The 56,590-nt window shown below is 71.1% G+C and carries 52 protein-coding genes (1 of these 52 cut by a window edge); 26 read left to right on the top strand and 26 right to left on the bottom strand.

Going from position 1 to position 56,590, the window contains the following annotated elements; translation table 11 throughout:
• Together KBX34_RS04450 and KBX34_RS04445 are read right to left on the bottom strand one after the other, a co-directional pair.
• On the bottom strand, positions 1-125 hold the beginning of the coding sequence (locus KBX34_RS04450; protein WP_172862248.1) for a metallopeptidase family protein. The gene continues 223 nt to the left of window position 1, outside the view; the window shows 125 of its 348 coding nt (coding positions 1-125); its start codon is at positions 123-125; its stop codon lies off the left edge, out of view.
• 146 nt (positions 126-271) lie between these two features.
• Positions 272-703, bottom strand: coding sequence for an OsmC family protein (locus KBX34_RS04445; protein ID WP_088950735.1), 432 nt, complete (start codon positions 701-703; stop codon positions 272-274).
• Positions 704-835: 132 nt separating this feature from the next.
• On the opposite strand from KBX34_RS04445, the gene KBX34_RS04440 reads away from it, so the two are divergent.
• The 3 genes from KBX34_RS04440 (at position 836) to KBX34_RS04430 (ending at position 3,398) form a co-directional block, all read left to right on the top strand.
• A complete protein-coding gene (locus KBX34_RS04440) occupies positions 836-1,561 on the top strand; it encodes a hypothetical protein (protein WP_210923444.1) in 726 nt (241 codons plus the stop codon).
• A gap of 203 nt (positions 1,562-1,764) precedes the next feature.
• A complete protein-coding gene (locus KBX34_RS04435; RefSeq protein ID WP_088950737.1) occupies positions 1,765-2,586 on the top strand; it encodes an HAD family hydrolase in 822 nt (273 codons plus the stop codon).
• A complete protein-coding gene (locus KBX34_RS04430) occupies positions 2,586-3,398 on the top strand; it encodes an HAD family hydrolase (RefSeq protein ID WP_210791685.1) in 813 nt (270 codons plus the stop codon). The genes KBX34_RS04435 and KBX34_RS04430 overlap by 1 nt, the downstream gene beginning before the upstream one ends.
• A gap of 15 nt (positions 3,399-3,413) precedes the next feature.
• Here the strand turns inward: KBX34_RS04430 and KBX34_RS04425 are convergent, their stop codons facing one another.
• A complete protein-coding gene (locus KBX34_RS04425) occupies positions 3,414-4,016 on the bottom strand; it encodes a bacterial proteasome activator family protein (protein WP_210923442.1) in 603 nt (200 codons plus the stop codon).
• A gap of 84 nt (positions 4,017-4,100) precedes the next feature.
• Here KBX34_RS04425 and KBX34_RS04420 point away from each other — a divergent pair, with 84 nt between their 5' ends.
• Both KBX34_RS04420 and KBX34_RS04415 read left to right on the top strand, forming a co-directional pair.
• Positions 4,101-4,898, top strand: a complete 798-nt coding sequence (locus KBX34_RS04420; protein ID WP_210923440.1) for a S9 family peptidase — start codon at positions 4,101-4,103, stop codon at positions 4,896-4,898.
• 80 nt (positions 4,899-4,978) lie between these two features.
• Positions 4,979-6,166, top strand: coding sequence for an ABC transporter substrate-binding protein (locus KBX34_RS04415; RefSeq protein WP_210923438.1), 1,188 nt, complete (start codon positions 4,979-4,981; stop codon positions 6,164-6,166).
• A gap of 67 nt (positions 6,167-6,233) precedes the next feature.
• On the opposite strand, the gene ddaH is transcribed toward KBX34_RS04415, so the two are convergent.
• Positions 6,234-7,067, bottom strand: a complete 834-nt coding sequence (gene ddaH, locus KBX34_RS04410) for a dimethylargininase (RefSeq protein ID WP_210923436.1) — start codon at positions 7,065-7,067, stop codon at positions 6,234-6,236.
• A 59-nt stretch (positions 7,068-7,126) separates the two neighbouring features.
• Here ddaH and KBX34_RS04405 point away from each other — a divergent pair, with 59 nt between their 5' ends.
• Both KBX34_RS04405 and KBX34_RS04400 read left to right on the top strand, forming a co-directional pair.
• Positions 7,127-7,588: an Lrp/AsnC family transcriptional regulator gene (locus tag KBX34_RS04405; RefSeq protein ID WP_088950743.1), complete on the top strand. Its 462-nt coding sequence runs from the start codon at positions 7,127-7,129 to the stop codon at positions 7,586-7,588.
• Positions 7,589-7,659: 71 nt separating this feature from the next.
• Complete coding sequence (locus KBX34_RS04400; RefSeq protein ID WP_210923434.1) at positions 7,660-8,616, top strand: zinc-binding dehydrogenase; 957 nt, start codon at positions 7,660-7,662, stop codon at positions 8,614-8,616.
• On the opposite strand, the gene KBX34_RS04395 is transcribed toward KBX34_RS04400, so the two are convergent.
• The 3 genes from KBX34_RS04395 to KBX34_RS04385 form a co-directional block, all read right to left on the bottom strand.
• A complete protein-coding gene (locus tag KBX34_RS04395) occupies positions 8,613-9,719 on the bottom strand; it encodes a hypothetical protein (RefSeq protein ID WP_210791693.1) in 1,107 nt (368 codons plus the stop codon). The two genes, KBX34_RS04400 and KBX34_RS04395, sit on opposite strands and share 4 nt — an antisense overlap.
• Positions 9,720-9,800: 81 nt before the next feature.
• Positions 9,801-10,067 (bottom strand): DUF6457 domain-containing protein, encoded by a 267-nt coding sequence (locus tag KBX34_RS04390; RefSeq protein WP_088952096.1) that lies wholly within the window; start codon positions 10,065-10,067, stop codon positions 9,801-9,803.
• Positions 10,064-10,687, bottom strand: coding sequence for an NTP transferase domain-containing protein (locus KBX34_RS04385; protein WP_210923432.1), 624 nt, complete (start codon positions 10,685-10,687; stop codon positions 10,064-10,066). The genes KBX34_RS04390 and KBX34_RS04385 overlap by 4 nt, the downstream gene beginning before the upstream one ends.
• Positions 10,688-10,840: 153 nt before the next feature.
• Here KBX34_RS04385 and fdhD point away from each other — a divergent pair, with 153 nt between their 5' ends.
• Complete coding sequence (gene fdhD, locus KBX34_RS04380) at positions 10,841-11,695, top strand: formate dehydrogenase accessory sulfurtransferase FdhD (RefSeq protein ID WP_210791699.1); 855 nt, start codon at positions 10,841-10,843, stop codon at positions 11,693-11,695.
• Here the strand turns inward: fdhD and KBX34_RS04375 are convergent.
• The 4 genes from KBX34_RS04375 to KBX34_RS04360 form a co-directional block, all read right to left on the bottom strand.
• Positions 11,685-12,398, bottom strand: coding sequence for a GAP family protein (locus tag KBX34_RS04375; RefSeq protein WP_210923430.1), 714 nt, complete (start codon positions 12,396-12,398; stop codon positions 11,685-11,687). The genes fdhD and KBX34_RS04375 overlap by 11 nt on opposite strands.
• Before the next feature lie 253 nt (positions 12,399-12,651).
• Complete coding sequence (locus tag KBX34_RS04370) at positions 12,652-13,050, bottom strand: hypothetical protein (RefSeq protein ID WP_210923429.1); 399 nt, start codon at positions 13,048-13,050, stop codon at positions 12,652-12,654.
• Positions 13,047-13,298, bottom strand: coding sequence for a hypothetical protein (locus KBX34_RS04365; protein ID WP_099849426.1), 252 nt, complete (start codon positions 13,296-13,298; stop codon positions 13,047-13,049). The genes KBX34_RS04370 and KBX34_RS04365 overlap by 4 nt, the downstream gene beginning before the upstream one ends.
• Before the next feature lie 49 nt (positions 13,299-13,347).
• Positions 13,348-14,394 (bottom strand): DUF4192 domain-containing protein, encoded by a 1,047-nt coding sequence (locus KBX34_RS04360; RefSeq protein WP_210923427.1) that lies wholly within the window; start codon positions 14,392-14,394, stop codon positions 13,348-13,350.
• 174 nt (positions 14,395-14,568) lie between these two features.
• Between KBX34_RS04360 and KBX34_RS04355 the strand changes: the two genes are divergently transcribed.
• From KBX34_RS04355 to KBX34_RS04335, 5 genes are all read left to right on the top strand, one after another.
• Positions 14,569-15,483 (top strand): fructosamine kinase family protein, encoded by a 915-nt coding sequence (locus KBX34_RS04355; RefSeq protein WP_088952097.1) that lies wholly within the window; start codon positions 14,569-14,571, stop codon positions 15,481-15,483.
• Positions 15,480-16,493 (top strand): GTP 3',8-cyclase MoaA, encoded by a 1,014-nt coding sequence (gene moaA / locus KBX34_RS04350; protein ID WP_210923425.1) that lies wholly within the window; start codon positions 15,480-15,482, stop codon positions 16,491-16,493. The genes KBX34_RS04355 and moaA overlap by 4 nt, the downstream gene beginning before the upstream one ends.
• A gap of 3 nt (positions 16,494-16,496) precedes the next feature.
• The gene (locus KBX34_RS04345; protein ID WP_210923423.1) at positions 16,497-16,751 is read left to right on the top strand and encodes a MoaD/ThiS family protein; all 255 of its coding nucleotides are present in this window, start codon (positions 16,497-16,499) and stop codon (positions 16,749-16,751) included.
• A gap of 13 nt (positions 16,752-16,764) precedes the next feature.
• On the top strand, positions 16,765-18,012 hold the full coding sequence (locus KBX34_RS04340; protein ID WP_088950754.1) for a metallophosphoesterase: 1,248 nt from the start codon (positions 16,765-16,767) through the stop codon (positions 18,010-18,012).
• Between the two features lie 61 nt (positions 18,013-18,073).
• Positions 18,074-21,268: a UvrD-helicase domain-containing protein gene (locus tag KBX34_RS04335; protein ID WP_210923421.1), complete on the top strand. Its 3,195-nt coding sequence runs from the start codon at positions 18,074-18,076 to the stop codon at positions 21,266-21,268.
• A gap of 77 nt (positions 21,269-21,345) precedes the next feature.
• Here KBX34_RS04335 and KBX34_RS04330 read toward each other — a convergent pair whose 3' ends face one another.
• Positions 21,346-21,987, bottom strand: coding sequence for a prepilin peptidase (locus tag KBX34_RS04330; RefSeq protein ID WP_141911901.1), 642 nt, complete (start codon positions 21,985-21,987; stop codon positions 21,346-21,348).
• 10 nt (positions 21,988-21,997) lie between these two features.
• Positions 21,998-23,002, bottom strand: coding sequence for an EamA family transporter (locus KBX34_RS04325; RefSeq protein ID WP_210923414.1), 1,005 nt, complete (start codon positions 23,000-23,002; stop codon positions 21,998-22,000).
• A gap of 393 nt (positions 23,003-23,395) precedes the next feature.
• On the opposite strand from KBX34_RS04325, the gene KBX34_RS04320 reads away from it, so the two are divergent.
• From KBX34_RS04320 to KBX34_RS04310, 3 genes are all read left to right on the top strand, one after another.
• Positions 23,396-23,926 carry a hypothetical protein gene (locus KBX34_RS04320; protein ID WP_210923526.1) on the top strand — a complete coding sequence of 177 codons (531 nt, stop codon included), beginning with the start codon at positions 23,396-23,398 and terminating at the stop codon, positions 23,924-23,926.
• Between the two features lie 329 nt (positions 23,927-24,255).
• Positions 24,256-24,705: a hypothetical protein gene (locus KBX34_RS34180; protein WP_210923524.1), complete on the top strand. Its 450-nt coding sequence runs from the start codon at positions 24,256-24,258 to the stop codon at positions 24,703-24,705.
• Positions 24,706-24,842: 137 nt separating this feature from the next.
• The gene (locus KBX34_RS04310; protein WP_099849437.1) at positions 24,843-26,084 is read left to right on the top strand and encodes an ATP-binding protein; all 1,242 of its coding nucleotides are present in this window, start codon (positions 24,843-24,845) and stop codon (positions 26,082-26,084) included.
• 21 nt (positions 26,085-26,105) lie between these two features.
• Here the strand turns inward: KBX34_RS04310 and KBX34_RS04305 are convergent, their stop codons facing one another.
• Positions 26,106-26,654 (bottom strand): GNAT family N-acetyltransferase, encoded by a 549-nt coding sequence (locus KBX34_RS04305; RefSeq protein ID WP_099849439.1) that lies wholly within the window; start codon positions 26,652-26,654, stop codon positions 26,106-26,108.
• 133 nt (positions 26,655-26,787) lie between these two features.
• Between KBX34_RS04305 and KBX34_RS04300 the strand changes: the two genes are divergently transcribed.
• Complete coding sequence (locus tag KBX34_RS04300) at positions 26,788-27,333, top strand: DoxX family protein (RefSeq protein WP_210923413.1); 546 nt, start codon at positions 26,788-26,790, stop codon at positions 27,331-27,333.
• Between the two features lie 214 nt (positions 27,334-27,547).
• On the top strand, positions 27,548-28,993 hold the full coding sequence (locus KBX34_RS04295) for a glycosyltransferase 87 family protein (protein ID WP_210923412.1): 1,446 nt from the start codon (positions 27,548-27,550) through the stop codon (positions 28,991-28,993).
• A 4-nt stretch (positions 28,994-28,997) separates the two neighbouring features.
• On the opposite strand, the gene KBX34_RS04290 is transcribed toward KBX34_RS04295, so the two are convergent.
• The 5 genes from KBX34_RS04290 to KBX34_RS04270 all read right to left on the bottom strand — a co-directional run bounded on the left by KBX34_RS04290 (position 28,998) and on the right by KBX34_RS04270 (position 35,076).
• Positions 28,998-29,426: a molybdenum cofactor biosynthesis protein MoaE gene (locus KBX34_RS04290; RefSeq protein ID WP_130405760.1), complete on the bottom strand. Its 429-nt coding sequence runs from the start codon at positions 29,424-29,426 to the stop codon at positions 28,998-29,000.
• On the bottom strand, positions 29,423-30,679 hold the full coding sequence (locus KBX34_RS04285; RefSeq protein ID WP_088950762.1) for a molybdopterin molybdotransferase MoeA: 1,257 nt from the start codon (positions 30,677-30,679) through the stop codon (positions 29,423-29,425). The genes KBX34_RS04290 and KBX34_RS04285 overlap by 4 nt, the downstream gene beginning before the upstream one ends.
• Before the next feature lie 75 nt (positions 30,680-30,754).
• Positions 30,755-31,225, bottom strand: a complete 471-nt coding sequence (locus KBX34_RS04280; RefSeq protein ID WP_088952101.1) for a molybdenum cofactor biosynthesis protein B — start codon at positions 31,223-31,225, stop codon at positions 30,755-30,757.
• Entirely contained in the window at positions 31,222-31,713 is a 492-nt protein-coding gene (gene moaC / locus KBX34_RS04275; protein ID WP_099856846.1) for a cyclic pyranopterin monophosphate synthase MoaC, read from the bottom strand. Before moaC ends, KBX34_RS04280 begins: the two co-directional genes overlap by 4 nt.
• Positions 31,714-31,974: 261 nt before the next feature.
• The gene (locus KBX34_RS04270; protein WP_210923411.1) at positions 31,975-35,076 is read right to left on the bottom strand and encodes a BTAD domain-containing putative transcriptional regulator; all 3,102 of its coding nucleotides are present in this window, start codon (positions 35,074-35,076) and stop codon (positions 31,975-31,977) included.
• A 697-nt stretch (positions 35,077-35,773) separates the two neighbouring features.
• On the opposite strand from KBX34_RS04270, the gene KBX34_RS04265 reads away from it, so the two are divergent.
• The 5 genes from KBX34_RS04265 to KBX34_RS04245 all read left to right on the top strand — a co-directional run bounded on the left by KBX34_RS04265 (position 35,774) and on the right by KBX34_RS04245 (position 41,545).
• The gene (locus KBX34_RS04265; protein ID WP_210923410.1) at positions 35,774-38,299 is read left to right on the top strand and encodes a bifunctional diguanylate cyclase/phosphodiesterase; all 2,526 of its coding nucleotides are present in this window, start codon (positions 35,774-35,776) and stop codon (positions 38,297-38,299) included.
• Between the two features lie 49 nt (positions 38,300-38,348).
• Complete coding sequence (locus KBX34_RS04260; protein WP_210923408.1) at positions 38,349-39,692, top strand: glycosyltransferase family 87 protein; 1,344 nt, start codon at positions 38,349-38,351, stop codon at positions 39,690-39,692.
• 41 nt (positions 39,693-39,733) lie between these two features.
• The gene (locus KBX34_RS04255) at positions 39,734-40,366 is read left to right on the top strand and encodes a phosphoribosyltransferase (RefSeq protein WP_210923406.1); all 633 of its coding nucleotides are present in this window, start codon (positions 39,734-39,736) and stop codon (positions 40,364-40,366) included.
• A gap of 22 nt (positions 40,367-40,388) precedes the next feature.
• Positions 40,389-40,760 (top strand): zf-TFIIB domain-containing protein, encoded by a 372-nt coding sequence (locus KBX34_RS04250; protein WP_088950768.1) that lies wholly within the window; start codon positions 40,389-40,391, stop codon positions 40,758-40,760.
• Between the two features lie 107 nt (positions 40,761-40,867).
• Positions 40,868-41,545 (top strand): maleylpyruvate isomerase N-terminal domain-containing protein, encoded by a 678-nt coding sequence (locus KBX34_RS04245; protein WP_210923405.1) that lies wholly within the window; start codon positions 40,868-40,870, stop codon positions 41,543-41,545.
• A gap of 23 nt (positions 41,546-41,568) precedes the next feature.
• Here KBX34_RS04245 and KBX34_RS04240 read toward each other — a convergent pair whose 3' ends face one another.
• Positions 41,569-44,265: a replicative DNA helicase gene (locus KBX34_RS04240; RefSeq protein WP_307871329.1), complete on the bottom strand. Its 2,697-nt coding sequence runs from the start codon at positions 44,263-44,265 to the stop codon at positions 41,569-41,571.
• A 382-nt stretch (positions 44,266-44,647) separates the two neighbouring features.
• Between KBX34_RS04240 and KBX34_RS04235 the strand changes: the two genes are divergently transcribed.
• On the top strand, positions 44,648-46,180 hold the full coding sequence (locus KBX34_RS04235) for a hypothetical protein (RefSeq protein WP_210923404.1): 1,533 nt from the start codon (positions 44,648-44,650) through the stop codon (positions 46,178-46,180).
• A 157-nt stretch (positions 46,181-46,337) separates the two neighbouring features.
• On the opposite strand, the gene rplI is transcribed toward KBX34_RS04235, so the two are convergent.
• The 4 genes from rplI to rpsF form a co-directional block, all read right to left on the bottom strand.
• Positions 46,338-46,784 carry a 50S ribosomal protein L9 gene (rplI, locus tag KBX34_RS04230; protein ID WP_088950772.1) on the bottom strand — a complete coding sequence of 149 codons (447 nt, stop codon included), beginning with the start codon at positions 46,782-46,784 and terminating at the stop codon, positions 46,338-46,340.
• Positions 46,785-46,798: 14 nt separating this feature from the next.
• A complete protein-coding gene (gene rpsR / locus KBX34_RS04225) occupies positions 46,799-47,080 on the bottom strand; it encodes a 30S ribosomal protein S18 (RefSeq protein WP_051723758.1) in 282 nt (93 codons plus the stop codon).
• The gene (locus tag KBX34_RS04220; protein WP_172862133.1) at positions 47,080-47,622 is read right to left on the bottom strand and encodes a single-stranded DNA-binding protein; all 543 of its coding nucleotides are present in this window, start codon (positions 47,620-47,622) and stop codon (positions 47,080-47,082) included. The genes rpsR and KBX34_RS04220 overlap by 1 nt, the downstream gene beginning before the upstream one ends.
• Before the next feature lie 80 nt (positions 47,623-47,702).
• Positions 47,703-47,993, bottom strand: a complete 291-nt coding sequence (gene rpsF, locus KBX34_RS04215) for a 30S ribosomal protein S6 (RefSeq protein WP_036391391.1) — start codon at positions 47,991-47,993, stop codon at positions 47,703-47,705.
• A 635-nt stretch (positions 47,994-48,628) separates the two neighbouring features.
• Here rpsF and KBX34_RS04210 point away from each other — a divergent pair.
• Positions 48,629-49,420 carry a deoxyribonuclease IV gene (locus KBX34_RS04210; RefSeq protein ID WP_210923403.1) on the top strand — a complete coding sequence of 264 codons (792 nt, stop codon included), beginning with the start codon at positions 48,629-48,631 and terminating at the stop codon, positions 49,418-49,420.
• On the top strand, positions 49,417-51,831 hold the full coding sequence (locus tag KBX34_RS04205) for a hypothetical protein (RefSeq protein WP_210923401.1): 2,415 nt from the start codon (positions 49,417-49,419) through the stop codon (positions 51,829-51,831). Before KBX34_RS04210 ends, KBX34_RS04205 begins: the two co-directional genes overlap by 4 nt.
• Positions 51,832-51,956: 125 nt before the next feature.
• Here the strand turns inward: KBX34_RS04205 and KBX34_RS04200 are convergent, their stop codons facing one another.
• Together KBX34_RS04200 and KBX34_RS04195 are read right to left on the bottom strand one after the other, a co-directional pair.
• Positions 51,957-53,465: a glycosyltransferase family 87 protein gene (locus tag KBX34_RS04200; protein ID WP_210923399.1), complete on the bottom strand. Its 1,509-nt coding sequence runs from the start codon at positions 53,463-53,465 to the stop codon at positions 51,957-51,959.
• 126 nt (positions 53,466-53,591) lie between these two features.
• On the bottom strand, positions 53,592-56,426 hold the full coding sequence (locus KBX34_RS04195; protein WP_141911929.1) for a transglycosylase domain-containing protein: 2,835 nt from the start codon (positions 56,424-56,426) through the stop codon (positions 53,592-53,594).
• Positions 56,427-56,590 lie beyond the last annotated feature (164 nt).

The raw sequence follows: 56,590 nt of genomic DNA, 5'->3' as shown, positions 1-56,590 counted from the left end.
TCGCCCGGCGGTGGGTCGTCCTCGACGAGGATCACCACGTTGCTCATCAGGCCGAGCAGTTCCTCGGGCACCTCGTCGAGGGCATCGCCGACCAGTTCCTCGAAGCGCTCGCGGGTCATCTCCACCGGCACCTCACCCATTCTGCCCGATGCGGGGTGCGCCCGGCCCGGTCAGTTGGAGCACCGCAGGGATCCGCGGGGCCACGGAGAGAGTGATTCCCGAGGTGGGCGAGGACTCTCTCCGTGGTCGAGCGGTTCGTGGGTCGACCGGCTCAGGAAGCCAGGCGGGCGTTGAGGGTGATCTCGGCGCCGGGCGAGAGCAGGCGGGAGATCGGGCAGTTGGCCTTGGCGGCCTCGGCGAGCTTCTGGAACTCCGCGTCGTCGATGCCCGGGACCTGGCCGACGGTCTCCAGGTCGATCCGGGTCACGGTCATCCCGGCGTCGGTCTTGTCCAGGTGGACCTTGGCGGTGGTCTCGACCGAGGTGGCCGTCGAGCCCGCGTCGGCGAGGGCCTTCGAGAACGCCATCGAGAAGCAGCCGGCGTGCGCGGCGGCGATCAGCTCCTCGGGGTTGGTGCCCTCGCCCTCCTCGAAGCGCGACTTGAACGAGTAGTTGCCCGACAGGCCGCCCTTACCGGTGCGGACGGTGCCGGCGCCCTCGGTGAGATTGCCCTGCCATTGTGCTGAAGCGGTACGGATAGGCATGGGGAGAACGCTAGCGGAAAGGTGACCGCCGAGCGACCGACCGGGGCGGACGCCCGCCCTGCGATCCCCGTCACGCACAGCTGGCTGTGCCATGATGCGACCCAGGTCCGTGACCGGACGGAAGGATGACCGATGTCCGAGGAGCTTCCCATCCCACGGCAGGGCGACCGCTCCGACGGTCTGGCCGTGATCGAGTGGGGTGCCGACGACGACCCGGCCCCGCGCCGCCGATTCGGTTGGTCCCTGGCCGGGCTCACCCAGGACCCTCGGCTGCCCCTGCTGCTCGCCGGTCTGGGCGCGGTGGCCGGGGTCGCCTCGATGGTCGGTGAGTGGCTGGTGATGAGCCTGCCGAACGGCGGGCCCGAGGGGGACGCCACGATCGAGGTGCCCGCCGGGGTGTCCGAGGTCGGCGGCTTCGGTGTCGGCTACCTGGTGGGGCTTCTCGCGCTGGTCTGCACCGTGGTGTTGGCGCTTCGCGGCACCGCGTCCGTGCGGTCGAATGCCCGGTTGACCGGCCTCACGCTGGCCGGTGCCCTGCTGGCGTTGCTGGTCGCCGCCACGGCCACCCTCAACGATTCCGGTCAGCGCACCTTTTTCTACTCGGCACAGGACGGCTTCAAGGCCGAGTACGGTCGCGGCCTGATCATGGCCTTCGCCGCCTGTGTGCTGCTCGCTGCGGCCCTGCGGCTGGCCCCGGCCGGGACGCCGGAGGACGACCAGCCCGGGGACGTGCCGGCGGCCCGTGCCTGGCGCCGTCGCCGGGACCGCGACCCGGTGCAGGAGGACGGCCTGCCCGCACCGGCCGACCTGACGGTCACCCCCGCCGCGCCTTTCGCGCGCCCCGACACCCCGTCCTGAGCTGCGCGGATCCCGGCAACGGCTGTCCTCGCCGCGCCGCGTTCGACGGACACCGGAGAAGTGCCGCCCGTTGGCGTCCGATTCGCCTGGAAGCCATGGATGCGACCCGTTCCGCGAGGTACGGTTGCTGCCCGCCGTTACGCCGGGCCTCGGCTTTTCCGACCGCACGGCAGGCTGCGACGGCGGCGGGCGAAGGAGGAACGATGACCCGCCCGGGACTACCCAAGCTGATCGCGACCGACCTCGACGGGACACTGGTCCGCGGCGACGAGACCGTCTCCGCGTACACCCATGGGGTGCTCGACCGGGTGCGGGCCGCCGGAATTCCGGTGGTCGGCGCGACCGGTCGCGGCCCCCGGCTGACCGAACTGACCCGCAACGACATCCGCGCCGCCGACTTCCTGGTGATGGCCGGCGGCGGACGGGTGGTCGACCAGAGCGACCCCTCCGGCCCGCTGGTGCTCCGCGACGAGCGGCTGCCCGCCGAGGTGTTGGCCCGGCTGCTCGCCGACCTGGAAGCCGCTGTCGGCCCGCTGACGGTGATGGTCGAGGCGTCCGACGAGCATGACGCGCCGCTCTGGGGTGACTACCACGAGAGCTGGCCCTACCAGGACCGGTTCGAGGCGCGGACCCGCGCGGAGTGCCTCTCCTGCGATGTGATCAAGGCATTCGCCCGGACCGCCGACCACCACGTGGACGAACTGCTGGCGGTGGCCCGCCGGATCGTCTCACCGCAGGTCGCCACGCTCACCCAGGCCGGGCTCGGCTTCATCGAGATCTGCCCGCCCGGCGTGGACAAGGCGAGCGGGCTGACCGTGGTGGCGCAGACCCTCGGGGTCGACCCGGCCGACGTGCTGGTCTTCGGTGACATGCCCAACGACCTGCCGATGTTCGAGTGGGCCGGCTGGGCGCGGGTGGCGGTGGCCAACGCGCACCCGGACGTCCGGGCCGCCGCCGACGAGGTGACCCTGCGCAACGACGACGACGGAGTGGCGGTGTACCTCGACCGGCTACTGTCCCGGTGATGCAAGAGACACCCCGCCTGATCGCCACCGACATCGACGGCACGCTGATCCGCGACGACCACACCGTCAGCCCACGCACCACCGACGTGCTCGCGCGGATCTCCGCGCAAGGCACGCCGGTCGTCCTGGTCACCGGCCGTCCGGTCCGCTGGCTCAAGATGGTGTACGACCAACTGGCCGAGCCTCTGCCGGCCGTCTGCGCCAACGGGGCCGTGGTCTACGACCCGTTCTCCGACGAGGTGCTGCGGGCTGACCCGCTGGCGCCGCAGCACCTGGCCGAGGTGGCCCGGAGGCTGCGCGCTGAGGTGCCCGGCATCAGCTTCGCCGTCGAGATCCTCAACAGCCGGGAGATGCGACACGAGGCGCACTACCCGCTGCGCTGGGACGCCGACGCCGCCGGCATCCGACCGGTCGAGACGCCCGAGGAACTGCTCTCGGCCCCGGCGGTGAAGCTGCTGGCCCGAGCCGGCGAGCAGGACCCGGACGCGTTCGCCGAGCTGATCGCGGCAGCGGTGGCGGGGCTGGCGGAGGCCACGCACTCGTCGTCCTCCGGCCTGGTGGAGATCTCCGCCGCCGGGGTGACCAAGGCTGCCGGCCTGGACTGGTACTGCGATCGACTCGGGGTGAGCGCCGCCGACGTGCTGGCCTTCGGCGACATGCCCAACGACGTGCCGATGCTCACCTGGGCGGGGCGGGGCGTGGCGGTCGCCAACGCGCACCGCGCCGTCCTGGCGGTCGCCGACGACGTGACGACGGCGAACACCGAGGACGGCGTGGCGGCGTACCTGGAGAAGGTCTTCGGTCTGGACTGAGCGGGCCGCGACCGGTCAGAGGTACTGACCGGTGTTGTGGCCCTCACCGCTGCCCGGCTGGGCGATGCCCGGCATCCCGGGGACCATCCCACCGGGGCCGCTGGGCAGCGCCTGCCGGCCGCCACGCATCTGCTCCAGCTGGACCCGGGCGGCCATCTGCTGGGCCACCAGGGCCGCCTGGATGCCGTGGAACAGGCCCTCCAGCCAGCCGACGAGCTGGGCGTGCGCGATCCGCAGCTCGCCCTCACTGGGGGCCTTGTCCTCGGCGAAGGGCAGCGAGATGCGCTCAAGCTCGTCGCGCAGCTCGGGGGCGAGGCCCTCCTTCAGCTCGACGATCGACCGCTCGTGGATCTCCCGCATCCGGTTGCGGCTGGCGTCGTCCAGGGGTGCGGCCTTCACCTCCTCCAGCAACTGCTTGATCATGCTGCCGATCCGCATCACCTTGGCCGGCTGTTCGACCAGGCGGGTCGGGTCCTCGCCCTGGCCCTCGTCGGTCTGCATCGTGCCGATCGGCCGGCCGTCCGGGCCGACCACCACAACGGTGCCGGAGTGGCCGGAATCGTCGGGGCCGGGCTCGTCGTCTTGTCCAGCGGAGCGCGCTTCGGTCATGGGGTCCATCTTTACCCAGCGAGCGCGACCCATGCCGCCCGGGACCTACTCCCGGGGCCGAAACACCCGGGCGGGGCGCGCTACCGTCGCGCCATGCCTGTCGACCCGCGCGCCGTGCTGACCCGACCCGCGCCGGAACCCGACCGGACCGTCGCGTACGGCGACCACCCGGATCAGGTGGCCGACCTGCGCTTCCCGGCGGGGACCGGCCCCGCGCGACCGCTGGTCGTCGTGGTGCACGGCGGTTTCTGGCGGGCCGAGTACGACCGGCGGCACACCGGCCCGCTCGCGGCCGCTCTCGCTGCCTGCGGCTACCCGGTGGCGCAGCTGGAATACCGGCGGACCGGGCAGCCGGGAGGCGGTTGGCCGGGCACGTTGACCGACGTCCTGACCGGCGTGGCCGAGCTGCCGGCGCTGGCCGCCGAGGCGCTGCCCGGCCGGGTGACCCGGGCCGCGCCGACCCTGCTCGGGCACTCTGCCGGCGGCCACCTGGCGATGTACGTGGCGGCCAGCGCCCCGGCGACGGTGGCCGGGGTGCTCGCCCTGGCCCCGGTCGCCGACCTGGGCGAGGCGTACCGGCGGGACCTGGACGCGGGCGCGGTGGCGGCGTTGCTCGGCGGCGGCCCGGCGGAGATGCCGGACCGGTACGCGGCGGCGGATCCACGAATGTTGGTACCCATTCGAACACGCACCGTAGTCATTCACGGCTCGGAGGATCAACAGGTTCCGGCGGAGATGAGCCGCGACTTCGTCACAGCAGCCCGTGGCGCAGGATCCGATATCTCCCTTGTTGAACTGCCCGGATGCGAGCATTTCGGGCTGATCGACCCTGAGTCGTCCGCCTGGCCTCAGGTTCTCGACGCTTTGCGGGCCCTGCACGATGATCTATAGCCATTGACGCAGCGTCGCGGACCAGGTAGAACGCCGGAGGGGCGGTGTTCGGCCCTGCAACGCTCCTTGGAAGGAACTCGGTGTCGCAGATGAATCGCAGGCGGGCGCTCCAACTGTTGGCCGCGCTCGGTACCACCGGGTTCGTCGCCGGGTGTGGCTCCGACACCGACGCCCAGCCGGCCGCCGACCGCAGCCCGGTCAAGATCGGGTTGATCACGCCGCAGGGCGGCGGGTTCAAGAGCATCGGCGACGACATCACCAACGGATTCCAGGTCTTCCTCGACCTGCACGACCAGCGGCTGGGCGGCCACCCCGTCAACCTGCTGACCGCCGACGAGGGTGACACCGCCAAGACCGGCAAGGCCGCCGTCGAAGGCCTGCTCAAGCAGGGCGTGCTGGCGCTCACCGGCGTGGTCAACTCGGCGGTGATGGTCGGCATCCGCGACACCGTCGAGGAAGCCCGCGTCCCGCTGATCGGCTCCAACGCCTCACCGAGCAGCCTCCAGAGCGTCTTCTACATCTGGCGGACGTCGTACGTGCTGGACGAGGCCGGCCGGGCGCTGGGCCGCTACCTGCGTGACCAGTTGAGGCCGAACAGCCGCGTCGCGATCATCATGCCGGAGAACGTCGGCAGCCCGGACGTGGTGCGCGGCTTCCGGGAGGAGTTCGGCGCGAACGACGCGCGCATCTCCGACCCGGTGACCTACACGAGCGCCAACCCCAACCCGGGCAAGACGACGTACGCCTCGGACATCACCAAGGCACTGGCCAAGAAGCCCACGGCCGTCTTCTGCTTCTTCGCCGGGGCTGCCGCTGTGGAGTTCATCAAGCAGCTTCGGGAGAAGTTCGCCGGCCCGGTCTACGCACCCGGCTTCCTCACCGAGGGCTCCGTGCTGGAGAACCTGAAGGACAACGCGCTGGGCATCCAGACCGCGCTGAACTACTCGGCCGACCTGAACAACACGTCCAACCGGGTCTTCGCCTCGGCCTACCGCAAGAAGTACCAGGTCACCCCCACCACGTACGCGATGGCGTCGTACGACGCGGCGCAGGTCCTCGACCAGGCCATCCAGCTGACCGGCGGGAAGCCCACGCCGCAGCAGGTCAACCTGGCCCTCGGCAAGATCGGCCAGATCGACAGCCCGCGCGGCATCTGGCAGTTCAACCAGCCGCGCACGCCCCAGCAGAAGTGGTATCTGCGGGAGGTGCAGCGCGACGGTCAGGTCATGTCGAACGTGCTGATCAACGAGCTGGCCACGCTGGGCTGAACGCCCACCCTGAGCACGATTCGGGGCCGGTCTCCCAGCGGGAGGCCGGCCCCGAGGCGTTCGCGGGTCAGTGCCGCAGTTCGGCGATGCAGCACTTCACGCTGCCGCCGCCCTTCTTCAGCTCGGCCAGGTCGACCGCCACCGGGTTGTATCCGGCGGCCTTCAGCTTGCCGGCCAGCCGGGTGGCCTCGCTGTTGAGCACCACGTTGGCGCCGTCGCTGACCAGGTTGAGCCCGAAGGCCATCGCGTCCTCGTCGTCGGCGATCACCGCGTCCGGGAAGAGCTGGGTGAGCACCCGCTGGCTGGCCGCGGAGAACGCGCCCGGGAAGTAGACGACGTTCGAGTCGTCGATGGCCGCGAGCGCCACGTCCAGGTGATAGAAGCGAGGGTCGATCAGGCGCAGCGACACCACCGGCCGACCCAACGCCTCCTGCGCCTCACCGTGCGCCGAAAGCTCGGTGCGGAAGCCGTGCCCGGCCAGGATGAGCCCGCCGTGCGCCTCCGGCACGTACGCGAAGTCGCCCTCGCCCTCGTTGGTCTCGCTCGGTGCGATGAACCGCCAGCCCTGCGACTCGTAGAAGGCGTGGTGAACGGCGGCCTCGGCGGCCCGCTGCTCGTGCTTGAACCGAGCGCCATACACGCTGCCGTCCACGGTGAAGCCGCCGTTGGCGGCGTAGACCATGTCGGGCAGGCCCTGCTCGGGGGTGAGCAGGTGCACCTCGTGACCGAGGCCGACCAGCGTCTCGCGCAGCCGGTCCCACTGTTTGACGGCCAGGTCCCTGTCGACCGGGGTGGTCACGTCCATCCACGGGTTGATCGCGTACTCAACCGCGAAGTGCTCCGGCGAGCACAAGAGATATGTCCGCTTTCGCGGCACTCGGTGCTGGTTCACGGTCACCAAGAGTAGGTACCGTTGAACTTTGGTAACAGCCACAACCGTTGCTTCCCAGAGGCGGAACGTTGCAGATAGACGCGGTAGACCAGCGGATCATTGCGTTACTCGTCGCCGACGCCCGTGCGTCGTACGCCGACATCGGCACGCGGGTGTCACTCTCCGCCCCGGCAGTCAAGCGTCGCGTCGACCGGCTGCGGGCCACCGGCGTGATCAGGGGATTCACCGCCGTCGTGGACCCGGCCGCCGTCGGGTGGACCACGGAGGCGTTCGTCGAGCTGTTCTGCGCCGGCCGGACCACCCCCGCACAGATCGGGGTGGCCGCACGCCGACACCCGGAGGTGGTCGGCGCGTACACGGTCTCCGGGGAGGCGGACGCGCTCGTGCACCTGCGCGCCGCCGACATCGCCCACCTGGAGGCGGCGCTGGAGCGGCTGCGCGCCGAGTCCTTCGTGACCTCCACCCGCAGCACCATCGTGCTCTCCCGGCTGGTCGAATCCCCGGGCGTGGGTCCTTCCACCCGACCTTGACCTCAAGCCCGCTTCAACAGGTGCAATGGTCGTGGCGTGGCACGAGGCCCGCCGAGGCCGAGGGGGACCACATGCGGGCGATCTGGTTGCGGGAGTTCGGCGGGCCCGACGTGCTGGTGCCGGGCACCGCCCCCGACCCGACGCCCGGCCCCGGGCAGGTGCTGATCGACGTCGCGCACGTGAACATCACCTTCGTCGAGACGCAGCAGCGCTCCGGTCGCCCCGGGCCGTTCCAGGTCACACCACCGCTGATCCCCGGCAACGGCGTCGGCGGGACGATCACCGCCGTCGGGCCGGACGTCGACCCGGCACTGATCGGGCGACGGGTGGTCAGCGCCACCGGCGGCTCCGGCGCCTACGCCGAACGCGCGGTGGTGGACGTGTCAGCACCGATCGAGGTGCCCGCCGGGTTGGCGCTGGACGACGCGGTGGCACTACTGGCCGACGGGCGTACCGCCACCATGCTGATCGAGGCGGTGGGCGTACAACCCGGCAACCGGGTGCTGGTGGAGGCCGCCGCTGGCGGCGTGGGCAGCCTCCTCGTGCAGCTCGCGTCCCGGGCCGGCGCCCGGGTGATTGGCGTCGCCGGCGGACCCCGCAAGGTGGAGCTGCTGACCGGCCTGGGCGCCGACCTGGCCGTCGACTACCGCCTGCCCGACTGGGCCGACCGCGTCCGAGCTGCGACGGGTGGGGTCGACGTGGTGCTCGACGGGGTCGGCGGGGCGGTGGCCCGAGCGGCATTCGAGCTGCTGGACCCGGGTGGCCGCATGGTCAGCTTCGGATTGGCCAGCGGGGAGTGGTCGCCGGTCTCCGGGGAGGCCGCCACGGCACGGCAGGTCACACTGATCCGGCCGGACGTGCCGCCCGCGCGGCTGCGGGCGTACACCGAGCAGGCCCTGGCGGACGCGGCGGCCGGCCGCCTGCGACCGCTGATCGGCCAGCGATTCCCGCTGGACCGCGCCGCCGACGCGCACGCCGCCATCGAGGCGCGCGCGACGGTCGGCAAGACCCTGCTGGACGTGCCCTAGAGGTACATGCCGGTGCGGTGCTCCGAGTCGTCGCGTCGGACCGGCTTGTCGCCCTCACCGAAGAACCGCTTGCCGCCGAACTCGCCGTGCAGACGGTCGTCCAGCTCGTCGGCGAGACCGGTCATCACCTGCACCGCCAGCATCAGGTGGGTGGCCTGGAAGTTGCGGCCGAAGACCGGGATCGACGCCCAGACCGTGTCGTCGGCGCAATAGAGGCGGCCGATCGGCATCCGGTTGGTCAACTCGGAGAGCTTGACGTAGAGGCGTTCGGTCGGCTCCACCTCGGTGAGCACCGGGGAGAAGACGTCCACCAGAGGTGGATTGTCCCGCACCCGCACGAAGACCATCGCCGAGCCGGCGCGGATGGTGATGTCGCCGTCCGAGTCGATCTGCAACCGGTCGGTGTCCGACTTCAACATCGTGGAGACCACCGTACGGACCCGGTCCGCCAGGTCGAGCACGTCGTCCCGCTCGACCTGCGCGGCGGCCGCCTCGGCGAGCGCCTCCTCCAGGTCCGCCTCGACATCGGCGTCCGGACCGAACTCGCTGCGCGCGGTGCCCAGCGGTTCCGAGGACAGCGGTTCCCCCTCGGCGTCGTGCACCAGATAGACCAGGAAGGCCGGGTGCGGAGCACCGTAGACGTCGCGCAGCGTGCGGGAGAGCAGCGTGGCGACCCTGGTCGACTCGCCCGTCGTGGCGTTCAGCCCGAAGGAACCACCGGAGCCGGGGACCACCCCCGGCGGGGACCAACCGAGCGCGACCATGTCCGCCACCGCGCCCCGGTCCAGTCGGTAGCCCGCCGGCAGGGCGGCGTTTCCGACCGCACGGGCGGACAGCACGCCGTCGGCGTCCACGTCGACGCTGATCGAATAGACGGCGTCTCCGGTGCCGGAGGCGGTCGGGTCCAGCGTCACGTCGAGATGCGCCCCCACCGGAAGGTCCCGCAGTCGCACGGCGAGCGCGCGAGCGAACTCCTGCCACGCCTCGGTCACCTTCGCCCGCAGGTCGGTGGTGCTGGGCTCGTCGAGCAGGATCGATTCCACCGGCTCAGCCGTAGCGCCAGGCAGCTCACCGTGCGGCGCCGAGGGGTGGTCAGCCGTCATGATCGCCTCCGTCCGTCACGATCACCCTACCCACGCCGCCCGTGGGCCGAATCAGCCCGGACCGGGATCGGACAACGGCGGTCAGGGCGCCGTCGGGTCCGCAGGGTCGGCGCCCAGCTCGACGGGCCAGGTGCCCGCCAGCGCGCTGACCCGGGCTGCGGCGTCGGCCGGGTCCGCCCCTCGACCAACCGCCAACCCGAGGAGGTACGCGGTGACCGGCGCCCCGGGCCGCAGCACCTGGTGGGCGACGTCCCGGGCCAGATCCAGCACCGCCGGCACGGGCACACCGGCCGGGTCCAGATCCAACTCCGTGCACACCGCCGTGACCCAGTCGTCCATCACCGTCATCGCGCCCACTCCTCCGCCCGGCGTACGTCCTCGTCAGTGTCGCAGTCGAACCAGGGCGGCGGGCCGTCGCCGGACCAGGGCACCTCCCGTACGACGAGCCCGGCCAGCAACGCCCGGACCGGCGCCCCGCTCAGGCTGCCACCGCGCTCGACCGCCAGCCGGTCCAGCCCGCCGCGCAGCGCGGCGACGCGCCAGACACCGCAGAGCGACTGCCGCCGCCCGTCCCCGTCGACGAAGCAGGCCCCGTCGGGCCGTCGCTCGCCACCGCCTACCGCGGCCTCCTCGGCGACGTGACCCAGCAACTTTCCGATCGCGGAGCGGGTGAGCAGCGGCAGGTCGGCGGCGAGCAACGCGACAAGTGCCGTGTCGGAATCCAGCAGCGCCAGGCCGGCAGCCGCTGCGGCGACCGGCCCACCGCCGGGTGGCTCCTCCCGGATGACCCGCACGCCTGCGGGGACGGCGTCGGCCGAACCGACCAGCACCCGGAGCGTGGCATCGCTGACGGCGGCCAGCACCCTGTCGCGCATCGGCCGGCCACCTACCGGAAGCGCGGGTTTGTCGACTCCGCCCATCCGTCGGGCGGCCCCACCCGCGAGCACCACGGCGGCGTACGTCCCCATCCGGCCACCGTAGCCGTGTGGACGCCCCGACGGCGCTGGCCGTGTGGACGTCCCGACGGCGGCTGGCCGTGTCGATGCCCAGACGCGCTCGCTGCCGGTGCCTGGTGGCCGGTGGCCGTGCGGGCGTGCCGGCCTGGGGTGGAGGATGGCGGGATGGGACGGGCAACTGATCGACGGGGCGTACTCCGGATCGACCTGGACGCGGCGGCTGACGGACGCGGGTCGGTCCGCCGACCGGACACGCTCGCGGTGGAGGAGCCGCTGGAGATCCGGGTCGGTGCGGCCGGTCCCGGCCGCCGCCGACCGCTCGCCGTCACGATGCGCACCCCGGGCGACGACCTGGACCTGGCCATCGGGTTCCTGCTGACCGAGGGGCTGATCCGGTCGACCGATGACGTGTTGACCGCACAGCTCTGCGCTGGCGCGGAAACGCCGAACACGTACAACGTGGTGGACGTGGTGCTCGCGCCCGGTGTGCCGGAACCGACCACCGATCCGTCCCGGAACTTCTACACGACCAGTTCCTGCGGGGTCTGCGGCAAGGCCAGCATCGACGCGGTCCGCACCCGGTCGCTGTTCCCGGTCTCGGAGGATCCGCTCAGCGTGCCGGCCGCCCTCCTCACCGAACTGCCGGACCGGCTGCGCGCCGCCCAGCGCGGCTTCGATCGGACCGGCGGACTCCACGCGGCGGGGCTGTTCACCCCGGACGGTGACCTGGTGGTGCTCCGGGAGGACGTGGGCCGGCACAACGCCGTGGACAAGGTGATCGGCTGGGCGGTGCGGGAACGGCGGCTGCCCCTGGCCGGGCACCTGTTGCTGGTCTCCGGGCGGGCCAGCTTCGAGCTGACCCAGAAGGCATGGATGGCGGGGTTGCCGCTGCTGGCCGCGGTGTCCGCGCCGAGCACCCTCGCCGCCGAGTTGGCCGAGGAGGCCGGCATGACGCTGGTCGGCTTCCTGCGCGGCAACACCATGAACGTCTATGCCCGTCCCGAACGGGTCACAGTCTGATCACCAGCTCGTCGAGCAGCCCCAGCCGGATCACGGCATCGCGGGCAAGCAGGAAACCGGCGATGCCGAGGACCCAGCCGAGCATGCCGCCGGAGTGGCGTGCGATCCAGCCGTTGAGCCGCACCAGCACCGGCTCGACCAGCCTCGGCCACGCCATTCGCGCCACGAGCAGCAGCACCGCAGGCAGGACCATGACCACGCAGTAGGCAGCGAGCAACCCCACGATCTCCGCCGCACCGATCCCGGAGGTGGTCAGCAGACCGACCGCACCGAGGTACGGCAGCATCGTCGCCACCTCCGCGAGCGCGGCGAGTAGCGCCAGCCCCACCAGCCAGCGCATCGACGAGTCACCGGCGGTGACCCGGTCCCGCCACCGCAGCACCCCGCCGCCGCGTGGCCGTCGTTTCCCGTCGTACCGGAAGCTGAGAGCGAACAGCCCAACGCCGAGAACGAGTTGCGCCCAGAGCACCGGCCGGTTGTCCATCGCCCCGCCGAGGACGTCGGCCAACTGGCTGCCACCCACGGCGAGCAGCAGCCCGACGGCGAAGTAGAAGAGGGCGATGGTGCCCAGGTAGACGAGGATCCGCCGCGCGTTGACCGTGCCGGGCGCGAGCAGCAGCCAGATCGGGATGAAGAGGGTGCCGATGCTGGTGCTGTCGATCAACGCCAGCCCGGCCAGCGACAGCAGCAATTCGGGGGTCACGAGATCATTCTCCGGTGGTTGTGGCGCTGCCGCGTCGGCCGTGGACAGGAGCACCGCCTACATCCTTCGACGGATGCCCTGGACCTTCGCGCACGGATCGGTGATCGACTCGGGTTCGTTGAAATCGGGGTATAGCAGCAGCGGGGACACCCCGAGTTCCGGAAAGCGGAGTCGATCAAGCCCGAGTCGATCAAGCCGGCCTGCCGCCCACTTGGACGCCGCACGCCGACGGTCTCGCCGTCGGGTCGCCTGGTCAGGCCAGGTCGAGGATGCTCCAGTTGGTCGGCAGCACCTTCGCCGCCAGCTTGGGCTGCACTGTCGCGTAGTGCGCCTCGTGGGCGAGTGCCGCACTGGCGGCCTGACCGAGCGAGATGTCTCCATCAACGGCACGGGCCAACGTGCCGGTGTCCCGCACCTCGGCTGCGTCGAGCGGCAGCAGACAGATCACCGGCGCGCTCATCATCAGGGCCAGCAGCGCCGCGCCGACCTCGTCGCCCGCGCCCGCGATGGCGGCCGCCAGACAGGTGGCCGGGACGGCAACCTGCCGGCCCTCGTTGGCGACCTCCAGCATCAGCTCCCCCACCGAGACGTTGCCCTCGATGTAGGCCGTCAACGCCGACGCGTCGAACACGGCCGCGATCTGATCGCTCATCCGGCCCGTCCCAGCATCCGGCGGGCCTCCGCCAGTGCGTCCGCCGGAATCGGTGTGGCCAGTCGCGCCCGCCACCGCGCCCGGCCCGCCTCGGTCGGCTCAATGCCGGCTCGCCGCAGCACCTCGTGAAGATGCCCGGCGGCCATCTGGGCACGCACCGCAGCGGTGATCGCGGCCGAGACGTTGGGCTGCTGGTCGAGCCACTCCGCGACGTCGTCGGGGAGGCTCACGGAGCGCTTCACGGTCATACCCGGCAGCCTACCCACTCTGGTAGCACCCACGGTATTACCATGCTGGTCAGCGGCGGCCACGTCGGCTCCGTCTGCGGGGACGGACCACGCCCGGCATTCCGACCGACGGCCAGCCGTCCAGCTCGGACGGGGGTACGCCGCGGCGGAGCAGGTCGTCCAGCAGCACGGCGAGCGAGTAGTCCGGGTGCAGGCTCAACGTGCGTTCCAGTGCGACCGCCGCCAACGCCCCCTGCCCCGCTCGCCACGCCGCGAACGCCAGCAGCGCGCCCGGGGCGGCAACCAACTCCGGCTCGACCCGACGCAGCACGTCGGTCCAGAGGGCGATGTCCCGGTCCCGACCGTCGGTGCGTTCCCAGGCGTGGTCGCGGACCGGCAGGTGGGTCATCAGCAGGCTCAACCAGGCCACCTCGTCGTCGTCGAGCCGCTCACCACGTCGCTGCCGGCGCTGGGCCTCGCGGACCGCCGTCACCCCGGCGGAACGCACCGCACGACCGCCGAGCAGATCACTCTCGGGCGCCTGCTCGATCAGCTCGGCCAGCCTCAGCCGGGCCCGGGCGGTCGCCGCGCGCGCCGCCTCCCGGGCCGAGCCGTCCACGGGTGACACCTGCGCCACGAGGGCGGCCCGGTCGGGGAGCGCGACCTGGCCGGCGAAGACAGCGGATGCGGTCAACGGGTTGGCGTCGGGGTCGTAGCGCCGGCCCTCGGGCGGGCAGCAGTCGGGCTCGGTGCAGAGATAGGACCACCACCGGCCGTCGGTCACCCGCAGCGCGTCGAGCACGTCCATCCCGCCGGCGCTCAGTGCGGCGCGCACCGCGTCCACGGCCGGCGTCACCCGATCGGGTTGCCCGTAGCCGACCACGGTGGCGGCCTCCGCGCCCTGCCGGCGGATCACACCGGCCAGGTGCCGGGCCCGCTCGAGCTGGTCGGTCGACGGGTCGGGCAGGTCCGCACGAGCGGCGAAGATGATCTGCCGACCGAGCAACGCCACGGCGACCACGCTGTCGGTGGGATGAAAGCCGAGCAGGTACGGCACCGCGGCGATCAGGTCGGCGGGTGAACGGACGGCGAGCTGGGGGCGGTCGGTCGAGGTCATGCCGGAAGCGTGCGGCGGGTCCGCCCGGCTCGACAGACCCTGTGGATGACACGCGGCTTATCCACAGCTACTCAGCGTGTTTTCCCTGTTCAGCCCGCGCCTACGGGTTGCCGGAACGGTGTCGGTGTCCTCGGGCGGCACCGTGCTGTCGTGGGGAGCGGTTACGGTGCGCTGATGGACCTGGCGTACCTGCGCGCGCACCCGGCACACCTGCCGACCTTCCGGACCCATCAGCGGCTCCGGGAGACGCCGGTGGCCGGCGGAAACATCTGTGCTGCCGCCCGGCTCACCCTGGACGACGGCCACTCCGTCTTCGCCAAGTCCTGGCCGGAGGGGGCCGACCGACCGGCGCCGGAGGGCTTCTTCGCCGCCGAGGCGGCCGGCCTGCGCTGGCTGCGGGAGGCCGGCGCTGTCGGCGTACCCGAGGTGGTCGTGGCATTGCCGGACCTGCTGGCGCTCGACTGGGTGGAGCCCGGCGAGCCGACGCCGGAGGCCGCGGACCGCTTCGGCCGTGAGTTGGCCGAGCTGCACCGGGCGGGTGCGGCCACCTTCGGCGCCGCGTGGTCCGGTTTCATCGGGTCACTTCCCCAGGACAACACCCCGACCGACGGGCCCTGGTCGACGTGGTTCGCCGAGCGACGCCTCACCCCCTACCTGCGGCGCTCGGTCGACGCCGCTGCGCTGACCAGCGCCGACGTCACAGTGATCGAGCGGGTGATCGAGCGGGTCGGCGGGCTCGGCGGCGACGAGCCACCCGCCCGCATCCACGGCGACCTGTGGCCGGGCAACGTGCTGTGGGGCGCCGACGACCGGGCCTGGCTCGTCGACCCGGCGGCGCACGGCGGGCACCGGGAAACGGATCTTGCCCAGCTCGCCCTCTTCGGCGGCATCCCCCACCTGGATCGGGTGCTGGCCGCCTATCAGGAGAGCTGGCCTTTGCCGGACGGCTGGCGCGAGCGGGTGCCACTGCATCAACTGCATCTGCTGCTCGTGCACACCGCCCTGTTCGGCGGCAGTTACCGAGATGTGGTGGTCCAGACCGCCCGTGCCGCCCTGGGCGGCGCCGAGCGCGCTACGGTCGACAGGTGAGCGCCGCCCCGGGGACCAACGGGGTCCTCGTCGACCGGTACGGCCGCGTCGCCCGGGACCTGCGCGTGTCCCTCACCGACAAGTGCAACCTGCGCTGCACCTACTGCATGCCGGCCGAAGGTCTGCCCTGGCTGGCCGGCCCCGACTTGCTGACCGACGAGGAGATCGTCCGGCTGGTCCGGGTGGCCGTCGAACGGCTCGGTGTGACCGAGGTGCGGTTCACCGGCGGTGAGCCGCTGATCCGGCCCGGGCTGGTCGGCATCGTGACCGCGGTCGCCGCGTTGCAGCCCCGCCCCCGGATCTCGCTGACCACCAACGGCATCGGGCTGGACCGGCTGGCCCCGGCGCTGAGCGCCGCCGGCCTCGACCGGGTGAACGTCTCGCTGGACACTCTGGACGCGGACCGGTTCACCCGGCTCACTCGCCGTCCCCGCCTCGACGCGGTGCTGGCGGGGCTCGCCGGTGCGGCGACCGCCGGGCTCAGTCCCGTGAAGATCAATTCTGTGCTGATGCGCGGCGTCAACGACGACGAGGCGCCGGCCCTGCTGCGCTTCGCCCTCGACCACGACTATCAGCTACGAATCATCGAGCAGATGCCGTTGGACGCCCAGCACGGCTGGGACCGCAGCACGATGGTCACCGCGGAGGAGATCCTGACCTCCCTGCGGACCGCCTTCGACCTCAGTCCCGACCCGGCGGAGCGGGGCGCGGCACCCGCGGAGACCTGGCTGGTCGACGGGGGCCCCGCCCGGGTCGGTGTGATCGCCAGCGTCACCCGCCCCTTCTGCGGAGACTGCGACCGCACCCGGTTGACCGCGGACGGCCAGGTCCGCGCCTGTCTCTTCGCCACCGAGGAGTCCGACCTGCGTGCCGCCCTGCGCACCGGCGCGGACGACGACGAGTTGGCCCGGCGCTGGCGCACCGCGATGTGGGGCAAGCGCGCCGGGCACGGCATCGACGACCCCACCTTCCTCCAGCCGACCCGGCCGATGTCCGCGATCGGGGGCTGAGCCGTGACCCCGGGCCCGCTGACCGTCCGCTACTTCGCGGGCGCCCGCGCCGCCGCCGGCCAGACCGAGGAAGTCCTGCCCGCCGGCCGATCCCTCGACGACCTCACGGCCGAGCTGGTGCGGCGCCACGGCGACCGGCTCGCCGCCGTGCTGCGGGTGGCGAGTTTCCTGGTAAACGGCGTCACCTGTCATGATCGTCAGGCACCCCTGCCGGCCGGGGCCACGATCGATGTCCTGCCCCCGTTCGCGGGAGGCTGAGGGAGGCGCACGCATGTTGGCGGTTCTGGGGTTCGTGGCCGTCCTGGCCCTGATCACCGGCTTGATCCACCTCTACCTGTGGAAGCGGCTCGTTCGGGACACCACCACACCGGGCCGCTGGCGCCGGATCGGCGCGATCGCCGCCCTGGTGCTGGCGCTGCTCGTGCCGGTCACCCTCGCCGGGACGCAGGCCGGGCTCTACTGGCTCGCCTGGCCGGGCTACGTGTGGCTCGCGCTGATGTTCTACCTGCTCGTCGTGCTGATCGTGCTCGAAGTGCCGATGCTGGTCACCCGGCTGGTGCTGCGTCGCCGGGTGGTCGCCGCGGAGCCGACCGCCGCCGCGCCCGAGCCGGTGCTGGTCGGTGCCGCCGGGCCAACCGACCCGCCGGCCGCCGGCGCCGTCGCGGCACCGGATCACGACCCGGGCCGTCGGCTGCTGCTGGCCCGTGGGGCGGCCATCTTCGCCGGCCTCACCGCCGCCGGCACCGTGGGGTACGGCGTCCGCACCGCCCTCGGCCCACCACGACTCGACCGGGTGCAGATCCCGCTCGCCAAGCTCCCCCGCAGCATGGACGGCCTGCGCATCGCCACCGTCTCCGACATCCACCTCGGTCCGCTGCGCGGCCGCGCGCACACCGAGCGGATCGTCGCCGCGATCAACCGCCTCGACGCGGACCTGGTCGCGGTCGTCGGGGACCTGGTCGACGGCTCGGTCGCCGAACTCGGCTCGGCCGCGGCGCCGCTGCGCGACCTGCGCTCCCGTTACGGCAGCTTCTTCGTCACCGGCAACCACGAGTACTACTCGGGGGTGGAGGAGTGGGTTCAGGAGGTCGACCGTCTGGGCCTGCGGGTCCTGCAGAACCGGCGCCAGGAGATCCAGGCCCGGGGTGGCGTGCTGGACCTGGCCGGCGTGAACGACCTGGACGCCACCGGAGACAGCGGCCTGGCGGCCGGGCCGGACTTCGCCGCCGCGCTCGGTGACCGTGATCCGAGTCGTCCAGTGGTGCTGCTCGCCCACCAGCCGCTGGCCGCGGTGGAGGCGGCCCGGTACGGCGTCGACCTGCAACTGTCCGGGCACACCCACGGTGGGCAGATGGTGCCGTTCAACCTGGCCGTGCGGCTGGAGCAGCCGGTGGTCAGCGGGCTCGGCGAGGTCGACGGCACCAAGGTCTACGTGACCAACGGCGCCGGTTTCTGGGGGCCACCCGTCCGGGTCGGTGCCGAGCCGCAGATCAGTCTGGTCGAGTTGCGCTCGGCATAGCGGAGGTCACGTCCGCGCGTGGCGGCGGGCGGCCGGCGCGGCGGGCGTGACAGGATGCGGCGTGCCTCCGTTCAGCGCCGTACCCCCCGGTGGCCTCCCGCCATTCGTCGCGGACCTGCACATCCACTCGAAATACTCGCGCGCGTGCAGCCGCGACCTCACGCTGCCGAATCTCGCGTGGTGGGCCCGGCGTAAGGGCATCGGTCTGCTCGGCACCGGCGACTTCACCCACCCCGCCTGGTACGACCACCTGCGGGAGACCCTGCGCCCGGCGGAGCCGGGGTTGTACCAGCTGGACGCCGAGGCGGAACGGGACATCGCCCGCCGGCTGCCGCCGCGGCTCGCCGGGACTGCGGAGGCGGACCCGGTCCGGTTCATGCTGAGCGTGGAGATCTCCACCATCTACAAGCGGGACGACCGGACCCGCAAGGTGCACCACCTGATCTACCTGCCGGACCTCGACGCGGTGGAGCGGTTCAACACTGCGCTCGGCCGGATCGGCAACCTCGGCTCGGACGGCCGGCCGATCCTCGGCCTGGACTCCCGCGACCTGCTGGAGATCACCCTGGAGGCCAGCCCGGACGGCTACCTGGTGCCGGCGCACATCTGGACGCCGTGGTTCTCCGCGCTGGGCTCGAAGTCGGGCTTCGACGCGATCGCGGACTGCTACGCCGACCTGGCCGAGCACATCTTCGCAGTGGAGACCGGTCTCTCCTCCGATCCGGCCATGAACTGGCGGGTCGGCAGCCTGGACGGCTACCAACTGGTGTCCAACTCGGACGCGCACTCCCCGCCGGCCCTGGGCCGGGAGGCGACGGTGCTGACCGCCGAGCGGGACTACTTCGCCGTCCGGGAGGCGCTGCGGACCGGCGACGGCCTGGCCGGCACGATCGAGTTCTTCCCGGAGGAGGGCAAGTACCACGCGGACGGGCACCGGCTGTGTGGGGTCAACTGGTCCCCGGAGCGCACTCGCGCGGCTGGCGGGCGCTGCCCCGAGTGCGGCAAGCCGCTCACCGTGGGCGTCCTCAGCCGCATCGAGGAGCTGGCCGACCGACCGCAGGGGCACCGGCCGGCGCACGCCCGGGACGTCACCCACCTGGTGCCGCTGGCCGAGATCCTCGGCGAGATCAACAAGGTGGGTGCCCGGTCGAAGAAGGTCGAGGGGCGGTTCAACGAGCTTCTCGCCGCGCTCGGCCCTGAGCTGGAGATCCTGACCACCACGCCACTGAGCGACATCGCGCAGGCGGGTGGCGAGCTGCTCGCGGAGGGCATCGGGCGGTTGCGGCGCGGCGACGTCCGCCGGGTGCCGGGTTACGACGGCGAGTACGGGGTGATCACCCTCTTCGACCCGGCCGAGCTGGGCACCCACGCGGGCACGGCACAGGAGACCCTGTTCGACGTACCCGTGCCGGCGCAGCGGCGACCCGCGGAGCCGGCGGCCAAGGCCGCGGTCAAGCGCCCGGCGGCGGCCAGGGCGGAGCCGAAGCGCAAGCCGGTCCCCGCGCCGGCGCCGCCGATCGCGTCGCCGCCGTCTCCCCACGAACCGTTCGAGCCGATGCTCTCCGGGATGGAGGAGGTCGGCACCGGCCTGCTGGACCGGCTGGACGCGATGCAGCGGGTGGCCGCCTCCGCACCCGGTGGTCCGCTGCTCATCGTGGCTGGTCCGGGCACCGGCAAGACCCGGACACTCACCCACCGGATCGCGTATCTCTGCGCGGAGCTGAACGTCTTCCCCGAGCACTGCCTGGCGATCACGTTCACCCGACGGGCCGCCGAGGAGCTGCGGCACCGCCTCGACGCCCTGCTCGGCCCGGTCGCCGAGGACGTCACCGTCGGTACGTTCCACGCGCTGGGGTTGACCATCCTGCGGGAGAACGCGGACGCGGCCGGCCTGCCGGTCGACTTCCGCATCGCCGACGACGCCGAGCGCGCGGCCGCCCGCGCGGAGGCGGGCGACGACAACGCCAGCTACGCGGCGCTCCTGCGCAAGCAGGACCTGGTCGACCTGGACGAGCTGGTGAGCCTGCCGGTGGAGTTGCTGCGGGCCGATCGAAAGCTGGTCGCGCGCTACCGGGACCGCTGGCAGTGGATCTTCGTCGACGAGTACCAGGACGTGGACGCGACGCAGTACGAGCTGCTGCGGCTGCTCAGCCCGGCGGACGGCAACCTGTGCGCGATCGGCGACCCGGATCAGGCGATCTACTCGTTCCGGGGCGCCGACGTCGGCTACTTCCTGCGCTTCTCCGCGGACTTCACGGACGCGCGGTTGGTGCGGCTCAACCGCAACTACCGCTCGTCGGCGCCGATCCTGGCCGCCGCCGTGCAGGCCATCGCACCGTCCTCGCTGGTTCGTGGCCGGCGACTGGACCCGGCCCGGCTCGACCCGGAGGCCCCGCTGGTCGGGCGCTACCCGGCGGCGTCGGTGGCCGAGGAGGCCGACTTCGTGGTCCGTACCGTCGACGAACTGGTCGGCGGGCTGTCCCACCGCTCGCTGGACTCGGGCCGGATCGACGGCCGGTCCACCTCGTTGTCCTTCTCCGACATCGCCGTGCTGTACCGCACCGACGCGCAGGCCGCGCCGGTCGTCGACGCCCTGACCCGGGCCAACATCCCGGTGCAGAAGCGGTCACACGACCGGCTGCGGGACCGGCCCGGGGTGGCGGCCATCGCCCGCGAGCTGCGGCACGCCGACGGGCTGGCCGGCTCGCTGGCCGCCCGGGTGCGACTGGCCGGCCAGGTGGTCGCGGAGCGGTTCGCCGTGCCCACCCTGGACGGCGCCGCCAGCGCCGTCCGTCCGGATGACGTCCGCTCGGCCGTGGACCTGCTGACCCCGCTGGCCCGGCGCTGCGGCGACGACCTGGAGACGTTCCTGTCGCAACTGGCCACCGGAGCGGAGGTGGACGCGCTCGATCCGCGCGCGGAGGCGGTCACGCTGCTCACCCTGCACGCCGCGAAGGGCCTGGAGTTCCCGGTGGTCTTCCTGGTCGGCGTCGAGGACGGGTTGCTGCCGCTGCGCTGGCCGGGCTCCACGCCCGACGAGGACGCGGTCGCCGAGGAGCGGCGGCTCTTCTTCGTCGGCCTGACCCGCGCCCAGGACCGGCTGTACGTCACGCACGCGGCCCGCCGGACCCGGCACGGTGTGGAGCGGGACTGCGCCCCGTCACCGTTCCTCGGCGTCATCGACCCCGGCCTGTTCGAGCGGTTCGGTGAGGCAGAGCCGCGCCGTCCGAAGGACCGCCAGCTCCGGTTGATCTGACGATCGCCACGCCGTCCCGGCCACGGTGCCGGCGACCGGTCCGGTGGGCGCCGGGGCATCACCCTGAGGAACGTCGGTCAGCCGACGAGCACGCCGAGCCACGCGCCAGCGAGCAGAGCCGGCCCGAGTGGCAGCAGCGTGTCCCGGCGTACCCGCCGCGCCGCAAGCAGACCGAGCACCAGAGCACCGTGCAGCACATGCGCCAGGATCAGCCCGGTGAGCAGGGCGTCCCGGCCCAGGCAGCCAAGCGGCAGGCCAAGGACGGCAGCGAGTTTCACGTCTCCGAAGCCCAGCCGGGAGCCGGGGAGCAGGGCCAGCAGCACGTGCGCCGCCCCGGCGACGACCGAGCCGGCCAGCGCGCCGAGCAGCCGGTCCGGGTCGTCGGCCAGCACCGCCACGCCGGCCAGGCCGGCGAGGGCCAGCAGCCCGGCGGCGAGGACGAGCGGGTTGGGCAGCCGCAGGCAGGCCAGGTCGACCGCAGCCAGCACCAGCCCCACCGCCGCCAACGCGAGGAACACCGGCAGCGCGGGGTCGTCACCCCGAGCGACGGCGAGGCTGCCGTACACGACGGCCGCCACCGTCGGGCCGAGCAGGACCCAGGCACCGCGCACAGGTCGCGGCCGGGCCGGCGGGGTCGCGAAACGCCGGGCCAGCGGGGGTACGACGAGACCGACCAGCCCGCCGAGCAACGCCACCCCGACCAGTGCAGCGGTCGGCATGAGCCGGACGTTAGCTGTGGTCGCCCGTCGGCGCGGTCCCCGATCGCGCTTCCGCGCTCACCCGACGGGGGCGTTCGGTGCTCACCACCAGGGCCACCCCGGCGACGATGACCGCGCCGCCGAGCAGCACCTGCGGGGTGATCGGCTCGGCGACCAGCAGCGCGCCGAGGGCCACCGCGACCGCAGGGTTGACGTAGGCGTACGTCGACACCAGCGAGATGGGCGCGTTGTGCAGCAGCCAGACGTAGGCGGTGAACGCCACCAGCGAGCCGGCCACCATGAGGTAGCCCAATGCCAGCCAGGATCGGGTGCTGACCGCGGCCGGGTGGAAGTCCCCCAGTTCGCCCCGACCGGCGGCGACGACGGCCAACACCAGCGCGCCGGCAACCATCTCGTACACCGTGGCCACGAAGGGGTCGGCCGGCATCCGGATCCGTCCGGACAGGAACGACCCGACCGACCAGGAGGTGGCCGCTGCCACCACGGTCAACGCCCCCACCAGCGGTACGGCGTCCGAGCTGCCGGCGGGCAGCACCAGCAGGACCAGACCGGCGAAACCCACTGTGACCCCGGCGAACGTCCAGAGCGGCGGCCGGTCCCCGTTGGCGGAGCGCAACAGCACCACGAGCAGCGGGACGGTCGCGACCAGCAGCGCGGCGATGCCGGAGGGCACCGCCACCCCGGGCGGTCCGGATTCGGCGAGCACCACCAGTCCGTTGCCGCCGGCGAGCAGGAGCACCCCGACCAGCGCGGCGGAGCCGAGTTGCCGGCGGTCCACCCGCAGTGCGCCGGGTCCTCGGCGGAGCCGCAGCACCACCGCCAGGATCAGCCCGGCCACGGCGAACCGCAGTGCGGCCGACAGCAGCGGCGGCAGCGTCTCCACTGTGATGCGGATGGCCAGATAGGTGGAACCCCAGAGCAGGTAGACCACGATCAACGCGGTCCAGATCAGGGTCGGCGTGGCGCCGGCGCGGCGGCCGGCGAGGGCCGCGGCGCTCGGTAGAGGTGAGCTCATCAGTGGACCACGCTACGGTGACCTCGGAGTCGGCGTCCCGCATTGGTGGCCGGCCTCTCACCACTCGTGCAGGAGGGCGGCATGACGAACTACGGACCACCGGGTGGCGGCAACCCGGGACCGTGGCGTGGACAACGACCCGACGAGACGCCCGGACGGCCGGTGCAGCAGCCGTACCCGCCAGCAGCGGAGCCCTACCCGCCGGCGGTCCCGTCCTACCCGCACGCACCCCAGGGGCATCCCGGGCCGTACAACGGCCCACCCGCCGCGCCCTACGGTGGCGGAGCGCAGCCGCCCTACGGCCGTGAGCAGGGTGCCCCCTACGGCGGGGCCGAGACGCCCTACGGTCGCGAACCCGGTGCGCCCTACGGCGGCTCGTACGGGTCGACAGGGGTGAACCCGACGTACGGCGGGCAGCCGTACCGGCCGGAGGGCGATCCGTACGGCGGCGATCCGGCTCCGGCACCGCGCCGGCGCGGTCGAGGGCCGCTGATCGCGGTGCTGGCCGTCGTACTGCTGCTGGTGGTGGCCGGCGGTGCGTTCTGGTTCCTGCGCGGGCAGGGCGACGACGCGGCGCCGGTGACCGCGCCGTCCGGTTCGGCCGTCGCCGGTGAGCCCAGCGCGGACACGGACGCTGCCGAGCCGGCGCCGAGTGCCGCAGCGCCGGAGTCGTCGGCCGATCCCCGCTTCGCCAAGGTCGGCCAGTGCGTCCGTAACGAGGGCGCCGCAGGCGGCAAGCCCAAGTTGGTGATCAGCGGTTGCGCCGCCAAGTCGTACGAGGTGCTGAGCCGGATCGACGGCGCCACCAGCGGCGAGCGGGACGCCGAGGCCAAGTGCGGCAAGGTCGAGGGCTACACGAACTGGTACTTCTTCGACAGCGAGCTGGACACTCTCGACTTCGTCCTCTGCCTCAAGCAACGCTGAGACCACCCGGGGATGACATGACGACCTACGGACCAGCGGGCTCCGGTCAGCCGGACGACCCTTACCAACGCCCACCCACCGGGTCCGACGGCTCGCCACCGGTCGATCCGACAGTGCCCCAGTGGGGCCCGCCGCCGCCCGCCGAGGATCCGACCCGGCAGGAGTGGGGCCCGGCACCGAGCGGTGGGGAGCCGCCCACCGCGCCGATGTGGGCACCCCCACCCACCTCCGGCCCGGGCTATCCACCGCCCGGTCCGTTCCCGCCCGCCGGTCCGATGCCGGGTCAGCAGCCCACGCCGTGGGGTCAACCGCCTCCCGGTGGCTACGGGATGCCGCCCGCCGCACCGGTGAAGAAGACCGGCGGCAGGATCGCCCTCATCGTCACGCTGGTGGTGCTGCTCGTGCTCTGCCCGTGCCTCGGCCTGGCCGGTTGGGCGGTCTGGAAGATCGCCGACGCCAGCGACGACGTCGCGCCCAGGCCGTCGTCGAGCGCGCCGGTCTTTCCACCCGCCCTGCCCAGCGACGCACCGCCGTCGGCGGCACCGACCCCGGACCGGGAGTTCGCCAGGGGCGACTGCGTGGTGAACGAGGGCACCGAGGAAAACGCGGAGCTGCGCAAGGTGCCGTGCGGTCCGAACACCTACCAGGTGCTGCTGCGGATTCCGGCGACCATCGACGGGGACCGGTGCGAGACGCTCGCGCCGCAGGCGACCGCGAACTACGTGCACGACAACTCGGTCGACCTGTTCGACTACGTGCTCTGTCTGAAGAAGCGGTAGCTCACGATTGCCGAAACTAGGGCTGTCTAGCGTCCAAGCTAGACAGCCCTAGTTTTGTCTCGACGGTGTCGACACGCCGGTAGCCCCATCTATCCATGTCTAGCCCCGCAGCTAGATGGCCCGATACTCTCCGATGCGTGGATCCGGTCCGCAACCCGTACGCGCCGGGCGCCGGCCAGCGCCCGCCCGAACTCGCCGGGCGGGGGCGGGAGCTGGACGTCTTCGACATCGTGCTGGAACGCATCGCACGGGGGCGCCCCGAACGCAGCCTGATGCTCACCGGGCTGCGTGGCGTCGGCAAGACGGTCCTGCTCAACACGCTCCGGTCGCAGGCGATCAACCGCCTCTGGGGCAGCGGCAAGATCGAGGCACGTCCGGACCAGTCGTTGCGTCGCCCGGTCGCCGCCGCGCTGCACATGGCGGTCCGGGAGCTCGCCCCCCGACACCGCGCGCCCGATCGGATCGACGCGTTCCTCGGCGTCCTCAAGGCGTTCGCCCAACGATCCGCCCCGACCGGCCGGGCCGGTGCCGCCCCGAAGCTGCGCGACCGGTGGCAACCCGGCATCGACGTGCCGGCGGCCAGCGGCCGGGCCGACTCCGGCGACATCGAGATCGACCTGGTCGAGTTGCTCAGCGACGCCGCCGCGGTGGCCAGTGACGTGGGCACCGGCATCGCCATCTTCATCGACGAGATGCAGGATCTCGGCCCGGAGGACGTGTCGGCGCTCTGCGCCGCCTGTCACGAGCTGTCCCAGCTCGGCGCGCCGCTGATCGTCGTCGGCGCCGGCCTGCCGCACCTGCCGGCGGTGCTCAGCGCCGCCAAGTCCTACTCCGAACGGTTGTTCCGCTACCAGCGCATCGACCGGCTCGACCGGATCGCCGCCGACCAGGCGCTCTGTGCGCCCGCCGAACGCGAGGAGGTCGAGTACGAGCAGAAGGCACTCGACCTGCTCTACGAGAAGTCCGGCGGCTATCCCTACTTCGTCCAGGCGTACGGCAAGGCGACCTGGGATCACGCCCCGCGCTCGCCGATCACCGCCGCCGACGTACGGGTCGCCGCGCCCGAGGCGGAGGCTGAGCTGGCGGTCGGGTTCTTCGGCTCCCGGTTCGAACGGGCCACCCCCGCCGAACGCGAGTACATGCGGGCGATGGCCACGATGTCCGCGGTCGAGGGCGAGTCCGGAGCGGTGGTCCGCGACGACATGGATGCGGCAGTGCCCACCGCCGAGATCGCCCGGGCCCTCGGTCGCAAGCCCGCCAGCCTCTCGCCGGCGCGGGACGCGCTGATCAAGAAGGGGCTCATCTACTCCGGTGAGCGGGGCACTGTCGCCTTCACGGTGCCGCACTTCGGCAGGTACCTGCGCACCCAACCGGCCTGACCGCCGACCGGGGCGACGGAGTCAGACCTTCGACCAGGGCGTCGGAAAGAGCACCTCGCCGCGGGGCGGGGGGCCCTCCTCGCTGGTGGACGGCGGCAGCACCAACGCCTGCCAGGGCTCACCGAGACCAGCCCACGGGCCCGTCAGGCCCAGCTCCGTTGCCGGGCTGAAGCCGAACCGGCGGTAGAAGGCCGGGTCACCGAGGACCACGACCAGCCGCTCGCCCAGCTCTGTGGAGGCGTCCAGTGCGGCCTGCACAACCGCCGTGCCGTGCCCGACGCGCTGCCGGTGCGGTGCGACCGCCACCGGGCCGAGGGCCAGCACGGGCACGTCCGAGCCTCGCTCCGGCCGCACACGCACCCGGGTGAGCAGCGCGTACCCGACCACCTCGCCGCCGTACTCGGCGACCATGGCCAGCTGCGGCAGCCAGGCGGGGGTGCCGCGCAACTCGTCGACCAGGATCACCTCCGGCGGTGTTGCCACGTCGGGGCGGGCGAAGGCGGCGGCCAGCACGCGGCGTACCGGGCCGGCGTCGGCCGGGTCCTCGGGGCGTAGCCGCAGCGTGGTCACCCGCGCGACGTTACCCTCCGCAGCCGGTCCATCCGTGACGGTCGCTCGAATCGGCGTGGCGCACGTGTACGAGCACCGATCCGATCCGGCCGTTGGCGGGGTAGCAAACGTCGCGAAGGGGTATGACTGATCCATGACGCCCGTACGCTCCCTCGCCCGAGTCATGCTGAGCGGCATTTTCGTGGTCAGCGGTTACCGCAACCTCCGTTCCCCGGAGCGGCTGGCCAAGAAGGCCGCGCCAGTGACCGACCGGGTTGCCCCGACACTGCAGAAGTTGAACCCCCGCATCCCCACCGACACCGTGCAGCTGATCCGGCTCAACTCGGCGGTGCAGCTCGGCGTCGGGCTGATGCTCGCCACCGGACGGCTCACCCGGCCCGCCGCACTGGTCCTCGCCGGCACGATTGTGCCGACGACCATCGCCGGGCATCCCTTCTGGAACGACGACGACCCGGTCACCCGTGACACGAACAAGGTCCACTTCCTGAAGAACCTCGGTCTCCTCGGGGGTCTGCTGCTGGCCGCGGCCGACACCGAGGGCAAGCCGGGTCTGCGTTGGCGCACCGGCCACCGCATCGGCCATTCTCGACGTTCCATGCAGCGCGCCGTCCGTACGGCCCGGCGCGAGGCCCGGATCGCCGTCCGATCCGCCTCCACCGCACGTCGCCTCCCCGGCTGACCTGCGTCGATCCGTCTCCGTGCCACCCCCACCCCCGCTAAGGCCGCGAATTACCTGAACCACCCGGTAGGCGTTAACGCGGTGGAAATGTCAAAAACATGTGTGGGATCGGACACGGTCGCATAACGCGGGAGGCACTGACGTGAGGCGCCGTTCTAGGCTCCGTGCAGGACCTGGACGGGTAGGACGACCTTGGTATGGGGGTGGCCACGCCATGCCGACGGCTGTCGGTAGACGGGCGGACCGCCTCGCCCCAATCCAACGCGTGACGCGTGGGATCGATCGCAGGAACGTCGTACGGGGTGCCATCGTGGCCGCCGTCGCCTACGCCGCATGGCTTGCCATCGGCACCTTCGGGCGGCCGTACAACTTCTTCGACATGAAGATCTATCACGGTGCCGTGGTGTGGTGGGCGAGCGGTCATGAGCTCTATGAGTTCATCGCGCCCGGAACCACACTCGGTTTCACCTACCCGCCCTTCGCCGGTCTGGTCATGCTGCCGATGGCGCAGTTCCCGATCGGCATTGCCGGCATGGTCAACGCCGCCGCCAGCATCGCCGCGTTGGCGCTGGTGCTGGCCGGGTTGCTCCGCCCCATCGTGGATCGGCTGGCGTGGCCACTGTGGTTCGTCGTGGCCCTGGCGGTGCCGCTCGCGGTCGCCATCGAGCCGGCCCGGGAGACCCTCGGCTACGGCCAGGTCAACATCCTGCTGTTCGCGTTGATCATGGCGGACCTGATCGGCCTGCGCTGGCGCTCCCGCCGGGGCACCCACTACTCCGCGACCGACGGTCCCCTGCTGCGCTTCCTCTACGGCGGCGCCTGGGCTGGCGCGGGCATCGGCCTGGCCACCGCGGTCAAGCTCACCCCGGCACTGTTCATCGCCTACCTGCTGATCACCCGCCAGTGGCGGGTGGCAGCCACCGCCATCGGCACCACGATCGGCGTGACGGTGGCGAGCTTCGCGATCGTCGGCGACGAGTCGCGGGCGTACTTCGGCAGTGTGCTCTGGCAGACCGAACGGGTCGGCGCGGCGGACATGACACCCAACCAGTCCCTCGCCGGTCTGCTCGCCCGGCTGTACGACTCGATCGAAACCCCCGGGCTGCTCTGGTTCGCCTTCTCGGTGCTGATCCTGGCGCTGGGCCTGTCCCGGGCGGCGAGTTCCCGTGCCGACGGTGACGAGCTGACCGCGTTCACGCTGGTCGGCCTGACCGCGAACGTGATCAGCCCGATCTCCTGGACCCACCACCTGGTCTGGGTGATCCCGGCGATCATCGTGCTGGCCGACGCCGCCGTGCGCCGCCGGGAGGCCAGTCGGGGGATGCCACAGCGCACCGGCCAGGGGACGGTGTTCGGCGGGCTGCCCGGGGTCAACGGGCTCCGCCCACCGATCTGGTATCCCACTCTGACCGGGCTCCGTCACGGGGTCGCCGCGATCGGGCTCTATCTACTCTTCCTGATCTCCCCGATCTGGCCGTACGAGCACCAGCTACCGGAGATGTCGCACTACCAGGACGGTCTCTTCGGAGCGCTGATGGAAAACTCGCTCGCGGTCGCGCTGATCGTGCTCGTCGCCGCGCTGCCCTGGCGGCCCGGTGCGGAGCCGGCGTTCTACGGCGAACGGATCACCAGGGCCGTGCTGGCAAACGGCCGCCGCTGAACGGTCAGGGGCAGTTGACCCATTCCTCGGTGCCATCGGTGAAGACCTGCCGCTTCCAGATGGGCAGGCGCGCCTTGACCTCGTCGACCAGCCGGGCGCAGGCCGCGAAGGCCGCCGCCCGGTGGGCGGTGCTCACCGCGGCGACCAGCGCCACGTCACCGATCGCCAGCGGGCCGACCCGGTGCGAGACCGCCACCGCGTAGACGTCGGGCTCCGCAGCGATCTCGGCGGCCACCTCGCGCAGCACCTGCGCGGCGCTCGGGTGCCCCTCGTACTCCAGGCTCGTGACCTGACGCCCGTGGTCGTGGTCGCGGACCACGCCCTGGAAGGAGACCACGGCGCCGGCCCGACGGTCCGCGACCGCCGCCTCGTGGGTGGCGAGGTCGAGCGGCTGGTCGGTGACCTCGCCGAAGGTGATCGCCGGTGCGGTCATGAAACACGCTCCCCAGGAAGCAACGGCAGTGGCACGATGGGCACCCGGTCACCCGGCTCGCCGCTGGTGCCGGGCCTGATGACGGCGAACCCGTCCGCGCCGGCCAGGCCACGCAGCATCGCCGAACCGACGTGTCGCACCGGAGTCGCGGTGCCGGCGGCCCGATCCAGTCGGACCAGCGCCAGGTGGGTGTGGTCACCGCGACCGGGCACCGCCTCGGCCAGGGTGACCTGCGGCAACACCGGCATCGAGCGGCCCTGCAGACCGGCGAGCAGCGGCGCCACCAGCGACACCAGCGCGACGATGGCGGACTGCGGGTTGCCCGGCAGCCCCGCCACGAAGCGGATCCGCCCGTCGTGCCCGGCCAGCCGGGCCAGGAGCATCGGGAAACCCGGCCGGACCGCGACCGTGTTGACCACGTAGTCGGCGCCCAGCGCCTCCAGGGTCGGGTGCAGGTGGTCGACCGGGCCGTTCATCGTGCCCCCGGTGGTGCACACCAGGTCGGCACCGGCCAACGCCGAGCGCAGGGCCGCCACGTGCGCGGGCAGCGTGTCGGCCACCGGGCCGACCACGTCGGACGGGCGGATCTGGCAGCCGTACCGCCGCAGCCACCCGGGCACCGCCGGGCCCAGCGCGTCCCGGACACGACCGGCTGCCGGCGGGCCGGCGGTCAACAGCTCGTCACCGAAGACGAGCAGCGCGGCGCGCGGCGCGCGCCGAACCCGCAGTGTGTCGTGCCCACAGGAGGCCGCCAGGCCGATCACCGCCGGGTCGACCGGCGTGCCGACCGGCAACAGCTCCTCATCGGCGTACGCCTCCTCGCCGGGTTGCCGCCACTCGGGCGTCTCCCGGGGAGTGCCGCGGACCAGACCGTCGACGGTCGTGGACTCCTCCACGCGCAGCACGGCGCTGGCACCCTCGGGCACCATGGCACCGGTAGCGATCTCGACGGTCGTGCCGTCCTCGGTGAGCGGCGCGGGGGTGCTGCCCGCCAGCACCCGGCCGACGACCCGCCACGGGCCGGTGCCGCGCACCGCCCAGCCGTCCACGCTGGAGGTCGGGAAGGCGGGCAGGTCGGTGCGGGTGGTCAACGGCTCAGCAAGGGTGGACCCGTCGATGTCGGCCAACGGTCGGGCGACGGCGGGCAGCGCGGCGGCCAGACCGACCGCGTAGACCCGCGACCGCGCTTCCTCCCAGCCGGCTGGTGGAGGTGCGACGACCCGATCCGCGGTGGGTGCGGTTTCCGTGCTCACCGACCGAGCCTATCGGCACGGACCGACACCCGTCGGGGCCTGGCGTGGACCGGTCGGTGGGCGCAGCCGCGAACCTCAGTGGTCGCCGCCGCGCAACTGGTCGACGGTGTGCCCGAGGATCGGCCCGAGCACGGCCAGGCCGTCCCGGGCGCCGCCGGTCGAGCCGGGCAGGTTGACCACGAGCATCCGACCAGCCACCCCGGCCAGACCCCGGGACAACACCGACGTGGGCACCCGGTCACGGCTGTGCGCACGGATCGCCTCGGCGATGCCGGGGATCTCGTAGTCGAGTAGACCCCGGGTCACATCCGGTGTGCGATCCGACGGGGTCACCCCGGTGCCACCACTGGTCACCACCACGTCGACACCGTCGGCGCGGGCGGCCTGCAAGGCGGCACCAACCGGCTCACCGTCGGGCACCACCACCGGCTCGTCGACCTCGCACCCCAGCTCGCGCAGGCCGGCGACGAGCAGTGGACCGCTGGTGTCGGCGTAGACACCGGCCGCGGCCCGGTTGGACGCGACGATCACCCGCGCCCGGATCACGGCCGGTCCTCCGGCCGGACCCACTCGCCGGTCTTGCCGCCCTCCTTGCGCAGCACCCGGACTGCCTCCACCGAGGCCGCCGGGTCGACCGCCTTGACCATGTCGATCAGAGCGAGGCCGGCGACGGCAACCGCCGTCAGCGCCTCCATCTCCACCCCCGTGCGGTCCGCCGTGCGGGCGGTGGCCGTGATCTCCACGGTGTCGGCGGTCAACCGCAGGTCGACGGTGACGCCGTGCAGGGCGATCGGGTGGCACAGCGGGATCAGATCGGGAGTGCGTTTCGCCCCCATGATCCCGGCCAGCCGACCGACCGCCAACGCGTCACCCTTGGGCAACCCGTCACGATGCAGCAGGTCGATGACCTCGGGTGTGGTCCGCAGACGGCCGGCGGCCACGGCCAGCCGGCCCGTCACCGCCTTGGCGGAGACATCGACCATGCGGGCCGCGCCAGCACGATCGACGTGGCTGAGCTGTGCGGGTTCGGTCACGGTCGTGAGCCTATCGGTGCGGTACGACGGCGTTCGGAAGGAGCGGCGTCGCGCTGACCGCCGCGCCGGGTGCTGACGGCGCACCGGTCGGACGCCGCTCCTTCCTCGCCGACCCGCCGCCGAGGTCGCTGGGGGGACCTGGCAGCGGGTACGTGTCGACGACCCGGTTCTGCCCAGGGGCAGAACCTCCCCCGTTCGTCGATACGGCCGAGAAGCTACCGGGTGTGGCGATAAGAAATCGATAAACGCTGTTCAGGCAGGTCAGCGCTCTGCGGCCGGGTTCGCGTCAGCCAACTCGGCGAGGCGGCCTTCGACCTCGATGCGCTCCGGCACGCCCATCCGCCGGAAGATCGCCAACGCCCGCTCCCAGTGCCGCCGGGCCTCGACCGGGTCGACGCGGACGAAGTGTTCAGCAAGCCCGGCCAGAGCGCGTCCCTGCTCGTACGGGTGCGCGATCCGAGTCGCCAACCGCAACGCCTCCTGGTGCCTCTCGAATGCCTCGCCACCTTGTCCCTGCGCCAGCAGGGTGCGGCCGAGTTCGTTCAGCGCAGCCGCCTCGACGTGTCGTTCCCCCGACCCGATCGACAGCTCCCGGGCTGTTTCGTGCTCCTGCTGGGCCTCGCTGAGACGGCCCAGACCGCGGTAGGCGATCCCGAGGTCGTTGCGCACCTCGGCCTCGGCGTACCGGTGGCCGGTGCGCTCCCGCAGTGCCAGTGAAGCCATCAGGATCCGGATTGCCTGTGGACGATCGCCCATGCGAACACGCACTGCGCCGATGTGGCTGAGTGCGTTCAGCGTGTGAAAGTCGTCGGAGTTCGTCCGAGCCCACGCCAGGTGCAGGCGGTGCATCCGCAACGCTTCCTCGTAGCGCCCCAGGGCCGTCAGCGCCAAGCCAAGATTCGGCAGCAGGATGGAGCCGCCGATACTCCGGTAGACATTGTCCCGCAGACAATCGAGGCCGAGCTCCACCGACTCGGACAGGTGGCCGCTCCACCAATAGACGGCGGCGAGGTTCGCGCGGTACCGGGCGGCGTTCAGTACGTCCCGCGAGTTGCGGGAAAGGTCGACCGAACGTGTCAGGTGGTCAAGCGCCCCCCGCTTGTTCCCGGTACGGACGTAGGCGGAGGCCAGGTAGTTGTTCATCAGTGCCAGTGCATCAGCGTCCCCGGCAGCCTCCGCCGCCTGCAGCCCAACACGGTGGGTCAGAATGATGTCCTCGAAGTACCCGCGGATGTAGCAGAATCGCCAGAGGGCACGGGCCAATTGCCAGCAGTGCCGGTAGAACCCCGACTCGTGCGCCGACACCACCATCGTCACCAGGTCCGTCCGCTCGGCCTCCACCCAGTCAGCGGTCGGCTCTCCGACGGCCTCGACGAGCTCGAGCTGTCCGGACGGCATGTGCGTCACCTGGGATCTGATGACGCCCGGCTCCAGCAGATCGGCGACCCTCAGAACCGCCTCCAGCGTGAAGTCGAACAGTCGAGCCAGTCCGCGTCGGCGATCGTCGGAGGAATCGGCGTGGGAGCAGAGTTCGATGGAGTACTGGCGCATGAGGTCATGCAGCCGATACCGCATTGAGTCCAGGTCCTCCACCAGGTTCCGGTCGACGAGTTCATCGAGCGCCGCATGAGCGTCCGCCAAGGTCAGGCCGGTCAGGGCGGCGACCACCGGCGGGCTGAAGCGATTACCGGGATACAGGCCCAGGAATCGGAAGACACGCTTGGTCGAACCCGGGAGAGGCTCGTAGGAGGCGGCGAAGGCACCGGTGACAGTGCTCTCTTCCTGAGCCAGGTGGTGCAGCACCAAAGGATCGCCGGCCAACTGTTCGACAAGGTCCGCCAACCGCCAGCCGCGCCGATGCGCCAGTCTGGCACCGGCGAGCCGGATCGCCAGGGGAAGGTGACCACACCGCCGAACCACCTCGGCGGCCGCCGCCGGCTCGGCCTCGACCCGGTCCCGGCCAACGCTCAGACTCAGAAGATCCATGCTCTCCTGTGGGTTCAGGAGCGGAAGCGTCCGAGACGTTCCGACATCCGGGTGGAACAGACGTCGTCGCGAGGTCACCAGCACGACGGTGGTCGGCTCGGTCGGCAGCAGGGGCATTATCTGTTCGCTGCTCGCGGCGTTGTCCAGAACCACGGCCGACCTCCGCCGGCCCAGTTCGTGTCGCCACAATTCCACTCTGTCGTCGAACTCCACCGGAACGCGGTCGGCCGGCACGCCAAGCTGTCGGAGCAGGGTGACCAGGGCACTCGCCGGCTCCACCCGGTGCTTCTCGCCATGCCCGCACAGGTCGATGAACAACGCGGCGTCCGGGTATCGGTCGGACAACTGGCGGGCCAGGTGCACAGCGAGGGCTGTCTTGCCACTGCCCGCCATGCCATCGATGATGTGCACCGCCGGCACCCGTGCCTCAACCCTCCGGGTCTCCGCCAGCAGTCGCGACACCACATCCTCCCGTCCGACAAAATCGGTGACCGCCCGAGGGAGGTGATCGACCGGGGTGATCTGACCGGATTGTTCGGACGGCGTAACAGCCCCCACATCAGCCGCGACCGCTGGCGAGCGCCCCACGCCGATCCCTCCTCTGAAGGCGACGGCGCGCGCCGGGCCCGGGCGCGACACCGCCGCGACGATCGAGCGGCGCAACTCTTGGAGGTTGCTTCCGGGGCCTACACCCAACTCGGTGACCAGCTTCGTGCGGATCTCGTCGTACGCCGTCAGCGCCTCCGCGTTGTCGCCGCGCTCAAACAGAGCCCGCATGAGCAGGAGGTAGGCCGGCTCACGGAAAGGGTGGCGGGCCACCACGCCACGCAGGAGCGGAATCGTCAGGTCGTCCCGGCCCGATCGCAACTGGACGTCGGCAAGAAGCTCTACGGTCAACAACCGATCCTCTTCGGCGGTGACGGTTCGAGCGGTTAGTACGGGTCCGAGCGGAATGCCGGCGAGCATTGGACCCTTCCAACGGGCCACAGCTCGCCCCAACTGCTCCCGAGCTCGATCCAGATGGCCGGCTGCCAGCGCCTCCCGACCAGTGCCCCGCTCCACCTCGAAGCAGAAGAGGTCAATCACTTCTGGGCGTACGTCGAGTCGATAGCCGTTCCGATGTCGCGCGATCGACGCCTGACTGTCAGGGAGAGCCTCGAAAGTCCGGCGCAGATTGGCCGCATAGGTCCGCACATTAGCCACGGCTGATCGCGGTGGGCAATCGACCCATAACTCATCTACGAGGTCATCCAGTGTCACCAGCCGACCGGGCTGCACTGCGAGCATCGCGAAGATTGCCTGCTGTTTGGGCGTACCGAGGCGCAGCATGCGGGTAGACAGTTGCACCGAAAGACCGCCCAGAACCTGAATCTCCACCGGTCCCCTGTTCCAGCCGTGCCAGGTATTCAGTCGATCACGCAGCGAAGTCTACGACCCTCTTCGGTGACGCACTGCTCACGAGGCGAAGGGGGATGGCTGTTGGTGACCTCAGGATTACCGTGAGGAGGGTCGCTTGATTGCCCTATCCGCAGCGCACCATGTCGGCAGCAAGTTGCATCGGCACCAGCGGTTCCACGTCGTGGCCCTCGAGCCACTCGAAGACTGACGCCTTTACCCCGTCAGCCTGACACCTCGAACGCGTCAACTCCGCCCCTGCCGCGTTGATGCCTCTCCAAACTCCGGATGAGGCAACTCCTGGGGTGCCGCAGACCTAGCGAATAACGCGACCATTACCTCGTCCGATACCGTCTGCAGTTGGCAGCTGTCCCACGAATCCAGCATCGGGCCAGTTCGACCGCACTCCGTTCAGCAGCGATGGACAGAACGTCACAAAAAACCTCCAACTTGGCTAATGTTGCGCATACCGACATTTAATTCTTCTAACCCGCCGATCCTTCTCTTAAGCTGCCATTCCAAGGAAGACCTCCACTTTGGGTAGGTCCTCGAATTGGCTCAGCGAGAAGGGGGCAACGCGATGCGCGGCAGCGAGTGGAACTGACCCCTCGGGTGGGGACGTGCACGAGCCCCGGACGGTAGGCTACGAGCACGGCAGAGGCAGTCCTTCGGGAGTGGCATGACCCTTCCTCAGCGACGAGAGATTGAGACCGATCAGCGGCTACGGCTGCTCGTCGGTCTCGTCGTCGTTGTAGCAATCCTCATCACGGCCACTTCACTACCGGTCGCAGCGCGCTCGGCGGTGACCGCCACGCCGACCGACATCGCGGTGCTCGTCGTACTCACCGTCGCAATCGCCCTGGGAACTCTGGTCAAAGCAAGGGTGCGGATCCGGTCCACCACCCACTCGATCAGTTGGACCGAGGCCGCGATCATCATTGGCCTCGCCATCGCTCCGGCCCAGTCGGTGGTCCTCTGCACCGCAGTGGGCATCACGTTCGCCTCGCTCCGGCTGCCGCCGATCAAGATGGCCTTCAGTGTGGGCAAGAACGTCATCGTGGCCTGGGGTGCCGGCATCACGCTGGCAATGACGACCTGGACCTGGCCACCCGAGAACACCGTCGCACTGATCGTGCCGGTAGCTGCCTCGTACCTGGTTGCGGCGCTGTTGGACGACCTGCTGGCCATCCCGGTCATCGCGCTGGCTTCCGGCACCAAGATCGCAAAGCAGTTCCGGACCAACCTCGACCTCCGACTCGCCGGCTTCGCCGTACGGTTCGTCGTGGCGGTCTGCACGCTGCTGATCCTCGACGCGAACTTCAAACTCCTGTTGGTCATTCCGCCCCTGGTTCTCAGCCTGCACCTGGGCTACTCCACGAGAATCCGTTCCAGGACCGAACAGCAGGCGTGGCAGCGGCTCGCCCGCACCACCGACGCGCTCAACGTGGTCGACCTGGACACCGTCCTCACCACCGCCGTCACCCAGGCCGCCGAGTTGTTCTCCGCCGACGAGGTCGAGATCGAGCTGCGCCTCGGCGGCCGCACCGTCCGCGGTGGCACCGGCGGCATCACCTTCGACGGCCCGATCGGCACGCCCGCCGAGGTGGACGGCACCATCGTCCCCGCACCGCTGGAAGGACACGACCGCACCGTCGACGTCGGCATACTTCGACTGCGTTTCCGCGGTCCGGTGCAACTCTCCGAGCGGGAGCAGTACACCCTGCGCACCTTCGCCTCCGCGCTCTGCACCGCCGTTCGCAACGCCCAGGCGTACGCCGAGCTGGCCAGGGTCGCCGACGAGCACGCGTACGCCGCCGCGCACGACGCGCTGACCGGCCTCGCCAACCGCCGACACCTCCTCGACGAGGGCACCGAGCAGTTGAGCACCCGGCACGCCGACGGGGTGACCGCGCTGGTGCTGATCGACCTCAACCACTTCAAGGAGGTCAACGACACGCTGGGGCACGCAGCCGGCGACCAGGTGCTGGTGCAGGTCGCCGACCGGTTGCGCGGTGCGGCCCAGGCGAGTGACCTGGTGGCCCGCCTCGGCGGCGACGAGTTCGCCGTACTCCTGCGAGGGCTGCCTGCCCCGGCGGTCGCCGCACACCGGGCCGAGACCCTGCTCGCCGCCCTGCACGAGCCGTTCGAGCTGGACGGCATGCGGATCAGCGTCGAGGCCAGCGGCGGAATCTCCGTCGCCCCGTCCAGCGGTGGCATGGCCGAGCTGCTGCGCCGCGCCGACGTCGCCATGTACCAGGCCAAGCGAGCCGGGCAGCGGATCGCCACGTACGCACCGACCCGGGACACCGCCGACCTTGGCCGCCTCACCCTCGGTGGCGACCTGCCCCGGGCGGTCGCCGACCACGAATTCGTCGTCAACTTCCAACCGATCGTCGACCTGGGCACCGGCGAGGTGACCAGCGCCGAGGCGCTGGCCCGCTGGCACCACCCCACCCACGGCATGATCGACCCACTGCGATTCCTGGAGGCCGTGGAGCGTTCGGGCCTGCTGCCGGCCTTCGCCGAGGCGATCCTCGACCAGGCGCTGATCGCGGCGGCCAACTGGCGCGACGCTGGCTTCGACGTCCCCGTCGCGGTCAACGTGTCCCCGCGCAGCCTGCTCGACGCGCGGTTCCCAGGCTCGGTGCTGGCCCGTCTGCGCGCCCATGACCTGCCGCCGGACCGGCTGGTGCTGGAGCTGACCGAGACGCTGACCCTCAGCCAGCTCGACGTCGTCGACCGGGTGCTCAGCCGGCTCCGCGACGAGGGTGTCCGGCTGGCGCTGGACGACTTCGGCACCGGCTACTCGTCACTCTCGCTGCTCTCCCGCATCCCCGTGCACGAGCTGAAGATCGACCGGAGCTTCGTGACGACGATGGAGAGCTCGGCGGAGGCCGCCGCCGTCATCCGCTCCACCCTCGACCTGGGCCGCAGCCTCAACCTGGACGTCGTAGCCGAGGGCGTGGAGAGCGAACCGCAGCGGCGGGCCCTGTGGGAGTTGGGCTGCGTCGCCGGCCAGGGCCACCTGTTCGCCCGACCGATGCCGGCCGGCACCCTGCTCGCGGCGATGCAGCGCGGTTCGGGCGGCCGACCCGGCACCCTGGCCGCGCCACTGCACGACGCCGGCGCGGTGATCCGGCTGAGCCAGAACCGCCGCCAGACCGGCCGTTCCCGCCCCGACCGCCTCCCGCACCTGCCCGCCTGACCCAACATCGGCCAGGTGCCGCCGCAGGCCGGTCTGCCAGACTGGCGCCGTGATCGCCGACGACCCGACCGCCCGCCGCCGTCGCTGGCACTGGCGAACGCTCGACGCCGCTGGCGGCGGACTCGCCCTCGACCTGGGCCTCTACGCCGCCTCGGCCGCCTTCGCCGCGATCACCGCGCTCACGTCGACCCTGCTGCCGCACCGGGCGTGGGGCGCCGTCGCCGCCGTCGGATACCTGGCCGCGACGCTGGTGGCGCTCGTCCAACTCCTGCTGCGTCGGCGCTCACCGACCTCACCCCTGGTCGGGCTGCCGGCCCGCTGGGCGGTCACCGGTCTCGCCTGGGCGGGCACCGCACTGCTGCCCCTGCTCTGGCAGAGCATCGACCGGGCCGGCGGACGCACCGACCGGGCCCAGGAGGAGGTGCTGGTCGTGGAACAGGCCGGCACCCGCCTCCTGGAGCACGGCACCCCGTACCTCGGGCCCGACGCGATAGCCGCCCTGCCACCCGGCGAACAACTCATGGGCTACACCCCATACCAGCCCGGCATGGCGATGTTCGGCCTGCCCAGAGCCCTGGCCGACACCTGGTGGACCGACTCCCGGGTCTGGTTCGCGGTGGGCACCGCACTCGCGCTCGCCCTGGCCGTGGCCGCCCTGCGCAGAACACCGACCGCCACCCACCAGGTCGACACGCGCCACCGCCGGGACGCCGCGTTGCTGCGCGGCGTGCAGGCCGCCACCGTACTGCCGATCTGCGCCCTCACCCTCGCCACCGGCGGCGACGACCTGCCCGTACTCGCGCTCTGCCTGCTGGCCCTCGCACTCGCCGCCACCGACCGACCCGGCCGGGCCGGCCTCGCGGTCGGCCTGGCCGGCGCACTGAAGCTGTTCGCCTGGCCGATCGCCCTGGTCCTGATCGTCTGGGGTCTGACCCGGCGCGCCGGCACCCGGGTCGCCGCCGGCGCGATCGGCCTGCCCGTCGCCGCACTCCTGCCCGCCATGCTGGTCGACCGGGACGCGCTGACCGAGAACGTGCTGCGCTTCCCCCTCGGCCACGGCCTGGTCACCAGCCCCGCACAGTCCCCGTTCCCCGGCTACCTGATCGCCACCGCACTGCCCGCCGGCCGGCTGATCGCCGCCGCACTGCTGGTCGCGGCGGGAGTGGCCATCGCCGTCAGACTCGCCCGCCGCCCGCCCCGCACCGCCGTCGCCGCCGCGCTCATCTGCGGGTACGGGCTGCTCGTCGCCATCGCCCTGATGCCCTCGACCCGCTTCGGCTACCTGCTCTACCCGCTCGCCCTGCTCACCTGGGCACCTGCCCTGCACCGCCCGGTCGACACACCGCCGACCCCGGTCCCCGACCACCTGCCCGGTCGGGCCACTTCCGCGTAACTGGCGGGCGGAACGACGCGTCAGGGCGTAGACCTGAAGACATGACGACGTACCGCAACCGGGCCGACGCCGGCCGGGTGCTCTCCGACCGGCTCACCGCGCTCATCGGCGAACCCGACGTCGTCGTCCTCGGCCTCGTCCGCGGCGGCGTGCCCGTCGCCCGGGTCGTCGCCGAACGACTCGGCGCACCACTGGACGTGCTGGTCGTCCGCAAGCTCGGCATGCCGTGGGCCCGGGAGGTCGCCTTCGGCGCGCTCGGGCCGGGAGGCGTCCAGGTGCTCAACGACGCGGTCGCCAGCCGACTCAGCAGCGACGACATCGCCGAGGTCAGCCGTCGAGAACAAGCCGAACTCGAACGCCGGGAACGCCTCTACCGGGGCGGTCGCGCGCAATTGAACCTCACCGGGCATACCGCGGTGATCGTCGACGACGGCCTGGCCACCGGCGCGACCGCCCGCGCCGCCGTGGAGGTCGTCCGCCAACTCGGGGCACACCGCGTCGTGGTCGCGGTCCCGGTCGGCGCGCAGGAAGCCTACGAACTACTCGCCGCCGAGGCAGACCAGGTCATCTGCGCCCAACGCCCAGCGGATTTCGGCGCGGTGAGCGTCTACTACGACGACTTCCACGAGGTGTCCGACGAGGAAGTCACCGAGGCGCTCACAGCAACTGCCTAGGTCCACCAGGTACCGTCGGGCGATGAGTAGTCTCACCTGTCCCAAGTGTCACGGAGAAATGCGCCAATACGAGCGCAGCGGCGTCGTCATCGACCAGTGCGGGGAATGCCGAGGCATCTTCCTGGACCGCGGCGAGTTGGAGAAGCTGTTCGAGGCGGAGGCCAACTGGAGCCGCCAACAGAGCGCCGGTGCGCCGCCGCAGCCTGCCCAGCAGCCGGCCGGCTACCCGCCCCCGCCGCCCCCGCCCGGTTACGGTGCGGTCCCGCCGCCCCCGCCCGCCCACGGCTATCCGCCGCAGCCGGCGTACGGCCACCAGCAGCAACAGCACCACGGCTACCACGGGCACTACCGGCAGAAGAAGCGCAAGGGCTTCCTCGACGACATGTTCGGCTGAGCCCAGAGCCGACATTCCGCCCGGGTCGATCGACGTGTCGGCCCGGGCACACCGCCCACCCCATCGATGGTTGGCGGGGCGCGATCGTCCATGCCAGGGTGATTCGCATGACCGTGATCCGACCGGACGAGGCGCTGGCCCAGGCGTACGACGGGATCACCGCTGCCGTCGACGGCCTGGACGACGCCGGCCTGCAACGAACCACCCGCTGCCAGGGTTGGCTCATCGCCGACCTGCTGCTGCACGTGCTCGGCGACGCCCAACGGGCACTGGTCGCACTGGCCAGCCCCGTCGACGGCCCCGCCGACGTCGACGACGTGAGCTACTGGCGCGACTTCCCCGGCGGCGATGACAACGCCACTCGGCACGCCTGGTGGGTCCGCCGATCGGCCGCCGCCTTCGACCGTCCCACCGGGATCGTCCGGCTCTGGCAGGAGACCGCCCCGGCGGCGGTCCGCGCTGCGGCGTCAGCCGACCCCGAGGGGTACGTGACCACGCAGGGGCACGTGCTGCGCGTACCGGATTTCCTCGCGACCCTGACCACCGAGGCCGTCGTGCATCACCTGGACCTGACCGTGGACCTGCCCGGCGCACCCCCGCCCGGCCCACTGGCGGTACGAGTCGCGGTGGCGACCATGGACGGTCTGCTCAGTGACGACACCGTCCGCCCCACCGCCTGGGACGACCACGACTTCCTGCTGAAGGCCACCGGGCGCGTGCCCCTCACCGAACGGGACCGGCTGGAGTTGGGCGAGTCGGCGGGCTGGTTTCCGCTGCTCGGCTGACCGACGGCGGGTCGTCGCACCGGTCAGCCGATGGCCATGTCCACGAAACGGGACAGGTGCAGCTGCGCTGCCACCGTCACGGTGTCGGTTGGTCCATTTCGATGCTTGGCAACAATGAAATCCGCCTCGCCGGCTCGCGGCGACTCCTTGTCGTAGTAGTCGTCACGGTGCAGCAGGATCACAACGTCGGCGTCCTGCTCGATCGAGTTGTGGGTCGCAATGCCATTGGCGATGAAGTTGTGCGTCCCCAAGACGGTCGCGTCGAACACCTCCTGCTCACCGATCGACTCGATAGTGACGATCGAGTCCCAGAAGATGTCGTTGGTCGCGTGCAGGTCCAGGTCGGCCGCGTCGAGGACGGTGGCGATCGCCGCCAGCCGGGAGCGGCTGGGCGCATGCTTCCAGAGGGTGCTGCCGCAGAACTGGGTGCCGATGGCCTTCGCGAACTCACGGTGAGTCATGCCCTGCTCCACCAGAATCTCCTTGACTCTGGTCCACACCTCTCGCGGCACAGTGTCGACGTTGGTGTTGCTCTCCGTCGACTCCAACGCGGTAAGCAGAGCAGCGCAGCCCTCCGACCGCTGCCCGTAGACGCCGATCTCGCGCAGGAACCTCAACTGGTCGTCACGCCCGGAGATGTCGAGCGTGTACTGAGGGCGGTGCCCCACGACTGGTACAACCCTCAGCCGCGCCGTAATCCCGTACCTCAGGAGCAGCCGAGAGATGTCCTCAAGTAGGCGTCGACTAGTGGATGCGAAATAGACACGCCCCCCGCGACCCGAGCTGTTCACGGTCACTGAGCCGTCCGTGGCCCACAGGTGCTGCAGGAAGGTGGTGATCTGCTCCTTGGGCAGGCTGAAAATGGTCGACGGAAGGAACTTCTCGTGTGATTTCAGGCCGAAGAGACCCAAGTCGTCCAGCCAAGCCGCGATGGGGTTTCGCCGGCCGCGTGCCAGCCGATAGGGCGCAGGCAGCCGAAGGGTCGTCACCCTCGCGGCTGCGTAGTCGTCACGGACAGCAGAGATCCCAAAGTGCTTCGCCGCTTCCGACACGGCCTGAAGGTTCAGCTCATCACAGCTCGCGTATCGGATGGGTTGGCGCCGCACGAAGGATCCGTCGCCCAACAGGTGCGCCAACATCACGACCTCCGCGTCGGCCCACGGGCGGGTGGCCATTGGCGGAGGTAGGTGACGTGGCGTGGCGATGCGATCTCCGGGCGACAGCTCACCGAGCGGCACCCATCCAGTGAACGCGAGGAAGGGATGGTTCGCCGTGGCGTCGATCTGCTTGCCTGATGCGAGGGTCAGCCGGAACACCTCGCGGGTGCCGCTTGGGAAGACGTGGGTCATGGTGCGGGGCGTGTAGCGAAGGCTCTCGTCCAACGCCCAGACCGGGATGTCCCTAGCGTTGTTGGATAACAGTTCACCGAGCGTGATCTCCGTATTGTCATCCGCTCGAACCACTCGGGTCTCGGCCGTGAGGCAGCCAGACTCCCGCAAATCGGACAGCTGAGGTCGCTTGTCCGTGCGCTGCTCGGGGCCACGATTCAGCTGACTGACCGCGATGACCGGGCACTCGACCTCCTTGGCCAACAGCTTCAGGCCACGGGACAGGTCCGCAACCTCCTGCTGGCGGCTCTCGGTGCGCTTCGGCGACGTCATCAGCTGGAGATAGTCGACCACGATCATCTTGAGGTCGTGCCGCTGCTTGAGCCGTCGAGCCTTGGCGCGGATCTCCATCAGGTTCATGCTCGGCGTGTCGTCGACGAAGAGCGGCGCCTCGCTGATCTCACCCATGCATCGGGCCAGCTTGGTCCAGTCGTCGTCGGAGAGCTGCCCGCTGCGCAACACGTGCAGCGGCACCCGCGCCTCGGCGGAGAGCAGTCGCATGACGATCTCGACCTTGCTCATTTCCAGCGAGAAGATCGCGGCGGCCTGGTTGGCGCGAATCGCGGCATTTCGGGCAAAGTCCATACTAGCGGTCGATTTGCCCAAACCCGGCCTGCCTGCCACGATGATCAATTGGCCGGCGTGCAGGCCGTTGAGCAGTCGATCCAGGTCGCTGAAGCCGGTCGGCACGCCGGTCATCATGCCGCCGGTCGCCCCCACCGCCTCGATCTCGTCCAGCGTGGGCTGCAACATGTCGGCCAGGATCGCGAAGTCCTCGCTGACCCGGCGTTCGGTGACGTCATAGACGGCCTGCTGGGCGAGGTCCACGACGTCGTCCACGTCGCGGCTGCCGCCGCTGGCGGTGCCGTAGCCCAACTGCACGATCTTGGTGCCGGCCTCGACCAGGCGGCGCAGCACCGCCCGTTCGCTGACGATCCGCGCGTAGTAGGCCGCGTTCGCGGCGGTGGGCACGCTGGCGATGAGGGTGTGCAGGTAGGGCGCGCCACCGATGCGGACGAGATCGCCGGAGTCGGCGAGCGCCGCCGCGACGGTGATCGAGTCGGCCGGCTCACCCCGGCCGTAGATGTCCAGGATGATGTCGAAGATGGTGGCGTGCACCGGCCGGTAGAAGTCGTTGGTCTTGAGGATCTCGACGACGTCGGCGATGGCGTCCTTGGAGAGCAGCATGCCGCCGAGGACGCACTGCTCGGCGGCAACGTCCTGGGGCGGAGTCTTGTCGAAATGGCCGTCCCGCGGCGCAGGTGGCTGGCCTCCGCCGGAGCGTGACTCTGCCCGCATGTCGTCGGTGACCGACACGGGTCCCCCCTCCACTGCGCCGGATCTGATTCCAGCTCTACCGCTGGGGTGCGACACTTCCGTCCGACCGGGCCGGTCGATCGGGGGCCATCGCGCCGGCGGTCGAGGGCCAACCATACGGACCCCGAGGTCAGAGACTCAACAACGCCGGTGGACGAGCCTTGGGACAACCTGTGGATGCCGGGGGACAGCATGTGCGCGGCGTGTGCACAGCCTGTGGAAAACTGTTGGGGAATTCTTCGTCATAACTCGTTGACCTGCGGAAACGTGCTCCCCAGCCTGTGGAGGAAGATATTTCGGTCGGGCCTGTGACACGATCGTCCCGTACTATCTCCAGCGAACGGCTACACCTGGACAGCGGATTCCGCTTTCGGTTCAGAAGGGTCACACTCCGGCCGTGAGTTACCGGGACTGGGGACGCGGGGATGGCAGCCCGCGCGAGCGCCAGCCGACCGCCTCGTGGGGTGAACGCGCGGCGTCCGTTCCGGTCGACCCGTACGACGAGGATGGGCGATACCGCACCTCCAGTCGGCGGCGTGCACTGGACCGGGGCCAGGACGAGCCCGTCGACGCCTACCTGCCCCGGTGGGCGTTGGAGTCGGGTGTCCGGCACGCTGACGGCGGCGGGCGTCACGCGGCACCGGACGAGGACGAACGCGAGCGGCCCACCTCCGGTCCTGGCCGACGCTCTGCCGAGGCGCCGAGCGGCCGAGGTCGGCGCAGCGAGGCGGGTTGGCGCGAACAGGCGGCGATCGGTGCCGGCCCGGACTCCGACCACACTCGGGAGTGGACGCTCGACCGCCCGCAGGACCAGGGATACGCCGGCCGTCGACGCGCCGACGCCGGGGAGGACGAGCCGGTCTCCGGTGCGATCCAGGACCGTCGCCCCCGCCGCGCCCCCGCTGGCCGTCCTCAGGTGATCTGGTCGGGCGGGGATCTGGAGTCCGCCCCGAGCGAGCCCGCGCCTGAACCGGACGTGAGCCGCCCCACCCGGCGTAGCCGCCGTGCGGCCGAGGAGTCCTGGTCCCGTCCGGCGGCCGACCCGTGGGTGCGCGGGTCCGACCGGGTGGCTGAGCCCGAGCCGTCGTACCCGCCCGCTGTGGATCCCTGGGATGCCTCGGGCGTGCACGCGTGGCCGCCGGCCGCCGGGGCGGACGGGACGGATCTGAGCGGGCAGTGGTCGGCCGTGGAGAGCGTCGGTGGCTGGGAGCGGTCCGACCGCACCGGCCAGTGGGAGCGGTCCGCGATCGAGGACGACCAGTGGGACCGTACGCTGCCGCCGCGCTCGGACCGGTCCGTGGCCGCGGAGGGTTGGCCGGCACGGGACGACGGGTTCTGGCCCGGCACTCGGCTGGCCGATGACGACCCCCGGTGGATGGATCCGGCGACGTCAGCGCCCAGGTCGCCGGTGGTGGGTTACACCGCTCCGCGACCGCGCAGTGCGCCGGTGCCGCGTGGCGGAGCGCCACGGCGTCGGCCGGACCGGCCTGCGGTCGGGGCGGCGTCGGTGCGTCAGCGGGTCGAGTCGGCGGCCAGCGGTGCCTTCTCGCGGCGCCTGGAGGACGATCTGCTCGACCCGGATCCGGGCGGGCCCTTCCGGCCATTGCTGTTCACTGCGGCTTGTTACCTGGTGCCGGCGATGCTGATCTTCGGTTGGTTGTTGACGTTGGACAGCCAGGCGCCGGCTGGTTGTGTGACGGACATCAGCGGGGGTGGCTGCGAATCGGCCCGGTCGCGCGCGTTGGAGTCGCTGCTCGCGGGCTCGCCGCGCTTCGGTCTGGCGCTGGTGAGCAGTCTGGTGGTGGCAGCGCTGCTGCGTCGGGTGGGTACGACGTGGCGCTCGGCGACCATCGCGCTCGCCGCGGCGGTGGTGGGCGGCGGCCTCTCCACGGTGTTGATCAGCGCGGTGACCGGCCAGCCGATCGGGTGACCTGCCCTGCGAGGGAGGGCGGCACCTACCGGGCGTCCGCCTGACCTGCCCGGCAGGTCAGGGGGCACCGACCGGGGCCTGGTCGGGCTCAGATGACGTACGCACGAAGGCCCGCACCGATCGCTCGGTGCGGGCCTTCGTGGTGGTGTTTCGGACGTCAGCCCTGAACGACGTTCAGGTTGAACGACGCGGTCACCTCGGGGTGCAGCTTGATCTTCACCGGGTAGGTGCCGGTCGACTTGATGTGACCGGGCACCTCCAGCCGACGCCGGTCGAGGACCGGGCCGCTGGCCGCCTTGACGGCGTCGACGATCTCGGCCGGAGTGACCGAGCCGAAGAGCCGTCCGCCGTCGCCGGCGCGGACCTTCATGTTGACCTTGAGACCCTCGAGCTGAGCCTTGACCTCGTTGGCGTGGTCGAGGTCGCGGATCTCGCGGGCCCCACGGGCCCGCTTGATGACCGTGACCTGCTTTTCCGCGCCCTTGGTCCAGGCGATCGCGAAGCCCTGCGGCAGCAGGTAGTTACGGCCGAAGCCGTCCTTAACCTCGACGATGTCGCCCGGGGCACCGAGGCCGGACACTTCCTGAGTCAGGATGATCTTCATATCGGTGCCTCCTCTCAGCGGGTGGTGGCCGTGTACGGCAGGAGCGCCATCTCACGGGCGTTCTTGACCGCACGGGCGATCTGCCGCTGCTGCTGCGAGGTCACGCCGGTCACCCGACGAGCGCGGATCTTGCCGCGATCGGAGATGAACTTGCGCAGCAGCGCGGTGTCCTTGTAATCGATGTAGGCGATCCCGTCCTTGTCGAGCGGGTTCACCTTCTTCTTGGGCTTGCGCAGTGCCGCAGCCTTGGCCGTTGCACGTGCTCCTGGTTTGCGATCGCGAGCGCTAGGCGCCATTAGAACGGTGGCTCCTCGTCAAAATTGGTGCCCGAACCGGCACGCGCGGGAGAGGGAGAGGGAGCAGCCGAAGCCCAGGGGTCGTCGAAGTTGCCTCCGCCGCCACCCTGGTTGCCACCGCCACCGCCGCCACCGAAGCCGCCGCCACCGCCGCCGGAGCGGGACATCTTCTGCACCTTCGCCGTGGCGTAGCGCAGCGACGGGCCGATCTCGTCGACCTCAAGCTCGATGACAGTGCGCTTCTCACCCTCGCGGGTCTCGTACGACCGCTGACGCAGCCGGCCCGACACGATCACCCGAGCGCCACGCTGCAGCGACTCGGCGACGTGCTCGGCGGCCTGCCGCCAGACGGTGCATGCGAGGAACAGCGGCTCGCCGTCCTTCCACTCGTTCGACGCCTTGTCCATGAAACGGGGCGTCGAAGCGACTCGGAACTTGGCGACCGCAGCCCCGGAGGGGGTGAACCGCAACTCGGGGTCATCGGTCAGATTGCCGATGACCGTGATGGTGGTGTCTCCTGCCATGACCATCTCCTCGCGCACTCAGCGTCTCGTCGTACAGGCTCGCAGAGCCGTACGACAGAGTCGCGGAGGCTGATCCGGACGAACCGGGGTTGGATGCTCTAGCGCATTTCCGGTCGGATGACCTTGGTGCGCAGCACGGACTCGTTGAGCCGGAGCTGACGATCCAGCTCGGCCACCGCAGCAGGCGTGGCCTGCAGGTCGATGACGGCGTAGATGCCTTCGGCCTTTTTGTTGATCTCGTACGCGAGGCGCCGGCGGCCCCACACGTCGGTCTTCTCAACCGAGCCACCCGCGGTCCGAATCACGTTCAGGTACGTGTCGAGCGACGGTGCGACGGTGCGCTCCTCGAGGCTGGAGTCGAGGATGACCATTAGTTCGTAGTGACGCAAGACGTGCTCACCTCCTGTGGGCTAAGCGGCCACGGTCCTTCCGTGGCAGGAGGTCTTGTGTCGCTGCCCGCACATGCCAGGGGAACCCGACCGGACGCGGACAACCTGACCAGGATACCCGGTCCGAACGATCATGCCCGGGGTGGTCGGGTCAGCGCCCGGACAGGATGACGGGGGCCCCCATTCGACCGTCATCCGGCCGATGGTGGACCCCCGTCTACGAGGCCGCGGGGCGTCTGGTCCGCATTCCTTGGGTGGGACCTGGGGAGGAACGACCACACCGATGAGGTTGGACCGAAGACGCCCCGCGGAGCTTTATCGTGTTGTTACCTGACGATACAACGGCACTCGTACCTTGTCGGAGGAAAAAGCACAAATTGCCGAAATTCTTGATCGGTGGGCGATCGCTGTGCGAGGGGTCCCCTCCGCCACGCCGGGCCGCACGGCGGAGGTGACCTCGCTGTCGGCCGTCGACCTCCGGTCGCCATCTGCGGGCTTGCGTCGCTGGCGGCACCGGGTGCTGGTCGCCGGTTCAATTCCATCAACGATCGTCGGTCCGTCCGGTGACGCGACCGCACGCGACACCGCCCCGGCCGTCACCCCGCCCGTCGGGGTCGCGACGTAGGCTCGCTCGCATGCGTATCGGAGCCCACGTCGATTCGACCGACCCGCTGGCGGAGGCGGCCGCCCGGTCCGCCGACACCGTGCAGTTCTTCCTCGCCGACCCACAGGGATGGAAGGCACCCAAGCCCCGGGAGGACGCCGAGCAGCTGCGCACGGCCGAGGTTGACCTGTACGTGCACGCGCCGTACGTCATCAACGTGGCCACCCTCAACAACCGCATCCGGATTCCCAGCCGAAAGCTGCTGCTCGGGCACGCCAACGCGGCCACCGCCATCGGCGCCAAGGGTCTGATCGTCCATGGTGGACACGTCAGCGCCGGAGACGATCTGGCCGTCGGCTTCGACAACTGGCGCAAGACCTTCGCGTACGCGGCCGACTCCGGCGGCTTCGGCGTGCCGGTCCTGATCGAGAACACGGCCGGCGGCGACAACGCGTGCGCCCGGCGACTCGACGCGCTCGCCCGACTCTGGGACGCCATCGGCGACTACGAGGTCGGCTTCTGCCTGGACACCTGCCACGCGTACGCGGGCGGCGAGGATCTGCTCGGCCTCGTCGACCGGGTCAAGGCGATCACCGGAAGGATCGACCTGGTGCACGCCAACAACTCCAAGGGCGCGTTCAACTCGGGTCAGGACCGCCACGACAACCTGGGCGGGGGCACGATCGACCCGGAGCTGGTCGTCGCGGTGATCCGGGCCGCCGGGGCCCCGGTGGTCGTCGAGACACCGGGCGGCGTGGAGGGCCAGACAGCGGACATCGGTTTCCTCCGCCAGCAGCTCGGGACGGCGAGCCCGGCAGCATGACGACCGGACAGCCCGGGACCGGGAAGGCCCAGCCCACCCCCACCGGCACGGACGCCGAGACCCGATCCGCCTCCGCCTCGGGCACCCCGGCACAGCCGGATCGCACCTCCGACGCCGTCTCCGGCAAGACTTCCGCGCCGACCGCCGAGACCACTGCGCCGATCGCGGGGGCCGTCACCGACCAGCCGCGGTCGAGCGACGGCGGCACGACCGGAGCCACCACGAGCGGCGACCCGCAGCCCTCGAAGGGTGGCGGCACCAAGGAGCAACCCGCCGGGGACGCCGCCACCGGTGAGGGCGACGGCCGGAAGGGCAGCGCGGCCACGGGCGGCACCGAGGGTGGCAGCGCAACCAGCGACAGCACCGCCAAGGACAGCAGCCCGGCCAAGGACGGCACCGTCAAGGCCAGCGATACCGCCAAGGCCGACAGCACCGCCAAGGCCGACAGCGCGATCAACGCGGGCAAAGACGGCGCCCCGGCCAAGGACGGCACGGACGGCGGCTCGGAAGACGTCCCGGTCAAGGGCACAGGATCGGGCAAGCGCAGGTGGTGGAGCAGGGGCAAGCGAGCGGGCAGGACCGACGGTCAGGCAAAACCCGACGGTGACACCAAGACCGATGAGGCCAAGCCGGACAACCCCGATCGTTGGGAGGCGTTCGCCTCCGCTCCGGAGCCGCGGCCCTCCATCGTCACCCGGGCGGGCGGAGCCGTCGGCCGGTTCCTGATCCACGAGTGGACCCTGGCCACCCTCGGCGCGTTGGCACTGGCTGTGCTGATGACGTGGCCGACGTTGCGCTATCCCCGCTACACGCTCCCGCAGGACTACTGGGACCCGAGCCTGCAGGCCTGGCAGATGGCCTGGTCCGGGCACATCCTGCTGGCTGAACCGGCGCGCCTGTGGCAGTCCAACACGTTCTTCCCCGAGCTGTGGAGCTTCGCGTTCTCCGACACCCTGCTCGGGTACGCCCCCGCCGGGATGCTCGGCAGCGGCCCCGAGGACGCGGTGCTGCGCTACAACATCATGTTCGTGCTGGCGCACGCGCTTGCCACGCTCGGGGCGTACGCGCTGGCCCGGCAGCTCGGGGCTGGCCGAATCGGCGCCGCCGTCGCCGGCGTCAGTTACACGTACGCGCCGTGGCTGCTGGCCCAGGCCGGGCACCTGCACGTGCTCTCCAACGGCGGGATCCCGTTGGCGCTGGCGATGTTGGCCCGCGGGCACGGCTGGTCACTGCGGCACGGTTACCGGCCCGAGCGCCGACACGACGGATGGGTCTACGCCGGTTGGCTGGTGGCGGCCTGGCAGCTCAGCCTCGGATTCGGTATCGGGTTGCCGTTCGCGTACTTCCTGGCCTGCGCGGTGATCGTCACCGCCGTCCTCTACTACGCGCGGCGGCTGCGCACCGGCCAGGCCGTGCCCTTCGGTCGCCGGTTGTTCCTCGCGGACCTGCTCGGCGGGTTGTTCTTCGCCGGTGTGGGTCTGCTGATGGCGTTCCCGTTCTTCAAGGTGACCGAGCTGCACCCGTACGCCGAGCGGACCATCGACGACATCAGCATCTTCTCGCCGCCGGCGTCGGGTTTCGTGACGGCACCGGCCGAGTCGCGGATCTGGGGTGGGTTGCACGAGGGGGCACGCGCAGCGCTGCCGTGGCACCCGGAGATGACCCTGCTGCCCGGGTTCGTGCTCTACGCGCTGGCCGCGGGTGGGCTGTTCTTCTCGGTCTGGCGGCTGCGGCACCGACTGCTGCTGCTCGCCGGAGTGCTGGTGACGATGGCCTTCGCGATGGGCACCCGCTTCTTCGACGGCACCTTCACCTACGTGCCGCTCTTCGAGCACCTGCCGGGCTGGAACGGACTGCGTACCCCCGGTCGGTTGATGTTGTGGACCACGTTGCTGCTGGGTCTGCTCGCGGCGGGCGCGGTCACCGCGCTCACCGACCGGGTTCGTGAGTTGACCGCGCAGCGGATCCCGTCGTGGCCGGGGCCGTGGCTGCGGACGGCCACCCTGCTGCCGCTGCTGCTGGTCGCCGTCGAGGGCCTGAACACCACGCCGCATCCGGTGGTGCCGACCCAACCGGCAGCGATGCGCTCCACCGAGGGGCCGCTGCTGGTGCTGCCGAGCAACCAGAGCCTGGACCAGCACGTGATGCTGTGGTCGACGAGCGGTTTCCCCGACGTGGTCAATGGCGGCAGCGGCTTCACTCCGCGCCAGCTCGATGACGTCCGTCGGGTGAGCCAGTCGTTCCCCGACCAGACCAGCGTCGACTACCTGCGCACGCTCGGGGTCCGCTCCGTGGTGTTGCTGCGCGGGCAGGTGGTGGGCACTCCGTGGGAGATCACCATCGACGCGCCGGTGGAATCGCTGGGCATCAGCCGGCAGGACGTGGGCGACGCGGTCGTTTATCGGCTCTGAGACATGGCTGATCTCTAAGGCGGATTTGCGGGGAGCCCACCCGGCTCCGGGCGGTCAGGCTTGATCCCTGCGCCGGGCGGGCTCCCCGCAAATCCTGACGTGGTCGGGCTGCGGTCAAGCTTGGGTCAGGTGGTGGTGGTGACGGGTTCGCGAGAGGGTTCGCTGTCGGCGGGCCGGCGCCAGCGGTCTACCCAGGGGGCATCTCGTGCGCCGTCGAGCACGCCACCGTCCGGGTCGTCCGGATAGGTCGCCCGGACCGCGTCTCGCTCGGGATGCAGGATCTCCTTGACGACCAGCACGCAGAGCACCACCACGGTGGTCAGCCGGAACGTCGAGGCCAGCACGAACACCCCCTCCGGGAAGACCGGACGGCTGGTCGCCGCCCCGAGCAGCTCTCCGTAGAAGGCGACGAAGTAGCAGACCTCGGCGATCTGCCAGGCCAGGAAGGCACCCCACTTGGGTCGGGCCAGCACCACCAGCGGCAGCAGCCACAGCACGAACTGCTGAGACCAGACCTTGCTGAAGATGAGGAACGCGGCGACCACCAGGAAGGCGACCTGCGCCAGCCGCGGGCGACGCGGTGCCCGCAGCGTCAGCGCGGCCACACCGAGACAGGCCAACCCGAACAGCGCGTACGAGATGGTGTTGAGGGTGGGGATGTTGGCGTTCAGCCACTCGAACGGCCCGAGTTGGGCGGCGTCGTTGCCGACCTTGCCGTCCAGGTAGCGGCCGATGTACCAGAGCGTGCCCCAGTCGATGGGCCGGGTGGTGTTCAGCTCGAAGAACCGGTCCCAGTTCTCCGGGTATGCCCGGGCGGCCGGCAGGTTCACCAGCACCAACGCGGCGATCGCCGTGCCGGTGGCGATGAGCGCGGCGCGGATCCGGTCGGCCCGCAGCGCCAGGACGAGGAGCGGCCCGAGCAGGAACAGCGGCCACAGCTTCGCCGCACCGGCGAGCCCGAGCAGCACACCGGCCACCGCTGGTCGTTTCCGAGCCCAGGCCAGCAGACCGAAGGCGGCCAGCCCGATGGCGAGCAGGTCCCAGTTGACGGTGGCCGTGAGCAGCAGCGCCGGGGCCAGCGCGAACAACGCGGCGTCCCAGGGTCGTCGGCGGCGCAGGGCCAGGATCACCGCCACGGTGGCCACCGCGAGGGCGCCCAGCACCAACGCGTTGAGGTTGTAGAACCACTGGGCCTGGTTGATGCTCGGGTCGCCCTCGCCGATGGCGTGCACCGGCAGGCCCAGCGCCCCCATGAAGTAGCCGGTCAGCACCGGGTACTCGACCGGGTGATCACGGTAGGGCACCTTGCCCTCGTTGAGCCCCTCGGCGTAGTAGAGGGCGAGGACGTCGGTGTAGCAGAACCGGGTGTACTGGACGTTGTTCTGCCAGGCGCCGTCCTGGCAGGGGGACTTCTGCACCCAGTGCAGCGCGAGCGTGAGACACGCCAGCGCCAGCACGATCCGGACCGCGGTCCAGAAGCGACGTTCCTGGCCTGCCGGCCGGTCCAGTGCGGTCGCGTGGTCGCCCAGCGGGCCGCCGATCGCGCTGGACATGCCGCGGACGAACCCGTCGGAGCGGGACGGGTGGTCGGTGGTACCGGCGTCGTCGATGCCGGGCGTCGACTGGGTGCTCATGAAGAGGCATCCTGCCGTACGACGGGGGTGTCCGTCCCGTCCCGGCGCGGAGATCCGGGTATGAAAACGCCGCCGCCGGCCGGGACAGGTCGTCCGGCCGGCGGCGGCGTCATGAAGCGGTGCGGGTCAGTTTCGCTCGGGTGGTAGGCCGGGCAGTAGTCCGCCACCGCCGCCACCGGGGTTGCCGCCCGGGTTGCCTCCGGGGTTGCCGCCCGGGTTACCCCCGGGGTTGCCGCCCGGGGTGCCGCCGACACGCGGGCAGAACGGGTCGGTCAGCGGATCACAGGTCGGGCCGCCCGGCAGACCCGGGATGGTCGGCAGCGCCACCGGCTCCTTGCCGTTGCCCTTGGTGACGTCACCCTCGCCGGTGACGCTGGGCAGGGGGATCTCCTCCAGGCCCTTGAGTGCGGTGTTCATGAACTTCTCCCAGATCGGGCCGGGGAGCGTCGAACCACCAATGTCCTTGCCGCTGGCGAGCCGGATCTCCGGCTTCCTCGGGTCCCGGCTGCCCACCCACACCGCTGTGGCGTTCTGCGGGGTGTAGCCGACCGTCCAGGCGTGCGAGTTGTCGTCCTTGTCGTACTCCCAGGTGCCGGTCTTGGCGGCAGCCTGGCGGCCGTTTTCCAGCGAGATGTTGTTGGGGCGCGGGATCTGCTTCAGAACAGCGGTCACCTCGTCGGCGACCTTCTTGGGAATCCGCTGCTCCGGCTTGATCCGCTCGCTGCCGACGACCTTCCACTTGCCGCTGTCCTTGTCCTGCTGCTCCACCTTCAGGACGAAGTGGGCCTTGATGTACTTGCCGTCGTTGGCGAAGGTTGCCAGGGCGTTGGCGTGGTCGAACACGGTGATCGGGTACTTGCCGAAACCGGTGTAGTTGTCGAACGGGTTCGGCCCCTTCTTCGACAGGTCGAAGGCCTGCGGCGGGTCGACGCCCCACATGGTGGTCACGCCGGCCTTGCGGGCCATGTCGACGACCTTGGCGGCGCCGAGCTCCTTGGTGACCCAGTAGAAGGGCACGTTGTACGACTGGATCGTCGACTCTTCGAGGGTGCAGTATTTGCCGCACTTGAGGTTGGTACGGCCGGCGTTGCCGATCGCGACATCGGAGCCCTCGGGCTTGTACGGCGTGGGGTCCCAGTGCGACTTGACCGAGATGCCGGCCTCGATCGCGGCGGCCAGGGTGTACACCTTCATCGACGAGCCCGGCTGGTGTCCACCGGTCAGGTCACCGTTCTTGTCGGTGTTCTTGCCGGCGTAGTCGAAGTCGGCGCCGCTGTCACCGCCGTAGTAGGCGAGCACGCGACCCTTCGACGGGTCGATCGACACCACCGCCGCCATCAGGTTCTTGGGCTGGTCGTTGAGCTCGGAACCCTTCTTGGACTGCATGGCGGTGTTCTCGGCGGCGGTCTGCAGCTTCGGGTCGATGGTGGTGGTGATCCGGTAGCCGCCGTCGCGCAGCGCGTCCACGCAGCTCGTCTTGCCCTCCGCGCCGTTGTCGGAGCAGAGGCCCATCGCGTCCATCTCCTGGCGGACGTAGTTGATGACGTTGCCTTTCGGGCTGTCGACACCGAACCCGTTCCCGCCCTTCTTCGGCGCCGGCACCTTGGGGTACTCGGTGGGCGAAGCGGGCTGCCCGGGGGCGTCCAGCCAGCCCTCCTTCTTCATGCCGGCGATCACGTAGTCCCACCGTGACCTGGCGTCGGTCGCGTTGACCGCGGGGTCGAACCCCTGGTGGGTCTCGCTCGGCACCGGCTGCTTGATGACCGCCGCGAGCACCGCACCCTCGCCCACGGTCAGGTCCTTCGCCGCCTTGTTGAAGTACGTCTGCGCCGCGGCCTCGATGCCGTAGGCACCGCGTCCGAAGTAGATCACGTTGAGGTAGTGCTGCATGATCTCCGGCTTGTCGTACTGCTCGCTCAGCTTGGAGGCGAGGATGGCCTCCTTCACCTTCCGGCCGTACGAGTCGTCCTGGAGGTTCTCGAACGCGTTGCGCGCGTACTGCTGGGTGATGGTCGAGGCGCCCTGCTTGTCACCGCCGGAGACGTTGTTCCACGCGGCTCGGACGATGCCCTTGTAGTCGACGCCGGAGTGCCGGTAGAAGTTGCGGTCCTCGGCTGCCGCCACCGCGTGCTGCACGTGCAACGGGATCTGGTTGATGGTGACGAAGCTGCGGTTCTCGCTGCCCAGCTTGGCCAACTGGGTCCTGCCGTCCTTGGCGTACACAGTGGTGGACAGCGGCAGCGGCAACTCGTTGGGCATGACGACGTTGGTCGAGTAGTAGGTGAACCCGACCACGCCGGCACCGGCGAGCATGATGAAGACCGCGACACCGGCGATCAACAGGTTCATCCGCTTGCGCTTCTTCGCCCGTCGGGCGGCGCCCGGGTCACCCGCACCACGGCCGCCCCGGCCCGGACCGTTCGGTCCACCGGGACCGCCCGGCCCACCGGAGACCGGCGAGACGCTCGCCCGGGCGACGGCGGCACGGCCACCCACCGACGCGGAGCCGACACTGGCCCGGCCCGCCGGGGCGGCACCGACGGCGGCGGCGCCGACCACGGCTCGGCCTGCCGGTGCGCCCGGCGCCGGAGACACGGGCACCGAGGCCCGGCCCGCACCGGCGCGTCCGGCGGCCACACCCGGTGCCGGCGACACCGGCACCGACGCCCGCCCTGCGCGGCCGGGGGTTGCCGAGCCCACCGAGGCGGAACCGGCCGCAGCAGCGCCGCGCGGCGGCACCGAGGCCGATCCGCCCACCGTGGCCCGCCCACCGGCGGCCCGTGGGGTCACCGAAGCGCGGCCCGGGGTCGCCGTGCCAGCCACCGGGGCCGACCAGCCATTCCCGCGGGAGTCACCGCCGGGGCGGCGGTATGCGTCGTCCGCGACCGGCCCGGGGTCGCCCTCGGGGCCCGAGTGCTGGGCCCGTCCACGCGCAGAACTGGGATCGCCGTACGAGTTCATTCCTCACACCCTGCCGGTCGCGGTGGGGCGCGACTGCGCCGCCACCGGGTTGCCGTGAGTTGCTTCACCCGGGAGACCGGCACGGGGGTGCCGTTTCACCGGGGGACTTGCCGTATTAATAGGGCTAATCGGACCAACGAGCGGTTGACCGTCCCGGGTTTCGT

The sequence above is a fragment of the Micromonospora sp. M61 genome (assembly GCF_018070245.1).
GTDB lineage: Bacteria > Actinomycetota > Actinomycetes > Mycobacteriales > Micromonosporaceae > Micromonospora > Micromonospora zamorensis.
The sequence above is the reverse complement of the archived record's forward strand: the minus strand, read 5'-3'. Positions and strand labels throughout refer to the sequence as shown.

Excerpts from the sequence above, each read along its gene's own strand:
- KBX34_RS04390 (WP_088952096.1), bottom strand. The coding sequence starts at position 10,067 with ATGACGGTGATGGACGACTGGGTCACGGCGGTGTGCACGGAGTTGGAT.
- KBX34_RS04420 (WP_210923440.1), top strand. The coding sequence starts at position 4,101 with ATGCCTGTCGACCCGCGCGCCGTGCTGACCCGACCCGCGCCGGAACCC.
- KBX34_RS04340 (WP_088950754.1), top strand. The coding sequence starts at position 16,765 with ATGTTGGCGGTTCTGGGGTTCGTGGCCGTCCTGGCCCTGATCACCGGC.
- rplI (WP_088950772.1), bottom strand. The coding sequence starts at position 46,784 with ATGAAGATCATCCTGACTCAGGAAGTGTCCGGCCTCGGTGCCCCGGGC.
- KBX34_RS04295 (WP_210923412.1), top strand. The coding sequence starts at position 27,548 with ATGCCGACGGCTGTCGGTAGACGGGCGGACCGCCTCGCCCCAATCCAA.
- KBX34_RS34180 (WP_210923524.1), top strand. The coding sequence starts at position 24,256 with ATGCCGCCCGCCGCACCGGTGAAGAAGACCGGCGGCAGGATCGCCCTC.
- KBX34_RS04435 (WP_088950737.1), top strand. The coding sequence starts at position 1,765 with ATGACCCGCCCGGGACTACCCAAGCTGATCGCGACCGACCTCGACGGG.
- KBX34_RS04425 (WP_210923442.1), bottom strand. The coding sequence starts at position 4,016 with ATGGACCCCATGACCGAAGCGCGCTCCGCTGGACAAGACGACGAGCCC.
- KBX34_RS04210 (WP_210923403.1), top strand. The coding sequence starts at position 48,629 with ATGCGTATCGGAGCCCACGTCGATTCGACCGACCCGCTGGCGGAGGCG.
- KBX34_RS04370 (WP_210923429.1), bottom strand. The coding sequence starts at position 13,050 with ATGAGCGATCAGATCGCGGCCGTGTTCGACGCGTCGGCGTTGACGGCC.
- KBX34_RS04290 (WP_130405760.1), bottom strand. The coding sequence starts at position 29,426 with ATGACCGCACCGGCGATCACCTTCGGCGAGGTCACCGACCAGCCGCTC.
- KBX34_RS04205 (WP_210923401.1), top strand. The coding sequence starts at position 49,417 with ATGACGACCGGACAGCCCGGGACCGGGAAGGCCCAGCCCACCCCCACC.
- KBX34_RS04385 (WP_210923432.1), bottom strand. The coding sequence starts at position 10,687 with ATGGGGACGTACGCCGCCGTGGTGCTCGCGGGTGGGGCCGCCCGACGG.
- KBX34_RS04195 (WP_141911929.1), bottom strand. The coding sequence starts at position 56,426 with ATGAACTCGTACGGCGATCCCAGTTCTGCGCGTGGACGGGCCCAGCAC.
- KBX34_RS04265 (WP_210923410.1), top strand. The coding sequence starts at position 35,774 with ATGACCCTTCCTCAGCGACGAGAGATTGAGACCGATCAGCGGCTACGG.
- KBX34_RS04400 (WP_210923434.1), top strand. The coding sequence starts at position 7,660 with ATGCGGGCGATCTGGTTGCGGGAGTTCGGCGGGCCCGACGTGCTGGTG.
- KBX34_RS04440 (WP_210923444.1), top strand. The coding sequence starts at position 836 with ATGTCCGAGGAGCTTCCCATCCCACGGCAGGGCGACCGCTCCGACGGT.
- rpsR (WP_051723758.1), bottom strand. The coding sequence starts at position 47,080 with ATGGCGCCTAGCGCTCGCGATCGCAAACCAGGAGCACGTGCAACGGCC.
- KBX34_RS04255 (WP_210923406.1), top strand. The coding sequence starts at position 39,734 with ATGACGACGTACCGCAACCGGGCCGACGCCGGCCGGGTGCTCTCCGAC.
- KBX34_RS04200 (WP_210923399.1), bottom strand. The coding sequence starts at position 53,465 with ATGAGCACCCAGTCGACGCCCGGCATCGACGACGCCGGTACCACCGAC.
- KBX34_RS04355 (WP_088952097.1), top strand. The coding sequence starts at position 14,569 with ATGGACCTGGCGTACCTGCGCGCGCACCCGGCACACCTGCCGACCTTC.
- fdhD (WP_210791699.1), top strand. The coding sequence starts at position 10,841 with ATGGGACGGGCAACTGATCGACGGGGCGTACTCCGGATCGACCTGGAC.
- KBX34_RS04325 (WP_210923414.1), bottom strand. The coding sequence starts at position 23,002 with ATGAGCTCACCTCTACCGAGCGCCGCGGCCCTCGCCGGCCGCCGCGCC.
- KBX34_RS04430 (WP_210791685.1), top strand. The coding sequence starts at position 2,586 with ATGCAAGAGACACCCCGCCTGATCGCCACCGACATCGACGGCACGCTG.
- KBX34_RS04245 (WP_210923405.1), top strand. The coding sequence starts at position 40,868 with ATGACCGTGATCCGACCGGACGAGGCGCTGGCCCAGGCGTACGACGGG.
- KBX34_RS04365 (WP_099849426.1), bottom strand. The coding sequence starts at position 13,298 with ATGACCGTGAAGCGCTCCGTGAGCCTCCCCGACGACGTCGCGGAGTGG.
- KBX34_RS04360 (WP_210923427.1), bottom strand. The coding sequence starts at position 14,394 with ATGACCTCGACCGACCGCCCCCAGCTCGCCGTCCGTTCACCCGCCGAC.
- KBX34_RS04445 (WP_088950735.1), bottom strand. The coding sequence starts at position 703 with ATGCCTATCCGTACCGCTTCAGCACAATGGCAGGGCAATCTCACCGAG.
- KBX34_RS04330 (WP_141911901.1), bottom strand. The coding sequence starts at position 21,987 with ATGCCGACCGCTGCACTGGTCGGGGTGGCGTTGCTCGGCGGGCTGGTC.
- KBX34_RS04395 (WP_210791693.1), bottom strand. The coding sequence starts at position 9,719 with ATGACGGCTGACCACCCCTCGGCGCCGCACGGTGAGCTGCCTGGCGCT.
- KBX34_RS04300 (WP_210923413.1), top strand. The coding sequence starts at position 26,788 with ATGACGCCCGTACGCTCCCTCGCCCGAGTCATGCTGAGCGGCATTTTC.
- KBX34_RS04250 (WP_088950768.1), top strand. The coding sequence starts at position 40,389 with ATGAGTAGTCTCACCTGTCCCAAGTGTCACGGAGAAATGCGCCAATAC.